The following is a 57671-nucleotide window of genomic DNA, read 5'->3' as shown; positions in this document are numbered from 1 at the left end:
TTATACTTTATAAAAGAATTGATTTTAATACTTTAGTTAGTAGCAAAAACAACACAAAAAAAATTAAAGAACTAGAATTATGTCAAGAACGAAAATAGCATTGGTAACCGGTGGTAGCCGCGGAATAGGAAAGAATATAGCGTTAAAGATTGCCGAAAAGGGATTGGATGTTATTTTGACCTACCACTCAAAAAAAGATGCCGCTGAAGAAGTTGTCAAGCAAATTGAAAAATTAGGTCAAAAAGCTGTAGCATTTCAATTAGATACAAGTGATACTTCTAGTTTTTCAAGTTTCTTCAAGAGGATCACCATGTATTTGAATGAAAATTACCGCGCTGCTAAATTTGATTATTTGATAAATAATGCCGGAACGGGAATTTACAAACCATTTTTAGAAACTACCGAAGCAGATTTTGATGAGATGATGAATATTCATTTAAAAGGTGTTTATTTTTTAACTCAGCATGCTGTTGAACAATTGAATGATGGTAGCGGAATCATTAATATTTCATCTGGCTTGGTAAGAGTAACTATACCTGGATCCTCTGCTTATGCAAGTATGAAAGGTGGTATTGATGTATTTACACGATTTTTGGCAAAGGAGTTAAATGATAAAAAAATACGTGCAAATGTAGTAGCTCCTGGTGCTGTAGGAACAGACTTTGGTGGTGGTGCAAATAAGGACGATGAGGAAAGACGTAAAAAAATTAGCAGTAACACGGCACTTGGGCGAGTTGGTGAGCCAGAAGATATTGGAGGTATTGTAGCTTTTTTATGTACCGAAGATGGCGGTTGGATCAATGGTCAGCGTATAGAAGCAACTGGTGGAATGATGCTATAAATCTTTCTATTAACATGAGTTATTGTGCACTTAAAGTATTAATAATTATTAAATTTAAAAGCTAACTAACTACATAAATATAATTCACATGAAAAAAATCACCTTAATTTGTGCATGTTTTAGTCTCTTCACTTCCATCTGTTTTTCGCAAGATTTTAGAGGATTAGATAAAAGTCCGTTAGATAGAGTGTATTTACCAGATCATTTTGCCCACGACATAAAATTTGCTCCAGAAAGAAACCTTCCAGATTCTCCCATTCTTAGGATAGATTATAGTAGACCTCAAAAAAACGGTCGTGTGGTTTTTGACGGTATGGTCAAATACAATGAAATATGGCGGTTAGGTGCCAATGAAGCCACAGAAATCAAGGTCTATAAAGATGTGAAAATAGATGGAAAATTACTTAGAAAAGGTACGTATACTATGTACGCAATACCCACAAAAGATATTTGGACAATAATTTTTAATAAAGATGTTGACCAATGGGGTCATTATAGTTATGATGAGAATAATGATATTTTAAGAGTAGATGCACATGTATTACATAAAAATAAACCAGTAGAAGAATTTACCATACAGTTTGAAGATTCGGAGAATGGTATTGCATTAATGTATATCGCTTGGGACATGGATAGGGTTGAAATACCTATAAGCTATTAAAGATATTCATTCTTTAGTTTGAAAGAAATACCTAACATATCGTTTCAAGGTCCTGACCACACTAAAGATATGGTGTCTTTAGTGTTAATGAGTTATTCACACGAATACTTAAAATGCATACCACAACCCTATGTAGTCAGATAGGATTTATATTTTGCTGTATATCAATTGTTACGTTATGGATTAACAAACTTATAGACCATCTTTGTCTCATCTTAAAAAACCAAATGCTTCAAAGGAACCAGGTTAAATAACAATAAAGAACTACCTCCAATTAATTTTAATAAATCGCTCATTTTTCTCAAATTCTTTTGGAGTTTTATCTAATATTTCTAAACGTAAGGCATCAATTAAAACATCTTTAGAAAATGTGTGGTGGGTTACCAAACTAACTTCGCGTATAGGCTTAGGTTCGTTAAAATGAAGTATACTGCCTTTGTCAGTATTGTTTATGGCCATTTCTGGCACCAGAGTGTATCCACCATAATTATCTACCATTCTTTTAAGGGCTTCAATAGATCCACTTTGAAATTGAATATTCTTATTATTATCGGTATTCCCGCAAATATTCAGTACTTGTTTTCTAAAGCAATGTCCATTTTCTAAAAGCCAAATATTATCAAGTTTTTCTATCTCGGCAGCACTTATAGAATTCTTCTCCTTTTCAAAACTATCTTCTTGCCCGTAGAAAATGAATGGTTCGTTATATAATTTTATTTCTCGAATAAAAGGTTCATTTAATGGTGTCACCAGAATACCTAAGTCTATTTCCTTTTTTTGCAATGCCATAATAATTTGATCGCTCTCCATTTCCTGAATTTTCAAAATGGTATTGGGGTATTTCTTGGAGAAACTGCCTGAAATCAAAGGAATCAAATAAGATGAAATTGTAGGTATAACGGCCATTCTGTATTCCCCTTCTAGATTGTCAAGTTCTACATTTACCATATTTTTCAATTCCTTTACTTCATGTAGAATTACTTTGGCTTTTAAAATAAAAACTTCCCCTAAATCAGATGGTTTAAAAGGCGATTTACTTTTGTCAAATATTAAAAATCCTATTTCATCCTCTAATTTTTTTACTTGAATGGTAATTGTAGGTTGTGTTACAAAACACTTTTCTGCAGCCGTAACAAAGTGTCTATAAGTATCTAAGGCAATTACATATTCTAATTGTTGTATGGTCATTTATGGTACATATTAATTTTACCAATACAAGTATATAGAGTATTAATTTGATTGATACGGGTATGTAATTGAATTTTGCAGCAACCTTATAAATTAAATCTATATAAAATGAAAAAGAAATTAGCATCACTTATCGTGCTTTCAATTGGTATAATGGGTTTTTCCCAAACCAACGAAACTATTACCACTAATGGTGGTGTACCTGTTGGTGATAATCAAAACTCAAAAACTGTAGGCGAATACGGTCCGGTTTTATTAGAAGACATCTATTTAGTTGAAAAATTAGCTGCTTTTGATAGGGAAAGAATTCCAGAAAGAGTAGTTCATCCAAGAGGTGCGGGAGCTTCAGGATATTTTGAAGCGACAAAAAATATGTCAGCTTTCACTAAAGCAGTTCCTTTTTCCAATGTAGGTAAAAAGACAGAATTAGCAGCACGTTTTTCTACAGTTATACATGGCAAAGGATCTCCAGAAACAGCAAGAGACCCACGTGGTTTTGCTGTTAAATTCTACACCGAACAAGGAAACTATGATATTGTAGGTAACAATTTACCAATTTTCTTTATTAGAGATGCTATCAAATTTCCTGACATGGTACATTCCTTAAAACCATCTCCAGAAACCAACAAGCAAGATCCTAACAGATTTTTCGATTTCTTTTCACATGTACCCGAAGCTACACATATGCTTACTAGGTTATATACTGATTTAGGTATTCCTAAAGGATATCAATTTATGAACGGTAGTAGTGTTCATGGTTATAAATGGATCAATAGTGAAGGAAAAGTAACCTATGTAAAATATGCTTGGGTATCTAAACAGGGTGAAAAAAACTTTAACGTAGAAGAAGCTGCAGCGCAACAAGGTAAAGATTGGCAACATGCTACGGTAAGCTTAAGAAAAGATATTGATGATAAGAATTTTCCGCAATGGGACCTTTATGTTCAATTGATTAAACCAGAAGATTTACATTCTTTTGATTTTTGGCCTTTAGATGCTACCAAAGATTGGCCAGAGGATAAGATTGAGAAAATAAAGATTGGTACTATGACTTTAAATCAGAACCCTATAAATTATTTTGAACAAGTAGAAAGTATAGCCTTTTCTCCTGGTGCATTGATTCCGGGTGTAGAACCATCAGAAGACAAGTTATTACAAGGTAGATTATTCTCTTATTTTGATACACAAAGACATCGTTTAGGTCCTAATTTCTTGCAATTGGAGATAAACAAACCATTAGAAGATCCAAAGAATTATAATTCTGATAGTTGGAACAGTGCCGGTAATAAACGATTTGAAAATCCCGATGTTAATTATCAGCCAAGTTCTAAGGCTACATTAAAAGAAAACCCTAAATATAAACAGTCAGAAACTACCTTATCAAATGTGACCATTACTCAAAAGAAAATCACAAAGACTAATGATTTTGCACAAGCAGGTGATTTCTACAGATCATTATCAAAACATGAGCAGGACAATTTAATTAAAAATTTGAAGGGTGATTTAGGTCAGGTTACAGATAGAAACATTCAAATGAAAATGATAGGTTATTTCTATCAAGCAGATAGCGATTTTGGTATGAGAATAGCAAAAGAACTAGGCTTTTCTCAAAAAGATTTTATGCACTAGAATATAAGTAACAATTAACTAAGGGGATGCTTAGTAGCATCCCTTCTTTAATATTTAAAAATTATGAAAAATATACTAATACTATTAATTATGATCAGTACAATTACAAGTAGCGCTCAAGATATTTTTGAAGTATCACGTAGTGGAGATATCGATTCTCTTGAAAAAATATATGACTTAAATAAAGATGCTATAAACGCGGTTGACAATAAAGGATTTACCCCTTTAATTCTTTCAGCTTATAATAATCAAAAAGAGGTTGTCGCATACTTATTAGAAAAAGGGAGTAACGTAAATGCACAAGATGCATCGGGTAATACAGCTTTAATGGGGGTTTGTTTTAAAGGAAATTTTGAAATCGCTAAAATGCTTATTGATCATGGGTCAGAAGTAAACCTACAAAACTACAATGATGCTACAGCACTTATTTATGCAAGTACTTTTGGTCATACTGAAATAGCTGATTACCTGCTTAAAAACAAAGCAGATGCATCTATAATAGATAATAGAGGTAACACAGCATTAAAACACGCACAGATGCAAGGTAATACCGAGGTAATTGCACTTTTAAAATAAATTACATATCGTCTTATTAAACCACAAAATGCCTTTAAAAAAGGCATTTTGTGGTTATTATATTTAACACATTATTTAAAATTGAATATGTTCTTTACAAGGTTATATTTATCTTCAAATTATATTTCATCCTTAAATAACCAATAATGAGAATAGCTGTTTTTAGTACCAAAACTTACGATCAAGAATATTTTGAAAAATACAATAAGGAGTATAACTATTCTTTTTCTTTTTATGAAACAGCCTTAAATCCTAATACTGCCAAATTAGCTGCTGATTGTGATGCGGTCTGCGTTTTTGTAAATGATATTGTAGATGATAATACTATAAAAATACTATCCAAAAATGGAATTCAACTAATTGCGTTACGTTGTGCCGGTTATAATAATGTAGACTTAGATGCTGCAAAAAAAAAGAATATAAAAGTGGTTAGAGTTCCTGCATATTCTCCAGAAGCGGTTGCCGAACATGCCTTAGCGTTAATTCTAACGCTCAATCGTAAAACACATAAGGCTTACAACCGTGTACGAGAAGGTAATTTTTCGCTTAAAAACCTTATGGGTTTCAATTTAAATAACAAAACTATTGGCGTTATTGGTACAGGAAAAATTGGGGAAACATTCTGTAAAATTATGAAAGGATTCGGTTGTAAACTAATAGCTTATGATATAGCTGAAAACGAGAATTTAGTAGCGCTAGATGTAGAATATATGTCATTAGAAAAGGTACTTGAACAGTCGGATATTTTATCACTTCATTGCCCGCTGAACAAGCATACCAAACATATTGTTAACAAAGCCTCTATAGCATCAATGAAAGACGGAGTAATGATTATTAATACCAGCCGTGGTGCCTTGATAAAAACCGAAGACGCCATTGAGGGACTCAAGAATAAGAAAATTGGGTATTTAGGTATTGATGTTTATGAGCAGGAAGAAAATCTTTTCTTCGAAGACCATTCTGAGGTTATTATTGAGGATGATATGTTGTTAAGACTGTTAAGTTTCCCTAATGTACTTATTACCTCTCATCAAGCATATTTTACAAAGGAAGCTATGGATCAAATAACTACTATTACCTTAGAGAATATTAAATCATTTGTAAATAAATTAGAGCTGAAGAATGAAGTGATATAATTAAACTTCTAACGTTATCTATAATTATTAACTTACTATGAATATATAACCTATACATGAAAGTAAAAGTCTGCCTTATTCAAGATAGTCCCGTTTTTTTTGACATAGAAAAAACCATCGATAAAATAGAAAACCTTGTAAAAACCCATGCCAAGCAAGGTTGCGAATTAATTGTATTTCCAGAATCCTTTATTCCTGGTTATCCAAGAGGGTTTTCCTTTGGCGCAGTAGTTGGCAGTAGAACAGATGAAGGCAGAAAACTCTATTCAGAATATCATAAAAATAGTCTAGACCTAGAAGGTCAAGAGCTGCAAAGACTAGTGAAAATTGCTAAAACAGAGAAAGTTTATTTGGTTATTGGTATCACCGAAAAACAGTCCAACAATGGAAGCCTATATTGTTCTATGCTGTACATCTCCCCTACTGACGGATTTTTAGGCGTTCACCGAAAAATAAAACCCACAGGTAGCGAACGTATAATTTGGAGTGAAGATGATGGGAAATCCTTGGTGAGTTTTGATACCAAAATAGGTAAACTGGGCGGACTCATTTGTTGGGAAAATTATATGCCACTAGCGAGAATGTCGATGTACAAACAAGGTGTAGAAATCTATATCGCACCAACAGCGGACTCAAGAGATGAATGGACATCCACCATGAAACATATTGCTTTAGAAGGCAGATGCTTTGTATTGGGTTGCAATCAGTATTATACCAAATCTATGTATCCAGAAAAATATCAGCATTTGGTAGAAAATGAACCAGAAAATCTTTGTCGTGGCGGCAGTGTTATTGTTTCTCCATTGGGTAAAGTTATTGCAGGACCATTATTTGATGAAGCAGGAGCTTTAATTGCAGAAATAGATTTAGATGAAATAGTACATGCAAAGTTAGATTTTGATGTCATTGGGCATTATTCTCGTAACGATATTTTTGTATTCAATGCCGTCAATCAGCCAGATATGAAAATTGAAAAATAGACCTCATAATTATATTGATTACTGCATAAAATGAAAGCCTTTACTAAAAGAAAATATGGTGGTCCAGAAGTACTTCAACTAGAAGAAGTTGAGATACCTACTGTAAAAGACAATCATATTTTGGTGAAAGTAATGGCGAACTCCGCTAATCCTGCTGACTGGCATATCCTTCGTGGCAAACCTTTTTTTGCTCGTTTTTCTTTCGGATTTTTCAAACCCAAGGAAGCAATATTGGGATCGGATTTTGCAGGTATCGTTGAAGAGATTGGCAAGGGAGTAAAAGATTTTAAAGTTGGCAATCGCGTATTTGGAGAGATATTGGGCGGCGGTGCATTTGCGGAGTATGCTTGTGTACAAACAAAGCTATGTGCCAAAATGCCTGAAAATGTAGATTTCCCTATTATGGCAAGTGTTCCTGTTGCGGGACTCACAGCTTATCAAGCGTTAGTTACATATGGAAAAATAAAGGCTGGAGAATCAGTATTAATCAATGGAGCATCTGGTGGTGTGGGTCATTTTGCAGTACAAATAGCAAAAGCTTACGGTGCCAATGTCACTGGAGTTTGTTCAAGTAAAAATATAGACTTTGTAAAACCTTTAGGAGCAGAAAAAGTCATTGCTTATGACAAAACTAGCATCCAAAATCATAATATTAGGTATGACCTTGTATTAGACACCCACGGTAATCTCACGCATTCAGATTATAAAAGAATGGGAAAAAGAGGTGTAATGGTCGGTTTTACAACCTTGGGGCATATGTTCTCGGTTTTAATGAAAAATGCAATTAGCAAATATCCTTTGACCCAATTTACGGAACAAGCCAATACAGATGACCTGAATACTTTAGCATCATTAGTAAAGGATGGTAAAATTAAAGTGCATTTAGAAAACACATATCCGTATACCCGAATACCTAAAGCCATCTCTTTTATTGAGCAAATGCGTACAAGAGGAAAAATTGCAATGGTTTGGGGCAATGCAAACTAAACATATCTTACTTTCCGATTAAATACAAAATCTCCCATATCCTTGATGGAATTTTCAAGGTAAAACTGTTAAGACGACAAAACTATTCATAACTTATCGCCCTTTATAATAAGAAAAATGAATAAAAATACAATCACATTAGTAGCTTCTTTATTAGTTCTAGGTCTGTCATTTAATAGCTGTAAGGACGACAATAAAAAAACAGATTCAGCAACGGAGAACGGTTCTAGCGAAGAACAAATGGATAAAACGGTTTATGCCAGCGATGTCATTCCGTTTTTTGATAATTGGAAGTTGATATTGGGTGATGGTTCAAATGCAGGAATTGCCAATAATTTTGAAAACAAAGACTTCTTTTACACTGTTAACGAAGGTGGTGAGAATTGGGTGGTTTTAAAAGCACCTAATGGTGGTGATACCCACGGTACATCTAATAATACAAGAACAGAACTAGCGCAGATTAAAAAGTTTTATCCAGAAACGGCAGATGATAAACTGACCGCTACGTTAAAAGTGATGAATGTTTCTGCCACGGGCGATGCACGTGTTGCAGCAACACATGCTGTGGTAGTTGGTCAAATTCATAGTGCAGATGCCTTTGAAAATGAACCCTTGAAAATCTTTTACAAAAAATTTCCGGGTCACACTAAAGGTTCTGTTTTTTGGCATTATGAAATTAATACCGCTGGTGATGATAATGCTGGCAGATGGGACTACTCTAATGCTGTTTGGGGAAATGACTTTTCTGTGGTTGGCGAAACAGCAGATACCTATCCTGCAGAGCCAGAACATGGCATTGCTTTAGGCAAAGAATTCAGTTATGAGGTTGTAGTAAAAGACGGCATCATGAGTTTGAAGTTTATGAGTGACGGACATGAAACTAAAACATTTACTAAGAATCTGTTAGAATCAGAATACACTACAAAGGCTGAAATTCCAGAGCAAACGAAGAAATTATTCTTCCCAATAGGTCAAGATGGTGTTGAGCGCAAAGAGGCATATACTGGTGAAGGATGTTTTTTTAAATTGGGTACTTACAACCAAACAAATGGTAAATCTCCAGAAACTAATATGAATTGGTGCTCAGGTGCAGAAACCCATGGCGGCGATGTTCAAAAGCAATATGCAGATGGTAATTATGCCGAAGTGTGGTTTAAAACAGCCAGTATAAGCGTTAGCGATGCAGCTGTATCAAATGAAGGGTATTTTACTAAAAATGACTAATTCTGTATTAAAATAAAAATAAACATCTCAAATATTCTCCGTTAATAACTTATCACAATAGTAACACCATATTGTTTTACTTTTTTTATGAAAATAGCGAACTTAGTTGATTCCGTTTGTAAGTAAACAGAAACTCTAAAACCTAGTATTATAATGAGCAGTATTGCATTCGTATTAGAACAAGTAAAAACTAAAGGCCCGTTAGTACATAACATTACCAATTATGTGGTAATGAATAACACCGCCAATGCATTGTTAGCTGTAGGGGCATCTCCTGTTATGGCTCATGCTATAGAAGAAGTTGCAGATATTGTAACTATTTCTTCGTCTCTGGTTATCAATATGGGCACATTGAGCGAGAAATGGGTAGAAAGTATGCTTATGGCTGCAGAGCAAGCAAAGGTAACAAAGACTCCGTTTGTATTTGATCCAGTTGGCGTTGGTGCATCTGCATATAGAACAGAAGTTGCCCAAATGATTCTCAACGCTGCTACGCCTAATGTTATTCGTGGTAATGCATCAGAGATTATGGCTTTGGCAAAGTTAACCAATTCAACCAAGGGTGTAGATAGTACTATGGATACGCAAGATGCTATTGAAGGTGCTATCTTATTATCAAAGAAATTCAATAATACGGTTGTCATTAGTGGCGAAACCGATTATATCATTACTGGCGATACCGTTAGTAAGATTGAAAACGGGAGTCCGCTTATGGCTAAAATTACCGGTATGGGCTGCACGGCAACTGCCATGGTGGGTGCATGTTTAGGTGTGGAAGAAAATGCTCATTTGGCAGCTACAGCGGCAATGGCAATTATGGGTGTTGCAGGAGATATGGCTAATGAAAAAAGTGCAGGACCAGGGAGTTTTCAAATGAATTTTTATGATAGTTTATATGATATTACTCCAGATGTTTTAGCAGCAAAATTGAAAACAAATGCCTAAAGTAGATTACGCTTTAATGTATGTTACTGATGATAGTATTAGAGATGACAACAACTTTTTTACAATTCTAGAAGGGGCTTTAAAAGGCGGTGCAACCATCATTCAATTACGGGAGAAAACTTGTGATACCTTGGTGTTTTACAAACGTGCATTACGGTGTAAAGAATTATGTAGCACCCATGGAATTCCATTGATAATTAATGACCGATTAGATATTGCACTTGCAATAGATGCAGATGGTGTACATATTGGTCAAACCGATATGCCTTATGATGTTGCTCGTAGATTATTGGGTAATAGTAAGATTATTGGACTATCGGTTAGTAACAAAAAACAAGCCGAACATCAGGATGCTCAGGCGGCAGATTATATTGGCATCTCCCCTATTTTTTCGACAAATACAAAGGCAACTGATTTAGCACGACCTTTGGGTTTATTAGGACTTAAAGAAATTCGCGCACTGTATTCTAAGCCTATTGTTTGTATTGGCGGAATTCACAAAAACAACACTAAAGAAATAATTGAAAATGGCGCGGACGGAATAGCAGTGGTTTCTGCCATTTCAAAAGCAGCAAACCCAGAAGCGGCAACAAAAGAACTTAAAGATATTATATGCAAGACTGGTACAAACTAGCAAGAGAACAAACAGATTATATTCTGGAAGCCATAAAAGAGCAATCCTTCATTAAAGAACTGATGAACGGAACGCTACCAACAGACATTTTTCAATTTTATATTAATCAAGATGCCATGTATTTGGCGGAATATAAAAAGGTATTAGCAACTGTTGGCGTAAAATGTGAGGATGTAGATGATACCCAGTTTTTTCTAGATTCGGCCACAGGAATTATCAATGTAGAAAATGCCTTGCATCAAATTTTTCTAAAAGATAATCAGTTGGCTCACGAGCCCTCTCCTACTTGCGAATTATACACCAGTTATATTAGTCGCATAGTGGCAAATCATTCTTTAGAAGAAGCATTGGCAGCTGTTCTGCCTTGTTTTACCATTTACAAAGAAATTGGAGATTACATACAAGCGAATCAGACGAACAAAGCCGATAACCCCTATCAAGATTGGATAGATACGTATGGTGGCGAAGCATTTGCAACCTCGGTAAATAATGCAATAGCCATAACAAACAAATACGCAGCACAAGCTTCTGATGATGTCTTACATAAAATGGAAGCAGCTTTTGAAAAAGCATCGAAATTAGAATGGATGTTTTGGGACAGCGCCTATAATAAAGAAGCATGGAAGATATAAAGACGCCATACAATAGTGTATTGTCCATAGCCGGAAGCGATTCTGGTGGTTGTGCAGGTATTCAAGCAGATATTAAAAGTATTAGTGCCTGCGGAGCATATGCTGCTACAGTAATTACAGCAACCACGGCACAGAATACAACGGGAGTCACAGATATACACGCCATACCTATTTCTCATATAGGAAAGCAATTAGAGTCCGTACTTAGTGATATTCAATTCGGAGCCATTAAAATTGGGATGTTGCATTCGTGCGAAGTGATTAAACTAGTACAAGAAAAACTAGCAGAATATGAACTAAGGAACATTGTTTTAGACCCAGTGATGGTCACTACATCTGGTCATAAATTAATTACTGACGATGCTATAGAATGTCTAAAAAACTATCTGCCGCACGTAAGTTTAATCACTCCGAATATTCCAGAAGCAGAACTGTTGATTGATGAAAAAATCAATGGCGATAACATGGAAGCCATGGCAAAGAAAATAGCAGAACACTATAAAACCTCTGTAATTCTAAAAGGCGGACATATAATTGACAACAACGAAATGACAGATGTATTTTATGAGTACCCTACAGGTAAAACAATAACCATCACTAACCCTAGGATAGCTACCAATAACACCCACGGCACCGGTTGTAGTTTATCATCAAGCATTGCTGCATTCTTAAGTTTGGGTGAACCTATGGAGATAGCCATTAAAAAAGGCTGCAGTTATGTTAATAAAGCCATAGCAGCAGGTCAATACAAAACCTTAGGTCAAGGTAACGGACCTATTAATCATTTTGGGTTGTAGTTAATTAACTGGTTCGTTAATAACTTGGTAATAACTCATATTGTAAGTAATTGCTTTCAATTTTTGAAATATCGAAATTCGCTACCATAAGCTAAATGGAATTGAAACTCTACTTATTTGACGTTTTAAAGAATTTTAACAAACCTAAAGAAATATATGAACCATTTTTATTTTTATTCAAAACAGCTTTTAAAAATATTTGAAAAACATAAAGAAATATTAGGTTTGATATCTTCAATAGTTGAATTGAGGAATAGCTACATAATTAATCCTCAAGACATTGTTAATGTTGCGAATGACCAGAATTCGCAATATCGAGGAATGGCGACCTTGAAAAGTAAAATAAATTCGAAAAATCAAGAAATACTTAAAGTTATTAGGTCAAAAAGACCAAACAAAGTTTATGAATTAGTTAATTCTTTCATAACGGAATTAAACCTATTTGACAACTCTTACAATGATGATAATTCACTTATAAAATTACTCAAAGAATTTCCCGAAAATCACACCGATGCATATTCTGAAAAGCAAGCTCAACAAATTTTTGAAATAATCGAGAATAGCTCTTCAATACATCTAGCTATACAAAATGCTAAGGAAAAAGCAGAATACATAATTGCTGAATTAAGCAAGTCTAAAAAAGATTCACCAACTGATTATATTCCGTTGACAATTGGTACTGACCAGGATGTACCGCTTATAGAAGACTTTATTTTGATTTTTGAAAAAATCCAAGGACTCTATAATTTTATCTGTTATCTACATAAGATAGATAGCGAAAGTAAACCTTTATTAATCAATCAAGTAAGTACTGGTTCCTGGTATTCAGAATTACTTGGAATAAAACAAGTAATAATAAGTACCGAAAATCTTTTAAAAGGAATTGGGGGTTTCATAAGAGATTATATTACTGGTAAAATCAGTCGTGAAAAATTTGAAAATAATTGTAAAAAAGCTGAAGCATTTATAAATCTTATTGCTTTGGCAAATGAAAATGGAATTAAAAATGCTGAATTAGGAGTATTTAAAGAATTAAATCCTTTCATTGAGAACTTTAAGTCAGATACGACAATAATAGAAATTAATGAAGAAGAAATACTTAAAATAAAAAAAACTGAGAAATTGACATTAGCTGAAAGACAAAGTAAGAGAGAAAAATTATTAGAAAGTATTCAATTGAGTATAGAGGAAGGCAAGAAAAATAGAGTAGAAAATAAATAAAAATAAAAATGCTCTACATCAGTCTATATATTTTTTTTAGCCCACATATTAAAATCCTTGCTAATTTTCTATTCATTTTTATTTACTGAATTTACTTCAAATCCTACGAGACAAAGCATGCATAACAACAAATCAGAGATTCCCGTTAATTACCACTATTAATCTTTTATATCCTCTTTGAGCGAAACCTTTTCGAGATGCGGCTATCTGTCATTTTAGTTCAATTAATTATGTTTTAAGTTCTACTTTCAGTCCTGGCGCAGGCGAAAATCCATCAGAGTTAGAGAACCTTTTTGCGTTCCAGTCCCTTCGACTGCGCTCAGGATGACATTGCGTTTATAAGAATGTCAATTCGAGTGGGTTTTTGGTTGAAGCGTTACGGAAACCAAAAAGTTGTATCGAGATCTTTGGTACACGAAATAGTTCTCGATACCCTCCTATTTGGCGGGCAAGCAAATTTCTCGTCCCTCGAAATTCACTCGAACTGACAAAATGTTGAATAAAAAAGTCAAGGTTACTGAGCGTAGCCGAAGTGAGCTTGTTCGCAATAAACAGATAGCCGCGCTGCGCTCGCTATGACGAAAATCAATTATTGATGTATCTGCAACAATATTGCTAGAACCAATCTAGTTTTATACTTTTGAAAGACTTTAAAAGCAGCTATGAAATACGCAGAAAATATACTTGGTACTATTGGTAACACGCCTCTTGTAAAAATGAATAAACTTACAGCAGAGTTACCTTGTTTAGTATTAGCTAAATACGAGACTTTTAATCCTGGTAACTCGGTTAAAGACCGTATGGCGTTGAAGATGATCGAAGATGCAGAAGCTGATGGAAGACTACAACCTGGCGGAACCATTATTGAAGGAACTTCAGGTAATACCGGTATGGGGCTGGCATTAGCAGCAATTATAAAAGGGTACAAATGTATTTTTGTTCTAGCGGATAAGCAGTCAAAAGAAAAATGCGATATTTTACGTGCTGTAGGTGCAGAAGTTGTTGTTTGTCCGACCGCTGTAGAACCAGAAGATCCAAGGTCTTATTATTCAGTTTCTAAACGATTGGCTACTGAGATTCCGAATAGCTGGTACGTAAATCAGTATGATAACCCTAGTAATGCAAAAGCACATTACGAAAGCACGGGACCAGAAATCTGGAAACAGACCGATGGTAAAATCACGCACTTTGTAGTTGGTGTAGGAACTGGAGGTACAATCTCTGGCGTAGGTAAGTACTTAAAAGAACAAAATCCGGATATTAAAATTTGGGGAATTGATACCTATGGTAGTGTTTTTAAAAAGTACCATGAAACAGGAATTTTTGATGAAAAGGAAATTTACCCTTATGTAACCGAGGGTATCGGTGAAGATATTTTACCAAAAAATGTTAACTTCAGCATTATTGATGGTTTTACCAAAGTAACCGATAAAGACGGTGCAGTATACACGCAACGTTTAGCTAAAGAAGAAGGCATGTTTTTGGGCAACTCTGCCGGATCTGCTATAAAAGGCGTATTGCAATTAAAAGAACATTTTACAAAAGACGATGTAGTCGTCGTATTATTTCATGACCACGGTAGTCGTTATATTGGTAAAATGTTCAATGATGATTGGATGCGTGAAAAAGGCTATATAGAATAGCCTTTTTCAAACAGTTCTTACATACTTTCAACAAACTTCAGGAATACTTTTTTGTGGAGCTCCACATCCATATTCGGAGAAAGAGATACACGGGCTATATAATCCTTATCATCTTCTTTGGTAGTTCCTTGGGTAGAAGTTGCCGGTATTGTCCAGTAACAACCATTTAACTGTCCGTAGCTAACACAGTATTTGCTCTCATTTGGTATTTCGGTAATCATTAGGTTGATTAGCCTATGGTTCATTTCTCGTTTATACGTTTCTCTTTCTTGAGGACTATCGCCTTTTGTGGGCAAGTCTAATGAAAAAACAGATGGCGTAAACCCTTCGTTTGCTAATTCTTCAGATACAAAATTGATTTTAGCGGCAGGTAATGTCTTCTTTATAAAGTTTACAAAATCAAGCGTATTCACATAAGCATCGTGAATTCTTTGTATCATCGAAGGCATTTGCTTTGCCAATATTTCCATTTGCAAATCGGTAGCTTCGTTATTACAAAGACTTAAATGCAAGCCGATTTTATCCATTAAAGGTTCCGCTATTTTATTAGCAATACAATAGCCAGCAGTGCATTTACCGCCACTTGGGAATTTTGAGCCACTAGCAAATGAAATTGTTCTTACAGATGAAAGAATATCGTCATCACCTAGAAAGTGAACATTGGGGCAAAACGTTTGATCTAAAATAAAAACAGGATCTATAGCCTCACTCCCACTTGCCGTTTTTCGTTTAGCACTTAAAACATCTCTTAATTTATGAACATCCGGTACTTCAACTCTCGGGTTAGTTGGTATTTCTGCAATAATAAAAGGGATGGCATCTTCTTTGGCTAATTGATTAAGAACCTTATCAATACTTTGAACCATATCATTATCTCCATCTACAGGTAAATCGACTATTTCAATAGCACTGCTACAAGCGGCAACACGTCGCGCTTGGTCGTTAGTGCCACCATAACAATTTGGAGGAACAACAATTTTAATCGCCTTCCCCTTGTGGTCTTCCAATGCATGGTGTACCAATCCCATCATAATAGCATATTGAATAGATAGTCCGCTAGAAGCAACTAATGGTGCTGTACTACTTCCAGAAACATCTCTTATGGCATCTAATACCTTTGTCTTATTCTCAGCTACATTTGTTTTATGAATAAGCGTAGAAGATTGATTAACTAAAGACTTTAGCGCATTAAAACAATTAGCCGGAGTCATAGCAACAGTTTCTCTTCTTCTTACATGCTGAATATCTGAAATATAGGTATTGTTCTCTTCTCCGTTAACCAGTAAAACACTACCTGAATTGGCATATATATCTATGTAAAAATCAATATTGGAATTCAGGTCCGAAGCAGAAATCTCATCATCATGCGATACGAAAACTGTACTACCGTCGAAGGCCACTATATCTGCAATATTATCAACTTTCTTTAATTCAAAAGTATAGCCGTAAATATCACGTAATACACTGGCATCAAAAGAACTGGGTAGTTCTCCCGTGTAAGCAATAAGTGTATTTCTATTCTTTAATAAATTTGTTCTAAGAATGGATAAAATAGGAGTCGTTTTTGATAAAAAACTAATCACCTGATCTGGTGCTATATCGTTTAAATTACCAATTGCCCATTCTAAAATACAAGACAATGGGTGACCTAAACGTATATAGTCGTAAGCAGTAGGCAAATTACTAAGTGCAGATGCGTCAGAATTATTCTCCTTTGCTAAAATTTCAAACTGATCTAAAAACTGGACTTTAGCCAATTCTTCATCATAAATATCTAATCGATGCGTAGTTAGGTTCAACCAATCACTTGGCATATGATCTAATACCGCTTTAATATAACTCTTCATTCTACTAACCTCCATAATTCTTGTCTTTAGACCCTTCGAAATTACATAATAATTAAAACTATTTAAAGGATTGGTTAATGTATTGATATGACGATTATGGTCTTAATCATCAGATAATTTCATGTCAAATTATATTATGAAAAACAAAATTGTTTTATGCTTAGCAATTCTTTATACAATCGTAGAATTTACGACGCAAGCTATAATCTCTTTCGTTAATAATTTCCTACAAAAAAAGTTGTAGAAAATTGTGTTAATTCATTTTAAAAACGAACTTAGTAATCATCTCCTAAAAAAGGTTAAAAGATCTTGTAGCGATACCTTGATATTAATATAACAAACGTTAAATGAAATTAACGCTTCTCTTATTTTTTTCTGTATTTACCGCGGTTGCGCAAAGCAATAGTGGTAAAATAAAACTGTATGCTATAAATATTAAATCGTTTGAAAATACCGAAATTTTAAATTCAACTACTTATCTTCAAAAAAACAATAGACAAGCTATTATAAATTAGTTCATTGATATAAACCTTGCTATCACCTACTCTACTTGGTCTAAAAACGGTTTCATTTCCAATAGATCGATATCATCTCTTTTTCGTAATTCTCGCAAAAACCAACCTTTGTGCCCGGCACCGTAGATGATTAAAAAACGCTTGCCTTCATACCTGTGTTTCTGCAATGCTTTCTCAATATTCCAGTAATGGGCAATGTTGATGTTTTCCCATCCGCCAAGTCCAAGTTCATCGTTGAACAATTTATTATACATCTGTAAGCCTATATCTTGAATATCATCATAAGCCTGCGTATGTATAAAATAGGGGTCATTTACTTTATTAGTTGCTTTGTAAAGTGAATCTGTTTTTTGGTTTGCCAAGGTGTAGGCTTTCCAATCATCAGCACGATCAGGGTTATCTCTAATGGCTCCTAATTTCTTGTTGCGTTCATCGGCCATCATCCTTGTCCAGCCTGCCGTAGCTATAATCTCAAAGTCCATCTCCTTGGTCAAGGGAAATACCACATCTACATACTCCGGAAAGCGAAGTACTCGTGGCTCAGATATACTATCATCTTTTTTAAAACCATCCATTGCCGCTTGCATTCTATTGGGTGGTATCTCTGCCAAAATGTAATCTGGTTTAATAGTTTTAATCAACTTATCTAGGTAGGCTACATTATAAACACTGTCTGTAAGGTGACCACTATGAATTGTACCAAGCACTAAAACTTCATTATGTGGTTTAGTGGTTGTGGCAGGTTTAGGTTGACATCCAAGAAAGATGGTAAAAAAGCATAATAAAATGATACGGGTCATAGGATACAGGTTTGTGCGAAGATAATTTTAAATGAGCGGATTATATCTTAAAAGTTATTGAAGCTCAAATTAATAAATAAAAAAGGACAACGGCTATTACTTTGACCTTAATAGCAAGAATAGTAGTAAATCATATTTTGCTTTACTATTGTCAAGATAAGCTACCAGAAAACCAAGATTTTGTATTTTCAGAAAATTAAATCTATGGTAGTTATTCCAGAATCATAGCATCAAATTTCAAATTTTTATCCAGAGATAACCATACATATACAACCTTATATGCCATTCACTTATTTATAAGATACATTCACTGATTTTATTTGATTAGCTACATTCACTTAAATAGATTTAGTAAAAAAATACGTTGGTCACCAATCACCATTTTTTATTATTCTTATGTATATTTTTTACGACACAAGCGTATACTCAATTATGTGAAGGAAATTTAGGAGATCCCGTTGCCGAAATTAATTTTGGTTCGGGAACAAATGTTGGTGCTACCCTAGGAACAGCTATTACGGCATTTACTTATAGCAGTTCAGGAGAATTAGACGAGGGCGAATATACCATTGCTAATAGTACCAGTGGTTTAAAAGGAAATGCTTGGCACGTTACCGGCGATCATACCGGCGATACTAATGGGTATATGATGGTCATTAATAGCGCCGTACTTTCAGAAGAAGGGGTCTTCTATAGAAAATCGGTTACAGGACTATGTGGTAATACTACTTATGAGTTTTCTGCATGGCTCATGAATGTGATGAACCCAAGTGTGGGTACAGATGAGTACCACCCAGATGTAACATTTAGAGTAAATGATACATCAGGCACAATTTTAGGTTCTTATAATACAGGAGATATTCAACAGACATCTTCGGGTACATGGGTGCAATATGGTTTCTTTTTCACCTTAGAAAGTGATACCGAAGTGGTGATCACCATATTAAATACAGCACCCAGTGCACACCCAGGTAATGATATTGTTTTAGATGATATAACTTTTAAACCTTGCGGACCCACCATTACAAATTCAATAGAGAATGAAACGGGCACTAGTATTATTACCTGTCAAGATGAAATTGTAGACTACACCCTTCAAACGACTATTTCTGCAGGATACTCAGATCCACGGTTTCAATGGCAATTTTCTGACGATTATGGCAACAGCTGGGTAGATATTAATGGAGAAACGAACACAACATACCAGTTCACCGATACCAGTATAGCCGGCGATTATTTATACAGGGTAAGTGTCGCCAATGGTGATAATATTAATTCTGTTACCTGTAGAATAGCCTCTAATGAGTTTTATATAGAAGTACTAGAAAAACCAGCCGTGTTAGTTGGGGAAAGCGAACAAAGTTTTTGCACCACCCAAAATCCTACTCTTCAAGATATCGAAGTAAGTAGCACTGCTGTGTGGTATGATGCTTTAACGAATGGTAATACCTTAAATAAGGCTACCAATTTAGCGGATGGAACAACTTACTTTGGTGCCCAAGAAACGGTTAATGGCTGCGAAAGCGAAGAAAGGATAGCCGTAACAGTCCATATTGTAACCCCAACTTTAGAAGTGAACAATAGTATTATCGATGTTTGCGATACCGATAATGATGGTGAAGAATTAGTTGATGTAACCGTTTATGAACCAGAACTGTCTCATTGTACAGATTGTACTTATAGTTATTTCACTACTCGTTTAGGTGCAGAAAATGCCACTGTAGAAGAAGAAATAGTACAAACCTCTTCGTATGTATGGAATGCAGAGTATCCTGTAGTTTATGTTCGTATTGTTTCTGGTGATAAATGTTCTCAAGTAGCTGAATTAAGGTTGAGTCTCACCCAAACTCCTATTATAGAAATAGATGATTTTGTAGGTCTATGTGAAGAAGATGAAAGCGTTACCATTGATGCCAGCTTCGGATTTGATAGCTACCTATGGTCAACAGGAGAAACCACTCAGACCATTACCGTAACTAATGCCAATATTGGTTCTTTTTGGGTAAGCGTTTCAGAAGACCATGACACTTATACGTGCAGTACAACTAAAAACTTCCAAGTGGTATTGTCGAATGTTGCCACTATTTCAGGATTTGATATACAAGACTGGACAGATAACAACAATAGTATAGAAGTGTATGTATCTGATGCTAGTTTAGGTGATTACGAATACTCCTTAGATAATAACAGTTATCAAGACAGTGCAATTTTTACCGACTTGCTACCTGGCGAATATACTGTGTTTGTACGAGATAAAAATGGTTGTGGCATAACACAAGAACTTGTATATATCTTATATTTTCCAAAATTTTTTACTCCCAATAGTGATGGGGTCAATGATGAATGGGTTATAGATTATGCAGATACAGAACCTGCCTTAAGCGTTAAAATTTTCGATAGGTATGGTAAGTTTCTAAAACAACTCAATGCCACTTCTTCTTGGGACGGCACTTATAATGGGCAAATCATGCCGGCATCTGACTATTGGTTTGTTGTGACAAGAAATGACGGTAGAAACTACTCAGGTCATTTTACTTTAAAACACTAAACTATTATCTAATTTGTAGTTTATAACTTGGGTACAAGTCATTTTGTGAGTGCGTGTGCTTGCTTTCAATTTTAGAAAAAGCGAAATTTGTTAGCCTCTTATTTAAAGGTAATTTGATATCAAAATAGAACCAGGCGTTATATATGACCATTCTACAATTAACAAAAAAGATTTTAGCATTTGTAACTCCGTATAAAACAATCATAGCGCTTATTATGAAATTTTCAATGCTATGGCAAATAGTTTGAATATTAACAAAATTACGGACACCATTAATGACGAAGACTAATTAAAATTTACAGCTTAGATTATTAAGTATCCATTCCAATATAAAATGAAAACTACATCAATAAAATTTATCATAGGTCTTATGGCATTGGTCCTAAGTTTAACAGCGTGCAATTCTCCTGCAACTATATCTGGTTCGTTAGAAGGATTAGAAAAAGAAAATACAAAAATCTACTTAATTCAACCTGAAGACTTACAGCATGTAGCAGCTTCCTACTTAGGGAAAGTCATAGACTCCGCCATTGTAAATGCTGATGGTAGTTTTGAATTCCAAAATATTCAAACTACTAAAGAACCGGTATTGTTAGAATTAGCTGTACAACCTTCAGGGAAAGCGGGCAATTATTTGCAAACCGATGACCCAATTCAAACAAACTATATGCCTATTGTTTGGCAATCTGGTGAATCACTTCAAATCTCAGCGCAGTTTGATGAATTTCAAAAAACTTTTACGATAGAAAATCCTTCAGATTTGAATAGCGCTTTATTAGCGGTAAGAGATATTAAAGCGGAAGCATACCAAACCTTTCTTGCCAATCAGCATTGGAATGTAGAAGACGGCGATGAATTAATGGCAAAAGAACATGCCCTTTTACAATACAAGTCATCTTTAATGGAGTTTGCAGATAGCACTTCCAATCTTCTGCCGGCATTGGTAGCGTTAAGATGGGTAAGTCCAGAAAACGATTACGAACGTGTACCTGAATTTTTAGTGAATCAATGTACGAAGTAGAAAGAAAAAGAAGCCGATCACCCGTGGGTAAAACAACTGTGCAAAAAAAGTGAACCGACAAATTTACCAGTATTAATAGGCGATAAATTCCCGAACATTCAACTTCCTTTGTTGTCAAAAGATACCGTATATATCAAAGATGTATTAGGTGAAAAACTTACTATAATTGATTTATGGGCATCTTGGTGTGCCCCTTGCAGATTAGAGAACCGTAAGGTTCTAGTGCCGCTTTATAATGAATATCATGACCAAGGTTTACAAATTGTTGCATATGCCTTAGAAAGTGATGAAGCAGCTTGGAAAGCCGCTGCAGCGCGCGATGGAACAGATCGTTGGTTACAATCTTCAGATTTAAAAGGAGACGATGCTCCTTTCTTAAAGAAAATACGTGTTCGTACAATTCCTGCGAACTTTATTCTAGATAGTAACGAAGTGGTCATTGCTAAAAATTTGCATGGCCAAGATTTGATGGATTTAGTGAAAGGTAGCTTCTAATATTTTAAAACCATTTTATTAACATTTTCGTTAATAAAATGATTACAACTCCTATTGTAAGTACTTGCTTTCAATTTCTGAAAGAACGAACTTCGTTATCATCCGCTAAAAGGAATTGAAACTCCCTTTAGCTCACCGTTGTAAGCCATTTAAAAAAACAATAACTACATTGAATAATGGATTATTCCGAAACAAATAGACTATCAAGATTAACAGCAATCTTAATTCAATTACAGACCAAACGAATTGTAACTGCTTCGGAATTAGCTAATAAATTTAATATTAGCAAAAGAACTATTTACAGAGACATAAAGGCATTGGAACAATCTGGTGTTCCTGTATTAACGGAGGAAGGAAAAGGCTATACATTAATGGACGGATATAAAATTCCACCTGTAATGTTTACCGAAAAACAAGCAAATGCTTTAATACTTGCAGAACAATTAGTGTTAAATAGTAAGGATGCATCATTTGTAAAGGACTATTCGGAAGCAATAGATAAAATAAAATCAATTCTAAAATATACAACAAAAGATAAAGCTAATATACTTCTTGAACGTACACGTTATGACAAAAACATAAATCGAGAAAGGAATAGTAATAATTTATCAGATTTACAAAATGCATTAACTAATTACAACCTTGTTAAAATAGAATATATCAATAAGGAAAATTCTGCATCAATTAGAATAATAGAACCATTTGCTATATTAAATTCTGAAAATTGGTATTTAGTTGCATTTTGTCGTTTACGTAACGAGTTTAGGTTTTTTAGACCCGACAGAATTCAAAAAATAGAAATTCTAACAGAAAATTTCGAACCTCATAATATGACTTTACAGGAATATTTTGACAAATATCAATAACTCTTTTTGACCCTTGCCATAAGGCTGTCATCAACCCAATTTACTTTTGTAGTATAATTATTTTAAAACAAAAAATGACAACACAAATGAACAAAAGTATTAATTCAATCGAATTTCCAAAATCTACTATGATTTCAGTCAATGGTATTGAACTTGAAGTATTTGAAGCAGGTAAAGAGAATAAGGGTAAACCTATTATACTTTGTCACGGATTTCCAGAAAATGCGTTTTCTTGGCGTTTTCAAATTCCCGAACTTGTTAAAGCCGGTTATCACGTTATTGTTCCAAATCAAAGAGGTTATGGTAAATCATCTTGCCCAACTGAAATAACAGCTTATGGCATGGAACATTTAACTGGAGATTTAGTTGCTCTACTTGACCACTACGGATATGAAAAAGCTACCTTTATTGGTCACGATTGGGGAGCAAATATTGTTTGGAGTCTAGCTTTATTACATCCTGAGAAAGTAAATAAAATAATAAATTTGGCTTTACCATATATGCAAAGAGGAGAAAAACCTTGGATAGAGTTTATGGAAGAAATATTTGGACCAGATAATTATTTTGTTCACTTTAATAGACAAGTAGGAGTCGCAGATGCTATTTTGGATGAAAACAAATCTCAATTTCTTGGTAATTTGTTCCGAAAAAATGCACCACTTACAATGCCTGAACCAGGTATGATGATGATTAATCTTGCAAAAGCAGAGAAATCACTTGGAGACCCTATAATGAGTGAAAGTGAATTGGCTGTTTATGTTTCTGCTTTCGAAACATCAGGATTTACAGGAGGTATAAATTGGTATAGAAACCTTGACCAAAATTGGCATTTATTGGCAGACGTGAATCCAATCATTAAACACGCTGCACTTATGATATATGGAGACCAAGATATGATTCCTAAATCTGAAAATTTAACAGATTTTGTTCCTAATGTAGAAGTAGTTAGTTTAGATTGTGGTCATTGTATCCAACAAGAAAAACCTGAAGAAACTAATCAAGCCATATTAAAATGGTTAGAACAACATAATGAATAAAGAGGAAATAGAAACATATTATCCTAAAAGTCAAACAGATTGGAGAAACTGGTTAGAAGTAAATCATAAGTTGAAACAGTCTGTTTGGCTTGTTTTTTATAAAAAATCAACAAAAACACCTTCTATTAGTTGGAGTGAATCAGTTGATGAAGCACTCTGTTTTGGATGGATAGATAGTACTAAAAAAACAATTGACTCAGAAAGGTACATCCAATATTTTAGCAAAAGAAAACCTAACAGTATTTGGTCTAAGGTAAATAAAGATAAAGTAGAATATTTAACTTCAAAAAAACTTATTCGAGAAGCTGGCTATAAAGCTATTGAAACGGCAAAGGAAAATGGTTCTTGGTTTATACTAGATGATGTAGAAGCACTAATTTTTCCTGAAAATTTAAAAAAAGAATTTGACAAAAGAGAGGGAGCTTTAGAATATTACGAGAGTTTAAGTAAATCAGCAAAGAAAATTCTATTAAGCTGGATTGTGCTTGCCAAAAGACCAGAAACTAAACAAAAAAGAATAATTGAAATAGCAGAAAATGCTAGTAGAAATACGAAACCAAAACAATTCCGATAAAATAAAAACGGCTTACAACAAGGTATAAAAAACATAGGGCGTTTGTGTTAAACCGAAAGGTCTGTGAATATTAACAAAGTACGTTAATATAAAATTTGGCATTTATAGTAGAAAAGACAAAAGCAAAATATTTATATTAAGCTAAGTAATAAACCGAAACGAAAGTGCTTATCACCTGCCCTACGTCTCTTATATTTAACGATAAAGAAACCTACCAACTATTCCCTATTCTCCTCTATCCATTTATCTATTAGCTTAGTAGCAGTTTGGACTATAAATTTAGTTTTAAACAAAAAAAACTAAGCTTCGTGCGTGAAGGAAAACTAAAAGTTTCCTTACTTCCGCACCAAGCTTAGCTCGATCGTTGTGCGAACTGTTTCACACAACTAAAATATCTCAAATTAATTATTTCTTCAACTTCACGAAATAATCGAAGATTTCAGGAACATTTGCACTTGCCATACCTTCATCAAAAGCAGCCTGTAGGCTAGCAGATGTAGCAGAAGCAACCTTAGATTCTGTACCAAGATCATCCATCATTTGTACAAAATAACCTAAATCTTTATTAGCGTTTGCAATAGAAAAACCTAAATCACTTACATTGTCTACTGCGTAGTTTTTACAAAACTTCATGAACGGTGAATTCGATGGTCCAGAAGACATAATATCAAAAAGTTGTTGTCCATCTACACCAGCAAGTTTAGCCGCTGCAAAAGCTTGTGACATAGCTACAACGCTAGTCATACCCATAAAGTTATTGATTAACTTAGTCGTATGACCAGCACCTAGAGGTCCTAAATGAAATACATGTTCTCCTTGAACATCTAATATAGGTTTTACCTTCTCAAAGGTATCTTTATCTCCGGCAGCCATAATGTTTAGCAATCCGTCTTTTGCATGAGCCGGTGTACGACCAAGTGGAGCATCAATCATACCAGCGCCCTTTGCAGCAAGGTCTTTACCAATTTTCTGCGTAGATGCAGGAATTGATGTTCCAAAATCGATCAAAACAGTACCTTCTTTAATACCTTCAAGGATACCATTTTCACCGTAAACGATTTTTTCTACAACAGCAGAAGTCGTTAAACAGAACATGATAATGTCGCTATTTTCAGCTAATTCTTTTGGAGAGGCAGCTTCTTTAGCATTACCGCGAGCGATAACAGTTGCTACTGCATCTTTGTTAAGGTCCATTACATTTAGTTGGAAACCTCTTTTCTGTAGGTTCTCAACCATGTTGGCGCCCATTAGGCCGAGTCCTATAAATCCGATAGTAGGGTTTTTCATATTTGTTTCATTATTTAGTGCAAAGATATAAATCTGCTAGTTAACATATTTTACTAGTTTAAAAAAGAAACTAAGCAACTATCCTCTATTCTTCTCCTCAATCCACTTGCTCATGAATTTGGTAGCAGTCATAGTTTGGTGTTGCAATAAAGCTCCAGTAAAGTTTTGAATTCTATGTGTTATTAGCCCTTTTTGAAGCTGATTAATTTTATCAATAAATATGTGCTCTAAACTGTGTTTGTTATACAAGGTATTTACTAAAGTTTTACCCTGAACTTGAGCATTTTGCCATTCAAGTTCTGTTGTAAACAAACGTACTGCCGCACTGGCAAACTCAGAAGAATCATCTTCTATACTACCGTTCCAATCTAAAATGCCGTGCATGCCTTCTGCACCAATAGTTGTGGTAATACTTGGTGTACCATTCTGCATTGCTGAAAGTAATTTTCCTTTAATGCCTGCACCAAAACGTAGCGGAGCTAAACATACTTTGGCCGATTGCATTACTTCATTTACATCTTCTGCCCTACCGTGTACTAGAAATGCACCTGCAGGGTTATGCATTTCTAAAATTTGTTGTGGCAGGTAAGCACCGTAAACATGTAATCTGGCTTCTGGTAATTGTGTATTAATTAGTGGCCAAATAATAGATTTCAAGCATTTAATGGCATCTATATTAGGCGCATGTTTTCCGCCACCAATGAAGATAAAATCTTTTCGCCCATTAAAAGAGTTCCATTTGGTTTCTGTGGTAATTTCATCGACCATGAAAGGAAGTAACAACAATAGACTATTGTCTATTTTAATTACCTTGGTCAGTAATTCTAATTCGTAACTAGAAATAATTAGAGACAAGTCGCACCGATAAATACTGGCAATTTCTCGTTTGGTTTTATCATTTGCCAACCAAGCATCTGTAGTAAATGGAATATCTTTTTTTAAACATTGTTCACGCACATGACGTAGCGAATGCAAATCTTCAGTGTCTAATATTCTAAGCGCATCTGGGCAGTTCTCAGCTACACGCCACCCAAACTGTTCTTCGGTCAAAAATCGGTCAAATAACACCACATTAGGTTTCAATTCTTTCACAAAAACATCAAAAGAACTATCGTTCATTTTAATATCTTGAGAGTGGTAACCTAAAAGTTCAACAGCTGCAGAATACTCTGATTTTGAAGTAGCAGATGCAATGGTAATGGAATAGCCTTTTTTTTTAAATACTTCTAATAATTGCATCATTCGCATTCCCGCAGCCGTAGAAGCTGGTTCTGGCCAAACTAGTGCGATTACGAGAAGTTGTTTTGTGTTGGTCAAGGTTGATTAGTTATTGGTGTTCTGTATTGTGTTATAAATATGATGGACAAAGTACGGGAAATAGTAGTGAGTTGGCAAGTTTTCAGTTGGCAGTTTCAGTTGGCAGTTTCAGTTTTAAGTAGGCAGTTTCAGTAGGCAGTTTCAGTTTTTAGTTACCCCGTCAGTCTGAGCGCAGTCGAAGACCCTTGCTAGTTAGAAGAATCATTTGGTGTTCCAAACAAACAGATAGCCCCACTTTTCTTTCTTTGACGAAAAACCAACCGCCAACAACTAATCATCTCCCGCAACCCCAATTTCATCAAGCACCACTACCCCATAATTGGTTTGGTCAAAAATGAATTTTATGGAACTTATAGCATCTATATTAAACTCGGGGTTTATAGTGGTGAAGGTTTCTATAGGAAAATGGTAGGTCTGTAATTGTACTTCCCAACCTGCACCGATCATTTGCTTATCTAAAAATGCGAATTTGGTAAACCTAGTTTTTAATGGTTTCGTGATTCCTTTTATCTCACTTATTCTTAAAGCACTTATTTGTCCCGCGGCATCGGTTAGTTGAATAGTGAAATCTAATTGTGGCACTTCCCGTTCTTCCTTATCTTTTTTAGCTTCCTTTTGATCATCTGTTAAATTGATATCTAGCCATTTATGATTTCCTGAACCTAGGGTGAATTGTAAACTTGAATTGGCAGAAAACGGAATGGAATCATCCGCAGAAAGCATCATTTCATATACTGCCTTATCCGAAGAACTAATCGAATTTTCATAATCCCATCCTAAGATAACAGCATTGTTCTCTTGGCTACCTTTATCACGAGTTGGTAAGTATTGCTCTTTCCATAAAGCTAAGTCGCTAGTACTAATATGAGTATTATTTTTTGCTGTAGTAATATCTAAATCTTCCTCAAAATCGGCAATAGTATGAAAATTAGATGACTCAAAAGAAGTTAAATAATGTTCTACAGGCAACCATTGTTTAGCTACGGAAACGTTTTTGAAGATAGATCTATTTTCTTGGTTGTCCTTTAAAGTAGCTTCGGCAAATGCACTGATAAAAACCTTGGCAGCTTCTTGTTGTTGCTCTTCTTTCAATAACGGATTTAGGTTCAACAACCACTTTGCTGGAGCGCCAAAATCTGAATTACCCCAAGTAGAATTAAACTGACCGTGATTTGCATGGTGAATATACACTCCCGATTTAAATCGATTAATAGTATCTGTATATTGCAAACGGCGGTACGGTCTCATGCCCCAAAAACTAACTTCATCTGAATCATAAGAACCTTGTATACTAAGGAAATTAATGTTTTTCAAGATTATCTTACGGTCATACCTGTAATCTGTAGGTGCTAGTGCAATGACACTTTTAATATTAAAATTAAAATCGAATTTCTGGTTCGCCTGATCAGGAAAATAGGGTAACGGATTATAAGCAGCAGCGATAGAAACCGCCTCACCACCACGAGAATGCCCAATGAGCATAATATTATCCATATCTACTTTACTTGCAAGTTCATGCCCATCTTCAGCATTCCAGTTTCTCCATTGCTCTAAATGTTTTAGAAGCAGCCAAGCACGAGCAGGCATTTCTTTACCCATAAAATCGCCAGACCAATGGCCGTTTAAAAAATTCTCATCGACAGAAACAGTTATGATTCCCCTACTTGCCAAAAGCTCGCCCAGATAGCCATAACCATCATCTGAGTAATCGATCATGCTATGGTTGCCGTGAACAATAAGCGTTAAGGGAAATGGACCATCGCCCTCGGGCATATATACTCTACCGTTTAAAGGAAAGTTCTCGGCACCAAAACCCCAGTAACGTTCACGCCATTTTTTCTTTTTGTCTTTCCAATCGGGAATTAGCCAGGTACCATCTACGGAATTTGTTGTATAGGTGACACTTGTAGAGAACTCCGCTCTTTGCTCATCGGTTCCGCTACCATAAGTAAATGTTTTAACAGTATAGGTACCAACAGCAGCAGGGTTCTCTAATGGTAAGGATGAAGGTAAAAAGTTTTCATTTTCAGAGAAACCCAAAGGCACTTCTTTATCATAAGGGTCAGCGCCGGTATCAGCCAAAATGAATAAAATATAACCGCTACCGATAAGCATGATAATTAAAAATACGTTTGATGAGAAAGTTCTTTTTAATTGAAATCTATAAATAGCAATACATAGTAATATACCAACTGCAGCAATACCGCTATAGAGTATTGTTGGCCAACCGAAACTAAAATATTTTAATATGATAAAAACTACGATACCGCTTAGAATAGCAGTAATAGATTTCAGTGGAATATTTCTGATTCCTTTCCCTAAAAAATTAAATACTATATAAACTACTAAGTTGATGACCACCCCTATAAGAATAGCTATAAGCATCATTACAATGGGGTGCCAACCAGTTAAAAAGTGATAGCCGGCAATTGCATAAAAGACAAGGGTAAGAAGTAAAATGAGGGAGAATAAGCGATTTTTCATTAAAAGGATAAATTCTGGTGGTTGTAGCACTTGAATTTAAACAACTTAAGCGGATATAAATAACGAACGAAGTCTTTTTGACTATCCGCTAATAATGACCAACCTAGAATATAGAATTGATAATGAGACCTGCTATAATTCTGAATATCTAACTCCCAAGAAATTTACATTTTCGCAGCGAACATCTTGGAGATTTTAGAACGCAATTTTCGTTCATAATCTTCTTCTAACCATTCTTTGTAATTCTTTGTATTGTTCATAATACAATACGAATATTGGCGTACACGATATTTGATTTCCTCTTTTAATTTTTTGGCTAGAATACGAGCATCAAAAACATCTTCAGAATTTTCAACACATATTTTGGCATGCTGCTGAATACTTCTTTCAAGAACCAATTTAGATTTTTCTCCATTGGCAAAGCTCGTTTTGTATTCTGCTTTTATATCAAAATCTATGTCTGTAGATTTAGCAAATTCAGCACGTAGATCTGCGGGCATTTCGTAAACGAATTCTCTTTCGATCTCTTCGTCGTTTTTGATATTCTCTAAGTAGAAATCAGGAAAATGAAATATTTCTTGCCAATCGATACCTGCATTCCACAATCCGAAGCGGGCAACATTGTTCCCCATATCTATAACGTTGAATTCTTCTTTATGAGGTAAGTATCGAGAACCACGACCAATCATTTGAAAATAGAGCGTCAAAGATCTCGTAGCACGGTTTAATATAATAGTCTCTACACTTGGTTCATCAAAACCGGTAGTCAAAATACTTACCGATGTCAAAATAGCATCGGGAGTTTCTTTAAACCATTTTAGAATTTCTTTTCGCTCAGTAGCGTTATTCTTATTATCTAAATGACGAATGTTGTAACCCACCTTTTTAAAAGTCTCACAAACATACTTAGAAGTGTTAATACCGTTATTGAATATTAAGGTCTTTGTGCCTTTACCAATTTCATTATAGGCAGAAACAAGCTTGTTAAGCATGCTGTGGTTACCATACAATTCATCAGAAGATTTTACCGTATAATCACCGCTAATACCAAGTTTTAAAGTCTGTAGGCTAACATCATAATTATACATATTTGCCTTTGCCAAGAACTTTTTCTGAATCAATGATTCTATAGACTCGCCCACGATCAACTTTTTATAGTTGTCTTTCATGGGTAGTTTAATATTAGAACTTAACGGTGTTGCCGTAACCCCAAGAATAACTGAGTTTTCAAAGAATTTAAAAAGTTTACGGAACGAGTTATAATGCGCCTCATCAATAATTACCAAGCCGATATTATTAATCTCAATCTTCTCTTCTTGTAAACGATTATTCAGTGTTTCAACCATGGCTACAAAACACATGAACTCATCTTGGTCTTGCCATTCTTTTACTTCGCTATTTATAATTTTGTTCTTAACACCGAAGCCGTTCAACATTCTAGATGTCTGCTGACTTAATTCTATACGGTGGGTCAGTACAATTACCTTTTTATTAGTTCTAGCAATGTAGCGTTTGGCAATTTCAGAAAATACCACCGTTTTACCACCACCGGTAGGTAATTGGTATAACAAATTAGAATTATCGCCATTCTCATCTAAATATTTAAAAATAGAATGTAGATCCTCCTCTTGATAATCGTACAGGGTCTTCTCAGTGGTATCGTTTTGTAGCTTCAAAAGGATTGTAGGCGTTTATTTATGTTAATAATGCAAAAACCTTATAAAATTATGAGATTTTTATGGGTCTAGGAAATAAAAAACTTGAAAAAACAATATTAATAGCCCTTGTCAGAATCTACTAGATTTTGCAGTTTCTCCCCAGAGTTTAACCTTTTGTAGTTTTCAACAATCTGCGGAATTACAGAGTTTGTATCGGAAACACTGGCGTAATGCGGAGTCATGTGTACTTTTTTATGATTCCAAAAAGGGTGTATTTTCGGCAGTGGTTCTATATGATATACATCTAAACAAGCCCCAGATAAATGGTGTGCATCTAATAACTCAATTAAATCTTCGTCAACTAAATGACCGCCACGTGCAACATTAATGACGTATGAATTTTTAGGCAGTTGAGACAACAGCTCTTTGTTTAGAATACCTTCGGTTGCGGGAGTTAGTGGCAACAGGCAGACTAAAACATTAGTAGTTTTTAAGAAGTCTTGTTGTTCATTAGCACCAGAAAAGGTCTTGACACCTTTAATATTCTTTTCACTTCTACTCCACCCTTGCACTTTAAAACCGAATTTGGTAAGATCAGTAGCTGTAAGTGCACCCAATTCACCAAGACCTAAGATCCCAACGGTTACATCTTTAATTCTTAAGTACTCTTTAGGTTTCCATACATTGTCAACTTGGTCTAGTTTATAAGCGTTTAAATTCTTTAGATGTTCAAAGATTACAGCAAGCACATGCTCAGACATATCACCCGCCAAAAACGGATCAACTATTCGGGTAATAGGAATGTTTTTAGGGCGGCTATCGTCTTCAAAAATATAATCTACCCCAGCACCGGCTGAAGCAATACATTTTAAATTGGGGTAATTAGTAAGGGTACCTTTAGGATGCTTCCAGATAACAGCCATGGTAATTTCATCTTTTGGGTGATCCTCTAAATAGCTGTATACCTTTAAAGAGCTATCTGCCTTTTGTAAAGCATTCTTCCAAAGTTCTATTTTATTATCTTGTCTAATAACTACTATCGCCATATGTTAATCTATGATGTCTAATGCTTTTGAAAACTCTTCCTCAAAAAGCCATTTCTGATTTTGTGTTTCGGTATATATATTTAAAATACGCTCTCTAAATTCAGGAAAAACACCCTGCACTGTAGTAAATTGAATAACCTCGTTAAATGAATTTAGCATGCTTCTATAAAAAGAATCTGGTACATTTTTCTCCATCGAAAAGGTTTGTGCAATTTCTAGATTATAGCACATAACATCAGCAATTAAATGTGGGTTCACTCCCAACTTTATAAAATGCTTCAAAAATTTTTGAGCAACAGAACGTCTTGCTTTAGGTCTTCTTCGCTTAAGCGGAAAATACTCGTTCGATATTTTTGCTTTTGCATCTTGCACCAATTTATCTTCTTTAGGGTTAAATGCAAAATCATAATAGGTTTTTACAGTCGGAAATTTCTCGTAAAGCTCTACTATTTGTTCTTCCAAAGCCTTTTTTGGAAGTTTTGAGAGGTATGTTTTTAAAGCCCGTTTGCTCATAAAAATTCAGTGTCTATATTCAAAAATACGCTTTACAGAAACAATGTCCTAAAAGCTTAAATCTTTGTTAAAGCTAATAAATGCTGTAGAAGTATAGTGAAATTGATTAGGAAATACGGATAAAAAGCGGTATGTTGTAAACTTGTACAACTTCTAAATTCCATACACACATATGAGGCAACTAAAGATTATCAAGCAGGTAACGAATCGTGAGTCGAAATCACTGGATAAATATTTGCAAGATATCAGTAAAATTGATTTGATTACAGCGAATGAAGAGGTAGAACTAGCGCAGAAGATTCGCGAAGGTAGTCAAGCAGCTTTGGAAAAATTAACCACTGCAAACTTAAGATTCGTAGTTTCAGTAGCAAAACAATATCAAAATCAAGGTCTTAAATTACCAGATTTAATTAATGAAGGAAATTTAGGCTTAGTTAAAGCAGCAAAAAGATTTGATGAAACAAGAGGATTTAAGTTTATATCCTATGCCGTTTGGTGGATCAGACAATCTATATTACAAGCTTTAGCTGAACAATCTAGAGTTGTTCGTTTACCGTTGAACAAAATTGGTTCAATAAATAAAATTAAAAAGACATTTTCTTATTTAGAGCAGGCACATGAACGTCCACCTTCTCCAGAAGAAATTGCAAAAGAATTAGAGATGACGGTTTCTGAAGTGAAACAATCACTTAAGAATTCAGGCAGACACGTATCTATGGATGCACCTTTACGTGAAGGCGAAGATTCTAACCTATATGACGTTTTGCGTTCAGGTGAATCTCCAAGACCAGATAATATTTTATTACAACAGTCTTTGAATACTGAAATCAATAGAGCTTTAGATACATTATCGCCAAGAGAGGCAGATGTTGTTAAACTTTATTATGGTATTGGTGACCAACAATCAATGACTTTAGCGGAAATTGGACAGACCTTCGATTTAACAAGAGAACGTGTAAGACAAATTCGTGAAAAGGCAATTCGTAAATTGCGTCATGCCTCTAGAAGTAAATTGTTAAAGACATATTTAGGCTAGACCTTTATAATATTGTTTTAAAAAAAGAAAGCGCCCGTTTTTACGGGCGCTTTCTTTTTTCATAGTGTTTTGAAACATTATGAATAGGTTAATTTATTGATATTAAAATTTACGAGGATACTATTAAGATCCTGAATAAAGTTTTGATAAGATGAAAAATCTTGATTTTGGTGTGCCATGGGTGTATTTTTTTTGGTTTTGGTTTATTTGACTTTTACATGTAGTCCAACTCTGCTAATTCGTTGATACTAAGAATCTCATTTAAATCTTGAAGAAACACAAGGTATTCTTCACCGTAGGTGTCGTAAAGCATATTGTAGGTTTAAAAGTTAATCTTGATTTGGACATTCATATCTTGAAGTAAATATATACCGATGATAAGGGTGTGACAACAAAATGTGGTGAACCAATTTAAATATGTTGTAAAACCCATGAAAAGGTGTTGTAAAGCATATTAAAGCGCTCAATACCATATTTTACTAGGCTTTTCAAGGGTGTATTTCATCCCGTTTATTGGTATTTTGTCGATAAGCCTATGAAAATGAGCTTATTTTTAGCCAATAAATATCATCTAAGAATTAGAATAAGTGCGAGAAGCGTAAACCTAACATAAAGAACTAGGTAAGTTTCTTAGCTCTAGCAAACTGAACATCAAGAAAAAGAAGATTTTAGCATTACAATACCATTTAAGTAGTTACGTTTTATAATAGAGGTATTGATATGTCAATTACCTATATTTTTGATAAAGGCTTTAATTAAATTATAATGAAGAGATTCCCTCCTATGCTATATAACTTCAAAATTGTGTACCTATTACTTTTTCTTTTTACACTGACTTCTACAAAAGCCGAGAATGTAAACACTAAAGATTACACAATTAAAAATTTAAGCTCAATAGAGTTAGTACTAAATAGCCATAGTTTTAATACACATGAGCGAAGTACATTTACCTTCGGCTCACAAACCGAATCAATCGAACGCGGATTAACGATTGTTCATCTACAAGCTGGTAATAAAATTGAGTTCAAGACCTTTGATACCTATGGTAGTAAAGAAGATATAAAAGAATTATTAGCGGTACTTACTCAAATGAAAGCGTCTAATGCAATTTTTGCAATATTGGCACATGATTCTGCAGCAGCACAATTAACAGGTTTCGAAAAGCAGTTATCTGATTTAGGTTTTCTACAATTAAGTGCTTTAAAAGGAAGACAAGCATACATTATGCATAATATAAATGGTGTTATTACTGAACAGGTAAATGATAATTCGATTACAGAAACCTTAAGTATTACATCAACCATTGGCAATACAACTATTTACTTTCCAAAAGAGATTTATGAATTTGAATCAAATATAGACAGATACATTGCCCACGCAGGTGGAGAGATTAAAGGAGTAAAATCTACCAACTCAAAACACGCTTTAGATGAAAATTATAAAAAGGGATTCAGAAATTTTGAATTAGATATCATAGAAACATCTGACGGAAAATTAGTAGCGGCACATGATTGGAATATGTGGGCACGTTTTACAGATTACACGGGAAGCTTACCTCCTACCCACGCTCAATTCATGAAACAGAAAATTTATGGTGATTATACAACCTTAGATATGGATGGAATAAATACCTGGTTTAAAAATCACCCAGATGCAACATTGATTACTGACAAGGTGAATGATCCAATTGCCTTCGCTGATGCATTTATAGATAAAGACCGTCTAATAATGGAACTCTTTAGCGTAATGGCTGTAGAAAAGGCTTCTGAGTATGGTATACACACTATGATTTCTCAAGAACCATTGTTAGCTATTAAAGGTGATAAAGTAAACTTTCTAAAAGTTAATAATGTTAGTCACGTTGCAGTTTCAAGAAGAATAATCTCAAGTCAGAAAAAATTGATGTTGCAATTAAGAGATGTTGGTATTAAGGTATATGTCTTTAATGTAAACTTCGACACGGGTAAAGATGAGCAATACGTTTACGATAATGAGTTAGGATTGGTATATGGTATGTATGCCGATAAATGGATATCTGCTATGCAGTCTAAAAATTAAACTCATAGGTTAAACCTGCAGATATAGAATAAAAATAGGTACCAGGATCAAAAGATTGCTCTTGTCGTAATACGCCCACATTTGTCCTGTAAGCACTTAAATTATTCTTACTTGTGAATTGGTATTCAAAACTCAATCGTTGTGATTCAATATACAATAATGTTTCTGCCAACAATTGATCTCCTGATGTAAACTGTCTCAACTCAGGTGAAAATCCTACCCCTGCATTTACCCCCATATAGTTCTTGGCATCCTTTAAATATTTACGCACCAATAAATTTCCAGATACATTAGTCAGATTATCAGACTCAGGTGTTATATAGGAGCGTAAAGAAAAATAGTAGTTACCCATGTAATAACCCAAAGAGTTGGTAATAGATTTGACATCTTTAGTCGCAAAGTTGATAAATCTACCACCGGCAGAAAATTCAATTCCGCTTTTATGATTGTAATACACATCTCCACCCACTTTATGATTTGGATATAGGTCCGACTCAGAATACCCATAATTAATATAGGCATAAAATCCTTTAGCAATTTTAGGATACAAATCTAGATCAAGCTGAATACCGTTCTTACCTACTCTATTACTATTGTTAATTCTTGGTATAATAGCACCATAAGGTGTTTGTCTTTTATAAGAAATACTAGATGTGGTTATAGGATCAAAACGTTGATCATAGAACGTAACGGAACTATTGACCATAACCGTATTCTTTAATTTCTCTTCAGTTACTGGGGTTATATGTACATTCTCAATTTCCGCTGCATTGGTTTCGTTAGGGACAGTAGATGAATTTTTAGGGTCCGTAAATTTAATGTTTACCGTACTTTCAATATTAAACCAGCCATCTTGATTATATTCCGTACCATTTATTCCATCCATAGCTACGGTCTGTAATCTTTTTAATTCTTGGTCGTTTTCTATATGAACCAATGCTTTATTGGCAAGACCTAATGCAGTAGCGTAATTCTTTGCATATAATTCATTTTTGACTGCAGAAAGCCAGGCTTCTCTATTTGTTTTATTTTTTGATAAAATGCTATTGAATTCTGATCTTGCTAAATCATAATCACCCCTCCAACTCAAGGTACTGGCCCATAATACAGAAGTCTCAATTTCAGTTCCTGGATCGTTTACCAAATTATACAGCATATTATGAGCGGTATTGGTATTACCCTCATATGCCAAAGCATAAGCAGTTTCAAAAGAAGACACGGTATTGTCCATATCTTGCCCTTTAACCTTTAAAACAAAGGCTAGTAAAACTAATAGCATAATATGTAACTTACATTTCTTCATTACTCTATGGATGCTAACGTATTTTTAGCTTCTTTATTTGTGTTTTTGTGAATATCGATTCCTGCTTTTCGTGCAGAATTTTTAGCCCTGGAAATCTTACTAGAAATTTCATTGGCACTAGCACTATTCTCCTGCACCAAATTGACTAAAGCTAGACCTTCGGTATGTTTATCATACCAGAAATACACATCAAAAAGCGCGGCATAAGAATCTATATAATTAGGATTCATAGCAATGCACTCTTTTAAAATTTTAACCGACTCCTCATAGTTTCCTTTCCAAATATGCAATCTGCCCGTAAGAATTTTAGTATCTATATGACTAGGTGATTCTGAAAGTATATAACGACATAACAAAAGAGCATCGTCCCATTTTTTGTCAAAAGCCAAATCTCTTGCTTTAAAGAATGAACGGTCAAAATTACTTCCGTCATAAATACTATTGATCCAAGTGATTTCAGCCGGAGTAAATTTTTCTTTTTGTATTGAGAAAATGGTTAAACTATCAGGTATTATCTTGTTCTCCGTAGTCACATAATGATTCACAGATTTAAACCGTTCTAAAGTAGATTCAATCGATCCGCCACCAAAGGCAGAACTGATATCCATATTTTCATCCAACTCCATGATATCGCCATCGGTATATAGTTTTTCTCCGCTTATATATTCCTTTAGTTCATTTTTATTACGCATCAACGGAATGTTTTTTGTTGACCTAAATGCAGTTTCCATATCAAGTGCACCACCCATCCACGCCACTTTTTTAGGCATTTTTAATTCATACGAATTAGATAGTAAAGCCAATATAGACGGAGTAATATCGAAATGCGAAGAAACGGAACTCATCTTACGGGTCGTTTTCAACAATGGGCTGTACATAATCATTGGTACATGAAAACGACTAATATTATTACGTTGTGGTATAGGAATAAGTCTATGGTCACCCGTAAATATGAAAATGGTATTCTCATAATTAGGCTTTGATTTATAAGACTCCATGAACCATTTTATAGCATCATCTGTATACAATAATGTTGCAAAAACATTGTCGTTCTTTTTAACTATTTTTTCTACTCTAGAATCAAAATCACCTATAGTCAATATATCTTTAACCTGTTTTTCAAAAAAATCTTGATTAGGAGGAATAAAGGGTTCATGCGTACTAATAGTCATGTACACTTCTAATCTAGGTTGGTCTTCGCTTCTTTCTAGGCTTAGGCTTTTCTTGAATAATTCCTTATCAGGATATCCCCAAGAAGAACCAGCAGCATCTTCAGCTTGTTTTTGGTATTTACTTCCGAATCCTGATTTATCCAATACAAAATCAACATTCTCACTAGTTAAAAATCGGTCTACCTTATCAAAAGAACTATTGGTACCTTGATAAAATGACGTATGGTACCCATTATTTTTAAGCACACTGAACATGGTTAGTTTGTTTGGATACTCCTCTAACTCCATGAATCCGCTTTTGCCAAAAGGCAACGAGCCTAATAAGGATGGTAAAACTCCGAATGTCCTACCAGTATTACTCAAGAAATTTTCCCAGTATAATGATTTGGTCGTTAGGGAATCTAAATACGGAGTAAAGCCGCCGTACTCAGCACCCTCACCTACAAAATCACGACCAAGACCTTCGACCATTATAAAAACAATATTGGGTTTCTCTTCCTTAAGATCAAAATACTCACCCAACACATTTTCAACATTGGCACTTTGCACCAGAGGATATTCTTCTTTAGATGTATATGAATTGTCTTCGGTACTTGTGTTGTATACATTAACAGCCAGGTATTGTACTTTATTCTGATTAATAGGTTTACCATCTGTAAATAAAGAAGCCATAAAAAGACTGAACAATACGATTGTAAACGGATACATTTTGCTAATTCTATGATATACTTTTGAAGTAACTCTATATAGTACTAAAAACAGACTAATTAATATAGATATGCCAATGAGCAGATAAATTGAAATCATAAATCCGCCAGAATTGGCTATCGTTATTTTCATATCAGCATAACTATATCCTAAAATATCTGAACCTAAGGGCACTAATGTAGTACAGTAATAGGCAGTAAGTAGCGCTTCGAATATGAGTACAAAACTTAATAAAACGAAGACAAGGTTAAAGCCGTATTTGGAGCGTAAGTTTTCCCAAAAATTGAAAGGAAATACCATCACAATACCCATTAAAGCGGTAAAGCCTATTTGATGAACAATAGCCTTTAGAAAGCTTACAGAAAATATAATATCAATAACCCCTTTATAATACAGCATGCCGTATTGAAAAAGCGTCAACACGAACAAACATCCGAAAAAGGATATCATAAGCCGCGTATACTGCTTTAGGGAATATCTATCTATTTGACTTGTGTTCATTGCTTTTTAAGATGCTTTTGCAAAACCTTTTCTAACTTGGGATCCCCAACCAGATTTTATTTTGAATAATTTTTTATAGTTACCCCTAACTGCAGCATACACTACAATTGGGTGAAAAATGAATGGTTCAAGAATTGCCAGCCCCATGAGTATTAAAATATCTTTTGTTTTTCTGTATTGATTATATGAATACACATCCCAAAGAATGGCATAGAATGAAATCATGATAGAAAACAGAAATATCGCCAACGTAATCATGAAAAAGAATTCCCAATTTAGAATTCCTAAATAGGCAAACAGTAAAATGGTAAAAAAGCCAAAAAACTCTAATAACGGAGAAAGCCATTCATAGAAAAACCAATACGGATAACTTAACAAACCAAGTCTGCCATATTTTGAATTAAACAACATGTCTTTATGCTTAAACAAGGTCTCTAAATTACCACGTGCCCAACGGTCCCTTTGGTTTACTAGAATGTTAAGATCTTCAGGTACTTCGGTCCAACACAAAGGATCAGGTATATATTCTATGGTATATGGTTCTTTTCTATCATGCATATAACGACGCATTTTAAAAACAATCTCCATGTCTTCACCAACAGTGTCGGTATCATACCCCCCTACCGCAAGTGCAATTTCACGTTCAAAAAAACCAAAAGCACCAGAAATAATAAGAAGACTATCAATTCTACCCCAAGCCATTCTACCTAAAATGAAGGAACGGGTATATTCTAAAAGTTGAAATCTGGCCAACCAATTCGTAGGTAATCTAATTTCTTCAAGCTGACCACCTTGTATAATACAAGAGTTTGCTACACGAATTACCCCGCCAACCGCAATTACCCTTTTCTTAGAACGTTGAAAAAATGATTTGACTACGTGTAATAAAGCATCTGGTTGTAATAAGCAATCGACATCTATACAACCTACATATTTACTGGTAGACAATGAAACACCCGCGTTTAAAGCATCAGACTTACCACCATTCATTTTATCAACTACGGTCAGCTTTTCAAATGCCCTATTTTTAGATTTATAGATACCGCGAACTGGTTTGGATTTCCAGTCGGGATCCATCTCAACAGTTATTTTTTCGAGGTCGTAAGAATCTATTAATTTTTGTAAAGTATCATCTTTACTACCATCGTTCACTACCATTACATCATAATTGACATATTGAAGGGATAATAACGAACGAATATTTTCTACAATGGTTAACCCTTCATTATAAGCGGGTGCAATTATAGTGATTGTTGGCGCCAAAGGTGAAGCCATTATTTTGGTGATATCTGTAAAACTGTTCTTATTTCTATAATGTAGAGAGTTCTTTGTAGAGAAATACGCCATTAATGAAAACAGTACAAACAGAATTAAGGTAAAAACAAAGAATACAAAATTGATGTATTCCAATACCACACCAAATAGTTCACTATCCATCTTTCTTTTTATATAAGGAGTTGGACATGGAACATAACTGATCAAATAAAGTAGAACCATTTTCGTTCGAAACTGGTCGTTTATATTTTGTAGTATTTTTTGATTCTAACTCTGTATCACCATTTAAAATGGACTCTTTGTCTGTTGTATTATTAGGTTTATCATCAACTATCAATAATTGCGACTTTATATATTCTAAGGCCTCATTAGCTTTTTTGACAAGTTTTTTTGATTCAGATTGAATAACGTTCTCTAACAGATGAATTTCTTTCTCGTCACCAACCAATTTAATTTCCTCGATCAGCATAAGTTTTGTCTCATAATCGGCTAAATTGTAAATATCTGTAAACACACTATCTGAAAGGTCATTGTCATCTGAAAACAACTCATTTGGTCTTGGAGATTGATAAGAGAATTTCTGAATTAATTCATTTGCTCTTTCGATAACTACTTCAGAACTATTTTTCTCGATAATTTGATATAAAAGTATCAATTCGCGACAGTCGCCAAGCTCAGAAATATTTTCTAACATTACCATGGCATCAAGATCTTCTTGAGGCATAAAATTTGCAGCGAAAGAAACATTATCGTTTTCAAAAGAGATAACCGGTTCAGCCGAATCAGCTGTATTAATAACCACTTCATGCTGCTCTTCGTTTTCTGAATTTAAAGTAGACCAATCAAAAACATGAGCCATTTTCTTTGAAGTATTATCTAGAGGGTTAACAGAAATTTCTTCTGGTACTTCTCCTAATAATTCATCGTCTAATTCAAACAATGGTTTAAAATCGTCATCATTATAAGATGTAGTTACTTCTTCAATAACATCTTCTTCTACCACAAATGGCAGAAAATTAAAAGTAAGCTCTTCTTCTAATTCTAGGTCGTGTTCATTGTCGACTACAGTCTCAGTTTCTTTTGATCTTTCCTCAAACACTACTTCTTCTTTAATATGAGGTAAAAAACTTAAATCGATATCATCTAAAGAGTAGACCTTCTTTACATCATTTTGCTGTAATTCTGCCTCAAATTCAGTGCTGTCTTCATTCATTACCCTTTCAGTTTCTTTATCTGTTATGTCTTCTTCAAAAGAACGAGGTATTTTGGTAATTTCTTCAGTGCCTATAACTTCAATATTTATCTCAGTAGAAACATCTTCAATGCCATCATGTAATACTATATCTTCATGATTGTCAATTATTGAAAGTTCTTCTTCTTGCATTGCATCTTCCAATTCAACATCATAAAAATCTGCTGAAGAAATATTTTTGGTAGGCAAAACTCTTTCAGGATCAATTTTGTTGAGTGTTCCTATTACTTTACTTTTTATATTAAAATTACGTTCTGTCAATTGCAGATTTTCTAAAAAAGAGGCTTCTGCCTTTGTACCCAGTTCACCAATGGCATCTAAAATTGCTATTTTAATATCATTACTAGCCTTGGAATACACCAGTTTTAATGTGATTAAAGCATTCACAAAATGAAAATCTATAATACATTCAATAGCTTCTGCCTGTATATCTCTGTTCTTATGCTTTAAAAGCGTTATGATAGATTGTTCAGCACCGTTCTGACTATAATATTTGATCAAACGTAAAGAAAACAATACCACATGGGTATTGGTAGAAGTTAACCAAAGTGAGAATTGAGGCGGAGTATAATTAGGTTTATGTCTAAGTACATCTAATAACTTCAATTGTTGCCATTCAGCAATCTTAAACTTGGTATTATCAAGAAAATATTTAATACCCTCTTCTCTAAGGTTTACCACTGCAATTTCTGCCTGTTTACGAATGGTACTTTGCCTATGGTTTATGAATTTTATAATTAATCCGTATGACTCATCAACTTCCATCGTTGTCAATTCTACTATCCCTCTAGAAACAACTTGCCATTTTCTGCTCCCTAATTTTTCATAAGCGTCTTGATGAAGTCCTAAATCTGTATAAAGGGCTATTAAAACAGTTTGTGACTGTCCCGATAAATCTTTTCGTAGATCCAACAAAACTTCTGTTAAAACCTCTCTATCGAAATTATGTTTTATTAATTCTCTAATCTGAACTTTTAGATTTAGATAATTCATTTTTTCCTCCTTAGTATTTGAATCCTCATAGAAAAGAAATTCATTGATCATGGGGGAAAATTCGACCTTCTTATCTTTAGTTCGACCGTTGGTAGATGTAATTCTATTTCTGATTATAAATACACCAATAAAATAAACTACAGACAATACAAAAAACAGTATGGTCAGCCACCAGAGATATTCTAAATTAAATTCTGGTGCGGTTATTATCGATATTTTTATTTGACTAGGGGGAATCAACAAATTTTATCTTATTTACTTATCTATTTCTCGTGCTATTCTTACCAATAATTCTGTTGGACTTACTGGTTTCGTAATAAAATCATTTGCGCCTAATTCAAAAGCGGTTAGAACGTTTTGTTCATTACCTGCCGATGATATAATAATTATAGGTGTGTTTGATTTAAGTTCATTTCGCACATAATCTATAAGCTCAATACCAGAAAAATAAGGCATCATAATATCGCTCACGATAATGTCGGGCATTGTATTTTCTAAATACTCTTTAACTTCTTTTCCGTTTACGGAATGATGTACTGTATAACCACCTTTTTTCAGCCTAAAGTTTAATAAAGAAGCTAATAGTTGGTCGTCATCTGCTAATAGTACATTTTTTCCCATATTATTTTTTATTCATTTTATCAAGTTCAATATTCAAATTCTCTTCTAATAATGGATAATCGTTCAAGAAAATTTCATAAAGTTCTTTTACTTTTTCAGGTTGATTTGTTTTACAACTATTTTCTATCTCCACAATTAACTTTCGCATACCATCAGCTTTTATCATAGCAAAACCAGCCTTTAGTTTATGCGCAGATAAAGCTATTTCTTTTAAATTCTCGGTCTTTAGATGAACTTTTACATTGCCAATGAACTCAATTGCGTTTAATTTGAACAACTTTAGTAATTCATTTAGCATATCGATTTCTCCGAAACAATCTTTCAACAGATTATTTAAATTTACAACCGTGGTTTCTTTTAGTTCTATCATTGGCTTTTGAAGTATTGATGCAAAATCTGTATGCTCTGAGTTTAGTTTTTTATGCTTTACAATGGTTGACATTAAATCGTCTAAAGTGTATGGTTTCAATAGAAAATCATTAATTCCTATTTCTTGACATTCTTTGCTATCCTGCTCTGTGAAATCTGCACTAAAGGCAATAATTGGAACTGAATTTACTTTTGAATTTTTATGATCTCGTATGGCTTTAGACACTTCAAATCCGTTTTGATTAGGCATTTTTAAATCCATCAGAATTAGATCAATTTTTCTAGAAGACAACAAGTACAAGCCTTTATCTAAATCAACATCAACATGAACTTCACAGCCCCATTTTGTCAATTGTTCAACAATTAGGTGTTGGTTCATTATATTATCTTCAAATACCAATATCTCGGTACCAGCTAATAAACCGCTATTTTTCTTTTTTGTATTCTGCTTTGAAGATTTACGCGGTGCCGTAGTAGCGTTACCTATCGCATAAGGCATTCTAAACATAACAGTTGTTCCACAATCTATAGTGCTATCAATTTCTATTTCACCGTTGAGCTTATCAATAATTTCTTTTGTAATGGTCAACCCAAGTCCTGTACCTCCATATTTTTTAGAAGTATCATCTTCTGCTTGTGTGTAACCCTTGAATATGGTCTTAATTTTTTCTTTAGAGATACCAATACCGGTATCGGCAACAGAAAACTCTATAAGGCATTCATTATTAACTTGTTCTTTGGTAAAAACCTCTAATTTTATAAAGCCTTGATGTACAAATTTTACCGAATTACCTAAAAGGTTAAGAAGTATTTGAGATAGTTTAGATGGATCCCCCTTGATAATTTTAGGTACATTTTCATCGATATCAATCAACAATTCTATCTTGCGATCCAAAATTAATGTCTCACATAAGAACATAACATCTTTAAGTAAACTATGTAGATTAAAATCTACAGTCTCAAAATTATTATTACCAGAAGATAATTTAGAATATTCTAAAACTTCATTAATCAATTTTAAAAGCGTATTTGAAGCAAATTGTATGGCATCTACTTTTTTATGTTGCCCACGAGTTAGCTTTTCTTCTTTTAAAAGATTTGCATATCCAATTATACTATTCAATGGAGTTCTAATTTCATGACTAACATGAGTTATAAACTGCTTTTCTGAAATCTCTTGATTTTCTGTAGCACAAACCTCTTTTTTCTTAGAAAAAATTAGATCCGATTTAGGTGTATAAATATGTCTTTCTAAACTAGATCGAAAAATATCAAAAGAGCTTTTTAACTCTTTAGCTTCTGCCGCATTTAATTCTTCAAAAGAGAATTCGCTAACTGTTCTTTCTAGTTGAGATAATTGACCAAGTAAATTCTTAGTTTTTGAAATTGACATAAATAGGTATTCTTTAGTTTATGGGGGTTTTGTTAATAATTATCTAAAAATGCATCAATACAGTTGCGAGAACAATAAAATGTTCTCTAAGAGTGGTTATTTGTTGTGAATACACTTAAATTGTAGGTCTAAACTTACTACATGAAGCAGTTCATCTATTTATTATGTGTTATATCCGTAATCTCTTGTGGAGAAAAAAATGAGAAAATTGAAGAAACTACCTTAGAAAAAGCACATCGAATTCATAATGATGTTATTACTATTGATACACATAATGACATCAATGTCAAAAACTTTGTAGATAGTGTAAATTACAGTCAGAGGTTAGATAACCAAGTTAATTTACCGAAGATGAAAGAAGGTGGTTTAGACGTTACTTGGCTCATCGTTTATACAGGACAAGATACGTTGACAGATGAAGGTTATGCCAAGGCAAAAGAGAACGCCATGTCAAAATTTGAAGCAATCCATAAATTGTGCGAAGATATTGCTCCTGAAGAGATAGAATTAGCGTTAACATCTGCAGATGTACAACGAATTGTTGGGGCTGGAAAAAAAGCTGCAATGATCGGTGTTGAAAACGCCTACCCTATTGGAACAGATTTAACGCAGTTTAAAACCTACCATGATTTAGGTGCCCGTTATATCTCATTGGCTCATAATGGACATAGTCAATTTTCAGATTCCAATACCGGTGAAGCTGATGATGTATGGTTGCACAACGGATTAAGTGATTTGGGCAAGGAAGCTGTAGTAGAAATGAATAAGCTAGGTATCATGATAGATGTTTCTCACCCTTCAAAAGAAGCAATGAAACAAATGATAGCATTATCTAAAGCACCAATAATAGCATCTCATTCATCTGCTAGGGCATTATGTGACCATAGTCGAAACTTAGATGACGAGCAATTAATGATGATGAAAGAAAATGGCGGTGTAGTACAAACCGTTGCGTTTAGCTCTTACTTAAATACTGAAAAACATGATGCTAGAGCTGCCTACATGAAATCAATTTATGAAAAAGTAGCTGATTCTTTAGATATTACTTGGTATGAGCGCTCTCAGTTCTCAAGCCTATCTGATACTGATAAAGAAGCCTTTATGGAAAACTATCCGAAGGTTTTAAAAATAGGAAAGGAATTAGTTGTCAACAAGTCTGACGCTCCAGAGGCTGTAAATGTTTCCGATTTCGTAGACCATATAGACTATATGGTAAAGCTAATAGGTATCGACTACGTTGGTATTAGCTCTGACTTCGATGGTGGTGGCGGTATTGATGGGTGGAACGATGCTTCTGAAACCTTCAATGTAACCCTAGAACTTGTAGAACGTGGCTATTCTGAAGAAGATATCGCAAAATTATGGGGAGGTAACCTTATGCGAGTGCTTGATCAAGTACAAGAAATTGCTAAAGAAATGGGTGAGAGTTAATGATCCTCACCCATTGCCGCTAGGCGATCTTTTACAAATTCTATTTTAGTTTTACCGTGTGCTGCAGGTTTTCCGTTTTCACCAAGGTTTACCATTATGATGTTATCTACAGTAACAATCGTCTCGTGGTTCATTTTATTACGAACCTCGCAGTTTAGGGTTAATGATGTTTTACCAAACTTAACTACTTCAATACCAATTTCAATAACATCGCCTTTAACGGCAGCGCTCATGAAATTAATTTCTGACATATACTTGGTAACCACTTTACCATTTTCTAACTGAATTATGGCGTAAAGTGCTGCTTCTTCATCTATCCAAGCTAATAATCGACCTCCAAACAACGTTCCGTTAGAATTCAAATCACCAGGCTTTACTAATTTTCTAGTATGAAATCTCATAGTCTCTTTTTTTTGAAAATTTACTTTGCAAAGTTATGTTTAAAAATTCTCAACAGCACAATTTTTCAATTATAAGCCGGGCGATTTACCAATTGTAACAATTGCAGATTTAATAACTTACATATTAACAATTGTCTCTAGATAGAATTATGATACCCTTATTTTTTACACCTATTTTTTGCCTTGAATGACTTTGTTCATAACAGGTTAAAAACTTATTTAAGCCGTTAAGCAGGTATTTTATCTAATACGTATCTTTAAGTAAAATCAAAATTTGATGGACAGGACACAGAAACTACAATCAATAAGACCAACAATTGCCTCTGCCAAAATTATGCCCAACATGAGCGAAGACGAACGATTTCAGAATGAAACGTTACGACCCATACTTAAACTTCAAAATGATTTACTTCTAGCTTCATTTCAGAATTATATCAAAAAAATGAAGAATAGTTTTTATGAATTAAAGATTGAAAAACGTATAGATTACATCGCGAAATCAATTCAAAAAGATATTAAATTCAGAAACTCCCTTAAGGGAATGATCATAGGTCAATTTACAGTTGAAGAATATGATATTTATATCAAAAACTCTTCTGCACTAAATAAAAGAATGATGAATATGGTCGTAAAAAGAATTCAAGATCAAATTCAGTACTTTGATAAATACGAATTAGTCAAGTAAAGATTCGCCATTTAAATTAGTGGTTAGAATAGAACTCATTAAATTGAAATAAGGTCGTATTGCTACAAAACTGTCGTTTACCTTATTAGCAAAATCATCTGATAAAACTTCTTCGTCGGTAAAGTTCTTTACGAAAATAAATTGCTTTTTGCGGATATATTCAATGTTAGGGTCTTCCTTATCAAATCCTTTAGGGGAAGTTTTTAATTCATCACCAACTAAAGGTCCCCAAATAGCCTTAAATTTTTTATCCTCAATAATAGATGTCAACTCGGTAGTGTCTATCTCCCACTCTTTTCTAATACGTAATAAGTCATTTTTTTCAGGGTTCCAGAATCCTGTTGCAATAAAGCTATTGCCAGGTTCTACCTGTAGGTAATATCCACCTCTGCGATGTTTACCTGCCCTAGAGAAAGAGGCTGATAAATTACTTTTATAAGGAGTTTTATTTTTAGAAAAACGGACATCCCTGTAAATTCTAAAAACTTTCAACTTTTCAATTTCATCATGTGTCTTTAGTTTTTCAAGTACATGATTAAAAAAGCTTTTAACTTTAGTTTCCTCAGCTTTAAATTCAGATTTATGTTCTGTAAACCACTCCCGATTATTGTTTTTCTTTAACTTATTTAAAAATTGTAAAGTGCTCTTTGTAATCTTCGTTTCTAACATTCGACTTAACTGTTGTTATTTTAAGCTAAAGTTAACCATTAGATGAGAAGTACTTTTACTTATTTGGTTAATTTTGATGAACTAATGAAAACCCATGGACCATCGATCTATAATCGAAAAGATTAATACCCACAAAAAACAGCCGAATTTAAGATTTCGCTTAAAAAGGAATACGGAGAAATTTACCGATCTTCTTTTTTATATGTTGTTCGATATTGAAACACCAGTAGCAGAAAGTTTAGATAAACTTGAAAAGCAATTTGACGAACTTGTAGATTTGGCTTGTTGGGAAAGCGATAAACCTTGTAAAAAAGTTTGGGAGAATTATATAGAGAAACTTCCTTTAGTTCTTGAGAGCTTAAATCTTGATGCTGAAGCAACGGTAAATTGTGATCCCGCCTCATTATCTATTGAAGAGGTCTATATGGCTTACCCTGGCTTTTATGCCATTTCAGTATATAGATTAGCCCACGAGTTATACAAAACAGGTTTTCCGTTAGTACCAAGATTAATGACTGAGTATGCACACCGACAAACAGGTGTCGATATTAATCCTGGAGCACAAATAGGGAAATCATTCCATATAGACCATGGTACCGGAGTTGTAATTGGGGAAACAGCTATTATAAAGAATGAAGTCAAAATATACCAAGGCGTAACCTTAGGTGGACTTTTTGTTGCTAAAAATTTACAGCAAACCAAACGTCACCCAACCATAGATAATAACGTAACTATTTACGCAAATGCTACTATTTTAGGTGGTGATACCATCATCGGTGCTAATAGCATAATTGGCGGTAACGCTTGGATTACGTCATCTGTACCACCACATTCAACAGTTTTTCATACACCAGAAATAAAAATAAAAACATTACCCCATGTCTAATACCTTATTATCGCTTATTGGCAATACTCCGCTAGTAAAATCAAGAGTACTGAATACCAACCCTAATGTTTCTGTCTATTTTAAAATGGAAGGTCTCAACCCAGGTGGTAGTGTAAAAGATCGTGCAGCTTATAATATGATTAAAACAGGCTATGATAATGGCGATTTTACCGTTAATGACAAATTAATAGAAGCTACTAGTGGAAATACTGGTATTGCTCTAGCTATGATTGCTGGAGTTTATGGTCTTGATATTGAATTGGTAATGCCAGAGAATGCTACAAAAGAGCGTGTACAGACCATGAGAGCGTACGGAGCCAAAGTAACCTTAACCTCTTCAGATGTTGGTATTGAAGGTGCTCGAGATTATGCAGAGAGTAAAGTTGTTAACGAAGGTTATATCATGATGAACCAATTTGGAAATGATAATAACTGGAAAGCTCACTACAAAACCACAGGTCCTGAAATATGGAAAGATACCGATGGTAAAGTCACACACTTTGTTTCTTCAATGGGTACAACAGGTACTATAATGGGTACATCTACCTATTTAAAAGAACAAAATAAGGATATACAAATCGTTGGTGTACAGCCAAGCGACAATGCTAGCATACCAGGTATAAGAAAATGGCCTCAAGAATATTTACCTAAAATTTTTAATCCAAAAAAAGTAGACCGCATTATGGAAGTCAATGAATTGGAAGCCAAAACTATGGCTAGAAGATTGGCAAAAGAAGAAGGAATATTCTCAGGTATGAGCAGTGGCGGTGCAGCAACAGTAGCCTTACGTTTAGCTCAAGAATTAGATTATGGTGTAATTGTTTCTATAGTTTGTGACCGTGGAGATCGCTACTTATCGTCAGATTTATTTGAACTGTAACATTTTTCAAAATAGAATATAAAAAAAGAGCCGTCTACACGGCTCTTTTTTGTTTGATTTTAACTAATAAAAATCTATATCTAAAAATAGGGTTTTACAACCATTTTTTCTTTTTAAAATAAAACATCATTCCTATAAAAAGAATAATCATAACAGCCCAAACCACGTAATATCCGTACTTATAATGAAGCTCGGGAATGTTTTCAAAATTCATACCATAGACACCGGCAATGAACGTTAGCGGAATAAAAATAGACGCCATTATGGTCAGAACCTTCATAACTTCGTTCATTTTATTACTCATATTACTCATATACATTTCCATTAAGCTCATAGACATTTCACGGTAAATCTGTAAACTCTCATTTATTTCGATGGTATGATCCAATACATCGCGTAAGAATAACTTTGTATCTTTTGTAATAAGTTGATTTTCTGTATCAATTAATCTACTAATCAATTCTTTAACCGGAAATACCCACCGCCTAATTTTTAATACCTCTTTTTTTAACTGCTGTATATTTTTAGCAACTATCGGCTCAGGGTTTTGATATACTTCTTCTTCTAAATTTTCAATTCTATTATTAAGGTTTTCTATCGCTAAAAAGTAATTATCGACAATAGCATCGAGTAAGGCAAAAAATAAGTAATCAGCTCCCCTAGTTCTTATACGACCAAGTTTACTAGTAATTCGATCTCTTAATCCGTCAAAAACATCGGCTTTAACTTCTTGAAAAACTAGAACCGTATTTTCATGTAGAACAAGTGCTATATGTTCACCTATAATTTCATCTTCATTAGAAATGTATAGCATTCGAAAGATTCCGAAAATGTAATCGTCGTATTCATCTATTTTGGGGCGCTGTTCAGTATTAACAATATCTTCAAGCACTAAAGGATTCAAATTAAAGTGCTTACCTATTCTTTCTATAAATGGTTCATCTGTAATACCAACAACATTTATCCATGAAATTTTATCGGTTCGCTCTTCTTTAAAAAACTGATCTAAGCTTGCAAATTCATTAGTTTCAAAGCCATCAGCATTATAAGTAGTGCTATATATCAAACTGTCACTTAGCTCCTTATCCCCCATGTAACTAATAGTTCCCGGTGCTTTACCTAGCTTATTATGCTGGCGAGACTTTTTCTTTTTACGTTTAGGGAAGTTGAGCTTCTTATTTACAGCCATGAACAATTTTTTTATAAATATATTAAAACTATAAACTACTTAATAAAGTCAAGTTTGTTTAAAATTAAACCTGAACCAGGCGCTATGGAATTTAGTTTATGGTCAGAACCCGTAACTAAAGAACCCTTAATTTCTTCTATGCTAAGTTCGTTTTTACCGAGTTGTACTAAAGCTCCCATTATCATTCGAATTTGATATCTCATAAATCCCTTTCCTTTAATTTTTAAAATATAACTATGCTCTGGAAAAAAATTGGCGGTTAAAATATCATTAGCTACAATGCTACATCCTTCAATTTCTCGAACTGCAATCGTGGTAGGTTTTAAAGATGCTGTATAAACACTAAAATCATGCGTACCTACAAACAGTGAAGCAGCCTGTTTCATTAATTCCAAATCTAGTTCATCTATATAATTGGTTATAAAAGGTGCACTAAATGGGTGATTCTTGCATCCAAAGGAAAAAAAGTAATTATACTCCTTCGTTTTACTATCCTTTATAATATTAAAATCTTGACCAATAGGTTCAATTGAAAGTAACCGAATATCTGAAGGTAGATTTTTATTGAAATCTTTTAAGAAAATAGCTAAGTCTAATAATGGTTCTTCAACAAAAAGTTCAAATGCTCCATCTAATGAAGAAACCTTAGCGTCAGTTCTACCTGCACCCAAAATTTTAAAGGGACTATCGGGGTATAAAAAGGTAAAAGTTTTATTGAGCATACCTACAATAGTACGCAGCTTAGGTTGCACTTGCCAACCATTAAATCTAAAGCCCAAATACTGCAGACGAACCAAATAACAAAAACGCTGTTTCTTCATAATGTAAATGTAATTACATTATAATCATTACTAAACACCTCGTTTAAATTCTCTTCATCTACTTCTAATTACATTCCTTATTTTACGTGGTAATTACATTATACATTCCTACAATATTTTTATAGGTAAAATATTGTTAATGTTCATAAAAAATAGTAATATTAAAGTATGGTTAACTTAAAACCAAGGACTTGAACAACGAAGTTAACCATTCATCGAATTGTTTTAAGTAATACAATAGCTTCCCCGTAATTGCAACGAAACTAAGGTTCTCTAGAACCAATGAAAACTAAATTTTATGAATTCTATCAAAGGACTATTAACTTGGAAACGAACTTTAATTGTTTCTATTGTTGTGCTATTTTTACTGAACATCTTTAGTTTTTACGGGTTATACACCAATAAGTTTTATTTTTTCAAAGTAGAAAACTACATCTTTCCTATTTTATCAATTATCCACTTAGTATTTTTATATGTACTGTGGTTTAAAATAAGTGAGAACGAATTGAGTGACCCACCAATGCGGACCTTAGAATATGTTCTTTATGCTATATCATTGGTATATATATATAAAATGGTAGAGACTATTATAGTATTGTCTAGCTATTCTGATTTTGAAAATCATCTTATACCGAGTACATTTTTACCTCTCGGATATGTAATGATAGTCTTATATGCCGTGTTATTACTAGTAACATTATTAGCCGTCGTGTATAGAAAAGAAATGGTAGGCACTTACATATTTGACGACATGAACCAACATGTAGATCATTGGAATAACTAAAAATCAATAACATACATAGACCTCGATAAGAAATTATCGAGGTTTTTTTTTGCCCGTTAGTTTTTGGCACCCCAATGCTTACATGTCTATAAACAAGAATAATTGTTTAATGTTCATGTAATTATCAGAATATTATGCGACCTATTATGAAGCAAAATCACCCTGTACAAGCTGTTTTTCTTTAAATGTGATTTTTCTGTGATACTTTTTTTATTAATTCGTAATCCACTATGAAACGTATATTAATTATTGAGGATGATCCTGAAATCATTAAACTATTAGAGCTTCATCTTTCAGATGTCAGTTATGAAACTACTATGGCAATGGAAGGCAATGAAGGACTACGACTAGCCTTAGAGAATAATTATGAGTTAATTTTACTAGACTTGACACTACCCGGCTTAGATGGAGTTGAGATCTGTAGAAACCTACGTGCTACTAAAAATACACCTGTAATTATGTTAACCGCTAAATCTGAAGAGATAGATCGCGTCTTAGGCTTAGAGATAGGTGCAGATGATTACATGACAAAGCCCTTTAGCATTAGAGAACTTTTGGCTAGAATTAAAGCGGTACTTCGTAGATCTAATAAAATTGAAGAGAAGCAAGAAGACACTTCAATTATACTGGCAGAAGGTCTTAAAATTGATATTGATAAACGTAAAGTAGTTCTAGGGGATTATAAAATAGAGCTGTCACCAAAAGAATTTGAACTTTTAGTATTGATGGCATCTAATCCTGGTAGAAACTATACCAGAACTGAGCTATTGAATATTATATGGGGATACAATTTTGAGGGCTACGAACACACTGTAAATTCTCATATCAACAGATTACGAGCCAAAATAGAATCTGATATGGCAAACCCAAATTACATATTGACAACTTGGGGCGTTGGTTATAAATTTAATGAAGAGATAATGGCATGATAGATAACGGTAAAACCCTTACTCCGAAATTAGTAAAGAAACTATGGGTAGCTTTCATATTTCTAATTGTACTGATGGGAGCCTCATATATTTTTATTACAGGCTACTTAACTTTGAATTATAACCAAGCTATTACCCAACGTATAAATGCGAATGTGGCAAATCATGTAATTCAAGAAAAGTTTCAAAATGCCGCGCCGTTTTTAGAAGATGGTACTGTTAACAAAGCTCTTTTTGGAGATCTTATGCATGATATGATGGCGGTAAATCGTGGTATCGAGGTCTATCTTCTAGACAAATCTGGTGACATTCTATATTCTGTAGTTTTAGAACACAATGACAATGAGCCTATGAAATCGGTATCTCTAGAACCAATTCATAAATTCATAGAATCAAACGGAGAAGATTTTATTTTAGGTGATGACCCACTGAATCCTGAATCGCAAAACATCTTTTCTGCTGCACCATTTTCTGTTGAGGGTCATGAAGGCTTTATTTATATTATAGTAGCAGGTAAAGAATTAGCATTAATAAGCGATAGCCTTTTCGGGACATATTTTATCAAACTAAGTATCGGTGCTATAATACTGACCATGCTTTTTTCTGCATTGATCGGAATACTAAGTATTTGGTTCTTGACTAAAAATCTTAGATTAATTACCCAGACAGTACGCAAATTTCAAGAAGGTGATTTAGGTATTAGAATAGAGAATCCTGAACAATCAGATATTGAAGTGGTTGCCTTGTCTTTTAATGAAATGGCAGATACCATTGTAGATAACATGGATAAAATGAAATCTGTAGATAATCTACGTAGAGAATTAATTGCAAATGTTTCTCACGATTTACGTACGCCATTGGCTGTTTTAAAAGGGTATATTGAAACACTACAGATTAAGAAAGACTCGCTTACAGAGCTTCAAAAAGAAGAATATTTGCAAATTACCCATAATAACATAGACAAGCTCTCAAGTCTAATAAACCAGCTATTTGAATATTCAAAATTAGAGGCAGAACAAGTAACCCCTATCAAAGAGCCATTTTCAATTACAGAACTATCTCATGATTTAATCGCTAAATTCAAACTTTTGGCTGAGCAGAAACAAATACAGTTACAATTAGAGAACCCTGAAGAAAACTGTATGGTTTATGCAGATATAGGTTTGGTAGAAAGAGCATTACAGAATTTAATAGAAAACGCTATTAAGTATACAGAACCTAATGGCAAGGTTACGTTAAGCCTAGTAAAGATGGGCAAACAAATTGAAATTAATATTACTGATACCGGTGACGGAATACCTCTAAAAGATCAACCATTTATATTTGACAGATATAAACAAGTAGATAAAAATACTAAGAAAAGAGGCTTAGGTCTTGGTTTGGCAATCGTCAAAAAAATAATGGATTTACATGATACCACCATCGTCGTTTTAAGCAAACCCTATGAAGGAAGTTCTTTCATATTTAAACTGCCTGCTTATCAATTACAATAATTTTAATATTGCTATGAAAAAGAGAAAGCCCTATCCAAAATTGGATAGGGCTTTTTTTATAATATAGTTATGTTATATAAAACTATCTAAAACAACATTCTTAATTAGAAACGCTGGTTTGTGTAATAGTATACACGCCATCTAATACTGCTAATTCAAAAACTGGTATTCTATCATTTGCAGGTGCATTGTTTGCAACAAATGTATAAGGTCCATCATAAGTACCACCATTTTCATCAAGGAAACTGAAAGTTACTGTTTCTGAAGTTGAACCATCAAAGTCAAAAGCAATCAATTCTATAGTATAGGTTCCATTTTCTAATGGAGAAAAATCTAATTTATTTATGAATAGCTCTTCAGAACCATTAGTGCCAGTAAGCGTAGATGCTTGAGATACTCCTGCTGAATTATAAACCCTTAAATCAAATAAATCATCTTGAGTTGTCCAAGTACTTGTAATTTGTAATCCTTCGCTAATTTCGTTAGTTGTAATTGCTATAGAACTATTAGACCCAATAACAACATCATCGTTTTCTACTGCATCAATAGAAACTGAAACCGTATTCTCTCCTGAATTAGTAATACGACTATCATTTGCATCAATAGTTATTGACCTTGTTGTTTGACCTGCTGGGATAATCAACTCGCCATCACCACTTAAACCATATCTGTCATTTGAAGTTTCGCCGCTATAATACACTACAATATCTTCATTCAAAGCTTTACTTAATACGAAGAATAGAGTATAAAATGAACTCTCATCAATAGTGATAGACGAAGATTCAAAACCTATTATTGCTTCACCATCTGTAATATCTATCTGTAATATACTACTGTCCGCACTAGGTGTAATAGTATTAGATAATTCTGCTAAACTGATTACAATATTCTCTATACCGCTTTCAAACAAACCATCAGATATAATAGTAAGTTCTGTTGTTCCAGTAAGTTCACCAGCAGCAACGGTAATTGAGCTTGAACTGACAGAGTAATCTGAATCTAATGCTGCAGAACCTGCAAAATTTAATTTAATTGTTACATCTTCTTCTTGTGCGGTTTCAATTGCAGCAGAGATAACAATAGTTTGTGCATCAGATTCTGTTGTCATCGATGCACTTGATGCAAGAGAAACTTGAGATAAATCGATTGCCGTTGGCACTTCAACTATTTTCTCTACTTCTACTTCCGTTTCTACAATTCTTTCTACTTCTACTTCTTCCGTTTTAGTACACGAAAATAACAAAGCAGCAACTGATAAATACATCAGGGGTTTTCTCATAATGTTCATAATAATCAATGATTATATATAATGTTTGAGTTAAAGGTATGTTAATACATTTATAAGCGAAAACGATAATAAAAATTGCTTGCTAGAATAATCTTACAAAACATGATTAACTACCTGGAAATCAAAATATAACAAATCTTTAAATATTTACATTTAAAACAATAAAAAAAGCCCTTTCCATAATGAAAGGGCTTTTTTACTAAATATCTTTTAAAAAACTACTATAGAGGTCTTTAAATTCAAACCCATCAGTAAATCGCTGTTTATTCAATTTTTTGTAGGAAACAAGTCCCCAGAGTAAGAGCTCTTTTAAGAAATAAACATCCTTAACATCATAATCTGGTTGATGGTCTTTTAATAACTGATTTAAAGCTGGTATGCTATCTAAAGCACGTTTATATTCTTCATCGGTAAAATCGTCCATTAGCTCAA

50 protein-coding genes (1 of these 50 cut by a window edge) are annotated in these 57671 nt (G+C 34.0%); 29 read left to right on the top strand and 21 right to left on the bottom strand.

Annotation, left to right across the window (positions count from 1 at the left end; genetic code table 11):
- Window positions 1-79: 79 nt before the first annotated feature.
- Together Q0871_RS00995 and Q0871_RS00990 are read left to right on the top strand one after the other, a co-directional pair.
- Window positions 80-841 (top strand): SDR family oxidoreductase, encoded by a 762-nt coding sequence (locus Q0871_RS00995; RefSeq protein WP_299317097.1) that lies wholly within the window; start codon window positions 80-82, stop codon window positions 839-841.
- A gap of 88 nt (window positions 842-929) precedes the next feature.
- Window positions 930-1502: a DUF2911 domain-containing protein gene (locus tag Q0871_RS00990; RefSeq protein ID WP_299317096.1), complete on the top strand. Its 573-nt coding sequence runs from the start codon at window positions 930-932 to the stop codon at window positions 1500-1502.
- 264 nt (window positions 1503-1766) lie between these two features.
- Here Q0871_RS00990 and Q0871_RS00985 read toward each other — a convergent pair whose 3' ends face one another.
- Entirely contained in the window at window positions 1767-2690 is a 924-nt protein-coding gene (locus Q0871_RS00985; RefSeq protein ID WP_299317095.1) for a hydrogen peroxide-inducible genes activator, read from the bottom strand.
- Window positions 2691-2798: 108 nt separating this feature from the next.
- Here Q0871_RS00985 and Q0871_RS00980 point away from each other — a divergent pair, with 108 nt between their 5' ends.
- The 12 genes from Q0871_RS00980 to Q0871_RS00925 all read left to right on the top strand — a co-directional run bounded on the left by Q0871_RS00980 (window position 2799) and on the right by Q0871_RS00925 (window position 15094).
- Window positions 2799-4319, top strand: a complete 1521-nt coding sequence (locus tag Q0871_RS00980) for a catalase (RefSeq protein WP_299317094.1) — start codon at window positions 2799-2801, stop codon at window positions 4317-4319.
- A gap of 63 nt (window positions 4320-4382) precedes the next feature.
- Window positions 4383-4895, top strand: coding sequence for an ankyrin repeat domain-containing protein (locus Q0871_RS00975; RefSeq protein WP_299317093.1), 513 nt, complete (start codon window positions 4383-4385; stop codon window positions 4893-4895).
- Between the two features lie 146 nt (window positions 4896-5041).
- A complete protein-coding gene (locus Q0871_RS00970; protein WP_299317092.1) occupies window positions 5042-6031 on the top strand; it encodes a 2-hydroxyacid dehydrogenase in 990 nt (329 codons plus the stop codon).
- Window positions 6032-6087: 56 nt separating this feature from the next.
- Window positions 6088-7011, top strand: coding sequence for a carbon-nitrogen hydrolase family protein (locus tag Q0871_RS00965; protein ID WP_299317091.1), 924 nt, complete (start codon window positions 6088-6090; stop codon window positions 7009-7011).
- Window positions 7012-7041: 30 nt separating this feature from the next.
- Complete coding sequence (locus tag Q0871_RS00960) at window positions 7042-7998, top strand: NAD(P)-dependent alcohol dehydrogenase (protein ID WP_299317090.1); 957 nt, start codon at window positions 7042-7044, stop codon at window positions 7996-7998.
- Window positions 7999-8115: 117 nt separating this feature from the next.
- On the top strand, window positions 8116-9222 hold the full coding sequence (locus Q0871_RS00955; RefSeq protein WP_299317089.1) for a polysaccharide lyase family 7 protein: 1107 nt from the start codon (window positions 8116-8118) through the stop codon (window positions 9220-9222).
- A 153-nt stretch (window positions 9223-9375) separates the two neighbouring features.
- The gene (thiM, locus tag Q0871_RS00950) at window positions 9376-10167 is read left to right on the top strand and encodes a hydroxyethylthiazole kinase (RefSeq protein WP_299317088.1); all 792 of its coding nucleotides are present in this window, start codon (window positions 9376-9378) and stop codon (window positions 10165-10167) included.
- Window positions 10160-10801, top strand: a complete 642-nt coding sequence (gene thiE, locus Q0871_RS00945; RefSeq protein ID WP_299317087.1) for a thiamine phosphate synthase — start codon at window positions 10160-10162, stop codon at window positions 10799-10801. The genes thiM and thiE overlap by 8 nt, the downstream gene beginning before the upstream one ends.
- The gene (gene tenA / locus Q0871_RS00940; RefSeq protein ID WP_299317086.1) at window positions 10780-11433 is read left to right on the top strand and encodes a thiaminase II; all 654 of its coding nucleotides are present in this window, start codon (window positions 10780-10782) and stop codon (window positions 11431-11433) included. Before thiE ends, tenA begins: the two co-directional genes overlap by 22 nt.
- Entirely contained in the window at window positions 11421-12230 is an 810-nt protein-coding gene (thiD, locus tag Q0871_RS00935; RefSeq protein WP_299317085.1) for a bifunctional hydroxymethylpyrimidine kinase/phosphomethylpyrimidine kinase, read from the top strand. The genes tenA and thiD overlap by 13 nt, the downstream gene beginning before the upstream one ends.
- 156 nt (window positions 12231-12386) lie before the next feature.
- Window positions 12387-13451: a hypothetical protein gene (locus tag Q0871_RS00930; RefSeq protein ID WP_299317084.1), complete on the top strand. Its 1065-nt coding sequence runs from the start codon at window positions 12387-12389 to the stop codon at window positions 13449-13451.
- Window positions 13452-14113: 662 nt separating this feature from the next.
- The gene (locus Q0871_RS00925) at window positions 14114-15094 is read left to right on the top strand and encodes a PLP-dependent cysteine synthase family protein (protein WP_299317083.1); all 981 of its coding nucleotides are present in this window, start codon (window positions 14114-14116) and stop codon (window positions 15092-15094) included.
- Window positions 15095-15111: 17 nt separating this feature from the next.
- Here the strand turns inward: Q0871_RS00925 and Q0871_RS00920 are convergent, their stop codons facing one another.
- Window positions 15112-16956 (bottom strand): PLP-dependent transferase, encoded by a 1845-nt coding sequence (locus Q0871_RS00920; protein ID WP_299317082.1) that lies wholly within the window; start codon window positions 16954-16956, stop codon window positions 15112-15114.
- A 526-nt stretch (window positions 16957-17482) separates the two neighbouring features.
- Window positions 17483-18256, bottom strand: coding sequence for a hypothetical protein (locus Q0871_RS00915; RefSeq protein ID WP_299317081.1), 774 nt, complete (start codon window positions 18254-18256; stop codon window positions 17483-17485).
- A 364-nt stretch (window positions 18257-18620) separates the two neighbouring features.
- Between Q0871_RS00915 and Q0871_RS00910 the strand changes: the two genes are divergently transcribed.
- From Q0871_RS00910 to Q0871_RS00885, 6 genes are all read left to right on the top strand, one after another.
- Window positions 18621-20804 (top strand): T9SS type B sorting domain-containing protein, encoded by a 2184-nt coding sequence (locus Q0871_RS00910; RefSeq protein ID WP_299317080.1) that lies wholly within the window; start codon window positions 18621-18623, stop codon window positions 20802-20804.
- 334 nt (window positions 20805-21138) lie between these two features.
- Window positions 21139-21825, top strand: a complete 687-nt coding sequence (locus Q0871_RS00905) for a hypothetical protein (RefSeq protein ID WP_299317079.1) — start codon at window positions 21139-21141, stop codon at window positions 21823-21825.
- Window positions 21826-21861: 36 nt separating this feature from the next.
- Complete coding sequence (locus Q0871_RS00900; protein WP_367275118.1) at window positions 21862-22320, top strand: TlpA family protein disulfide reductase; 459 nt, start codon at window positions 21862-21864, stop codon at window positions 22318-22320.
- A 176-nt stretch (window positions 22321-22496) separates the two neighbouring features.
- Window positions 22497-23186: a YafY family protein gene (locus Q0871_RS00895; RefSeq protein ID WP_299317078.1), complete on the top strand. Its 690-nt coding sequence runs from the start codon at window positions 22497-22499 to the stop codon at window positions 23184-23186.
- Window positions 23187-23272: 86 nt separating this feature from the next.
- Window positions 23273-24223 carry an alpha/beta hydrolase gene (locus tag Q0871_RS00890; protein WP_299317077.1) on the top strand — a complete coding sequence of 317 codons (951 nt, stop codon included), beginning with the start codon at window positions 23273-23275 and terminating at the stop codon, window positions 24221-24223.
- On the top strand, window positions 24216-24797 hold the full coding sequence (locus Q0871_RS00885) for a YdeI family protein (RefSeq protein WP_299317076.1): 582 nt from the start codon (window positions 24216-24218) through the stop codon (window positions 24795-24797). The genes Q0871_RS00890 and Q0871_RS00885 overlap by 8 nt, the downstream gene beginning before the upstream one ends.
- Before the next feature lie 405 nt (window positions 24798-25202).
- Here the strand turns inward: Q0871_RS00885 and Q0871_RS00880 are convergent, their stop codons facing one another.
- The 6 genes from Q0871_RS00880 to Q0871_RS00855 all read right to left on the bottom strand — a co-directional run bounded on the left by Q0871_RS00880 (window position 25203) and on the right by Q0871_RS00855 (window position 33102).
- Window positions 25203-26084, bottom strand: a complete 882-nt coding sequence (locus tag Q0871_RS00880) for an NAD(P)-dependent oxidoreductase (RefSeq protein WP_299317075.1) — start codon at window positions 26082-26084, stop codon at window positions 25203-25205.
- Window positions 26085-26162: 78 nt separating this feature from the next.
- A complete protein-coding gene (locus tag Q0871_RS00875; protein ID WP_299317074.1) occupies window positions 26163-27401 on the bottom strand; it encodes a glycosyltransferase in 1239 nt (412 codons plus the stop codon).
- A gap of 270 nt (window positions 27402-27671) precedes the next feature.
- Window positions 27672-29885: a hypothetical protein gene (locus tag Q0871_RS00870; RefSeq protein WP_299317073.1), complete on the bottom strand. Its 2214-nt coding sequence runs from the start codon at window positions 29883-29885 to the stop codon at window positions 27672-27674.
- A gap of 164 nt (window positions 29886-30049) precedes the next feature.
- On the bottom strand, window positions 30050-31561 hold the full coding sequence (locus tag Q0871_RS00865) for a DEAD/DEAH box helicase (protein WP_299317072.1): 1512 nt from the start codon (window positions 31559-31561) through the stop codon (window positions 30050-30052).
- Window positions 31562-31659: 98 nt separating this feature from the next.
- On the bottom strand, window positions 31660-32589 hold the full coding sequence (locus tag Q0871_RS00860; RefSeq protein WP_299317071.1) for a glyoxylate/hydroxypyruvate reductase A: 930 nt from the start codon (window positions 32587-32589) through the stop codon (window positions 31660-31662).
- 3 nt (window positions 32590-32592) lie between these two features.
- On the bottom strand, window positions 32593-33102 hold the full coding sequence (locus tag Q0871_RS00855) for a DUF6155 family protein (RefSeq protein WP_299317070.1): 510 nt from the start codon (window positions 33100-33102) through the stop codon (window positions 32593-32595).
- A gap of 172 nt (window positions 33103-33274) precedes the next feature.
- Here Q0871_RS00855 and Q0871_RS00850 point away from each other — a divergent pair, with 172 nt between their 5' ends.
- Together Q0871_RS00850 and Q0871_RS00845 are read left to right on the top strand one after the other, a co-directional pair.
- On the top strand, window positions 33275-34138 hold the full coding sequence (locus tag Q0871_RS00850) for an RNA polymerase sigma factor RpoD/SigA (protein WP_036154298.1): 864 nt from the start codon (window positions 33275-33277) through the stop codon (window positions 34136-34138).
- A 765-nt stretch (window positions 34139-34903) separates the two neighbouring features.
- A complete protein-coding gene (locus tag Q0871_RS00845; RefSeq protein WP_299317069.1) occupies window positions 34904-36196 on the top strand; it encodes a hypothetical protein in 1293 nt (430 codons plus the stop codon).
- On the opposite strand, the gene Q0871_RS00840 is transcribed toward Q0871_RS00845, so the two are convergent.
- The 6 genes from Q0871_RS00840 to Q0871_RS00815 are packed head-to-tail and all read right to left on the bottom strand — an operon-like array spanning window position 36186 to window position 45783.
- Complete coding sequence (locus tag Q0871_RS00840) at window positions 36186-37499, bottom strand: YaiO family outer membrane beta-barrel protein (RefSeq protein ID WP_299317068.1); 1314 nt, start codon at window positions 37497-37499, stop codon at window positions 36186-36188. The genes Q0871_RS00845 and Q0871_RS00840 overlap by 11 nt on opposite strands.
- Window positions 37499-39829: a sulfatase-like hydrolase/transferase gene (locus Q0871_RS00835; protein ID WP_299317067.1), complete on the bottom strand. Its 2331-nt coding sequence runs from the start codon at window positions 39827-39829 to the stop codon at window positions 37499-37501. Before Q0871_RS00835 ends, Q0871_RS00840 begins: the two co-directional genes overlap by 1 nt.
- Window positions 39830-39886: 57 nt before the next feature.
- Complete coding sequence (locus Q0871_RS00830) at window positions 39887-41317, bottom strand: glycosyltransferase (protein WP_299317066.1); 1431 nt, start codon at window positions 41315-41317, stop codon at window positions 39887-39889.
- Entirely contained in the window at window positions 41310-43643 is a 2334-nt protein-coding gene (locus Q0871_RS00825) for a hypothetical protein (protein ID WP_299317065.1), read from the bottom strand. The genes Q0871_RS00830 and Q0871_RS00825 overlap by 8 nt, the downstream gene beginning before the upstream one ends.
- 12 nt (window positions 43644-43655) lie before the next feature.
- Window positions 43656-44021, bottom strand: a complete 366-nt coding sequence (locus Q0871_RS00820) for a response regulator transcription factor (RefSeq protein ID WP_299317064.1) — start codon at window positions 44019-44021, stop codon at window positions 43656-43658.
- A 1-nt stretch (window position 44022) separates the two neighbouring features.
- A complete protein-coding gene (locus Q0871_RS00815; protein WP_299317063.1) occupies window positions 44023-45783 on the bottom strand; it encodes a sensor histidine kinase in 1761 nt (586 codons plus the stop codon).
- 141 nt (window positions 45784-45924) lie between these two features.
- Between Q0871_RS00815 and Q0871_RS00810 the strand changes: the two genes are divergently transcribed.
- Entirely contained in the window at window positions 45925-47214 is a 1290-nt protein-coding gene (locus Q0871_RS00810) for a dipeptidase (protein WP_299317062.1), read from the top strand.
- Here Q0871_RS00810 and Q0871_RS00805 read toward each other — a convergent pair.
- The gene (locus tag Q0871_RS00805) at window positions 47211-47615 is read right to left on the bottom strand and encodes a hotdog domain-containing protein (RefSeq protein ID WP_073244157.1); all 405 of its coding nucleotides are present in this window, start codon (window positions 47613-47615) and stop codon (window positions 47211-47213) included. The genes Q0871_RS00810 and Q0871_RS00805 overlap by 4 nt on opposite strands.
- Before the next feature lie 277 nt (window positions 47616-47892).
- Here Q0871_RS00805 and Q0871_RS00800 point away from each other — a divergent pair, with 277 nt between their 5' ends.
- Window positions 47893-48300 carry a glyoxalase gene (locus Q0871_RS00800; RefSeq protein ID WP_073244155.1) on the top strand — a complete coding sequence of 136 codons (408 nt, stop codon included), beginning with the start codon at window positions 47893-47895 and terminating at the stop codon, window positions 48298-48300.
- Here Q0871_RS00800 and Q0871_RS00795 read toward each other — a convergent pair.
- Window positions 48289-48969: a DUF2461 domain-containing protein gene (locus Q0871_RS00795; protein WP_299317061.1), complete on the bottom strand. Its 681-nt coding sequence runs from the start codon at window positions 48967-48969 to the stop codon at window positions 48289-48291. The genes Q0871_RS00800 and Q0871_RS00795 overlap by 12 nt on opposite strands.
- A gap of 94 nt (window positions 48970-49063) precedes the next feature.
- On the opposite strand from Q0871_RS00795, the gene epsC reads away from it, so the two are divergent.
- Window positions 49064-49855: a serine O-acetyltransferase EpsC gene (epsC, locus tag Q0871_RS00790; protein ID WP_299317060.1), complete on the top strand. Its 792-nt coding sequence runs from the start codon at window positions 49064-49066 to the stop codon at window positions 49853-49855.
- Window positions 49848-50735 carry a cysteine synthase CysM gene (cysM, locus tag Q0871_RS00785; protein ID WP_299317059.1) on the top strand — a complete coding sequence of 296 codons (888 nt, stop codon included), beginning with the start codon at window positions 49848-49850 and terminating at the stop codon, window positions 50733-50735. The genes epsC and cysM overlap by 8 nt, the downstream gene beginning before the upstream one ends.
- 94 nt (window positions 50736-50829) lie before the next feature.
- Here cysM and corA read toward each other — a convergent pair whose 3' ends face one another.
- Together corA and Q0871_RS00775 are read right to left on the bottom strand one after the other, a co-directional pair.
- Window positions 50830-51924: a magnesium/cobalt transporter CorA gene (corA, locus tag Q0871_RS00780; RefSeq protein WP_299317058.1), complete on the bottom strand. Its 1095-nt coding sequence runs from the start codon at window positions 51922-51924 to the stop codon at window positions 50830-50832.
- A gap of 35 nt (window positions 51925-51959) precedes the next feature.
- On the bottom strand, window positions 51960-52745 hold the full coding sequence (locus tag Q0871_RS00775) for a tRNA pseudouridine(38-40) synthase TruA (RefSeq protein ID WP_299317057.1): 786 nt from the start codon (window positions 52743-52745) through the stop codon (window positions 51960-51962).
- 298 nt (window positions 52746-53043) lie between these two features.
- On the opposite strand from Q0871_RS00775, the gene Q0871_RS00770 reads away from it, so the two are divergent.
- The 3 genes from Q0871_RS00770 to Q0871_RS00760 all read left to right on the top strand — a co-directional run bounded on the left by Q0871_RS00770 (window position 53044) and on the right by Q0871_RS00760 (window position 55951).
- On the top strand, window positions 53044-53529 hold the full coding sequence (locus tag Q0871_RS00770; RefSeq protein ID WP_299317056.1) for a hypothetical protein: 486 nt from the start codon (window positions 53044-53046) through the stop codon (window positions 53527-53529).
- A gap of 230 nt (window positions 53530-53759) precedes the next feature.
- Entirely contained in the window at window positions 53760-54458 is a 699-nt protein-coding gene (locus Q0871_RS00765; RefSeq protein ID WP_299317055.1) for a response regulator transcription factor, read from the top strand.
- The gene (locus tag Q0871_RS00760) at window positions 54455-55951 is read left to right on the top strand and encodes a HAMP domain-containing sensor histidine kinase (protein ID WP_299317054.1); all 1497 of its coding nucleotides are present in this window, start codon (window positions 54455-54457) and stop codon (window positions 55949-55951) included. Before Q0871_RS00765 ends, Q0871_RS00760 begins: the two co-directional genes overlap by 4 nt.
- Before the next feature lie 100 nt (window positions 55952-56051).
- Here the strand turns inward: Q0871_RS00760 and Q0871_RS00755 are convergent, their stop codons facing one another.
- On the bottom strand, window positions 56052-57230 hold the full coding sequence (locus tag Q0871_RS00755; RefSeq protein ID WP_299317053.1) for a Calx-beta domain-containing protein: 1179 nt from the start codon (window positions 57228-57230) through the stop codon (window positions 56052-56054).
- Between the two features lie 208 nt (window positions 57231-57438).
- On the bottom strand, window positions 57439-57671 hold the final stretch of the coding sequence (locus Q0871_RS00750) for a magnesium chelatase (RefSeq protein WP_299317052.1). 1237 nt of this gene lie beyond the right edge of the window; only the last 233 of its 1470 coding nucleotides appear in the window; the start codon falls outside the window, past its right edge; its stop codon occupies window positions 57439-57441.

Source organism: uncultured Maribacter sp. (assembly GCF_947500985.1).
GTDB lineage: Bacteria > Bacteroidota > Bacteroidia > Flavobacteriales > Flavobacteriaceae > Maribacter.
Note: the sequence above shows the minus strand (reverse complement) of the source record. Positions and strands in the feature narration are given on the sequence as shown.

Bases quoted from the DNA above. Each gene is read 5' to 3' on its own strand.
- Q0871_RS00850 (WP_036154298.1), top strand. From the start codon at position 33,275: ATGAGGCAACTAAAGATTATCAAGCAGGTAACGAATCGTGAGTCGAAA.
- epsC (WP_299317060.1), top strand. From the start codon at position 49,064: ATGGACCATCGATCTATAATCGAAAAGATTAATACCCACAAAAAACAG.
- Q0871_RS00890 (WP_299317077.1), top strand. From the start codon at position 23,273: ATGAACAAAAGTATTAATTCAATCGAATTTCCAAAATCTACTATGATT.
- Q0871_RS00925 (WP_299317083.1), top strand. From the start codon at position 14,114: ATGAAATACGCAGAAAATATACTTGGTACTATTGGTAACACGCCTCTT.
- Q0871_RS00930 (WP_299317084.1), top strand. From the start codon at position 12,387: ATGAACCATTTTTATTTTTATTCAAAACAGCTTTTAAAAATATTTGAA.
- Q0871_RS00965 (WP_299317091.1), top strand. From the start codon at position 6,088: ATGAAAGTAAAAGTCTGCCTTATTCAAGATAGTCCCGTTTTTTTTGAC.
- Q0871_RS00970 (WP_299317092.1), top strand. From the start codon at position 5,042: ATGAGAATAGCTGTTTTTAGTACCAAAACTTACGATCAAGAATATTTT.
- Q0871_RS00810 (WP_299317062.1), top strand. From the start codon at position 45,925: ATGAAGCAGTTCATCTATTTATTATGTGTTATATCCGTAATCTCTTGT.
- Q0871_RS00845 (WP_299317069.1), top strand. From the start codon at position 34,904: ATGAAGAGATTCCCTCCTATGCTATATAACTTCAAAATTGTGTACCTA.
- Q0871_RS00815 (WP_299317063.1), bottom strand. From the start codon at position 45,783: ATGTCAATTTCAAAAACTAAGAATTTACTTGGTCAATTATCTCAACTA.
- Q0871_RS00800 (WP_073244155.1), top strand. From the start codon at position 47,893: ATGGACAGGACACAGAAACTACAATCAATAAGACCAACAATTGCCTCT.
- Q0871_RS00760 (WP_299317054.1), top strand. From the start codon at position 54,455: ATGATAGATAACGGTAAAACCCTTACTCCGAAATTAGTAAAGAAACTA.
- Q0871_RS00920 (WP_299317082.1), bottom strand. From the start codon at position 16,956: ATGGAGGTTAGTAGAATGAAGAGTTATATTAAAGCGGTATTAGATCAT.
- Q0871_RS00880 (WP_299317075.1), bottom strand. From the start codon at position 26,084: ATGAAAAACCCTACTATCGGATTTATAGGACTCGGCCTAATGGGCGCC.
- Q0871_RS00915 (WP_299317081.1), bottom strand. From the start codon at position 18,256: ATGACCCGTATCATTTTATTATGCTTTTTTACCATCTTTCTTGGATGT.
- Q0871_RS00830 (WP_299317066.1), bottom strand. From the start codon at position 41,317: ATGGATAGTGAACTATTTGGTGTGGTATTGGAATACATCAATTTTGTA.
- Q0871_RS00990 (WP_299317096.1), top strand. From the start codon at position 930: ATGAAAAAAATCACCTTAATTTGTGCATGTTTTAGTCTCTTCACTTCC.
- Q0871_RS00775 (WP_299317057.1), bottom strand. From the start codon at position 52,745: ATGAAGAAACAGCGTTTTTGTTATTTGGTTCGTCTGCAGTATTTGGGC.
- Q0871_RS00795 (WP_299317061.1), bottom strand. From the start codon at position 48,969: ATGTTAGAAACGAAGATTACAAAGAGCACTTTACAATTTTTAAATAAG.
- Q0871_RS00995 (WP_299317097.1), top strand. From the start codon at position 80: ATGTCAAGAACGAAAATAGCATTGGTAACCGGTGGTAGCCGCGGAATA.
- Q0871_RS00835 (WP_299317067.1), bottom strand. From the start codon at position 39,829: ATGATATCCTTTTTCGGATGTTTGTTCGTGTTGACGCTTTTTCAATAC.
- corA (WP_299317058.1), bottom strand. From the start codon at position 51,924: ATGGCTGTAAATAAGAAGCTCAACTTCCCTAAACGTAAAAAGAAAAAG.
- Q0871_RS00955 (WP_299317089.1), top strand. From the start codon at position 8,116: ATGAATAAAAATACAATCACATTAGTAGCTTCTTTATTAGTTCTAGGT.
- Q0871_RS00770 (WP_299317056.1), top strand. From the start codon at position 53,044: ATGAATTCTATCAAAGGACTATTAACTTGGAAACGAACTTTAATTGTT.
- Q0871_RS00870 (WP_299317073.1), bottom strand. From the start codon at position 29,885: ATGAAAAATCGCTTATTCTCCCTCATTTTACTTCTTACCCTTGTCTTT.
- Q0871_RS00840 (WP_299317068.1), bottom strand. From the start codon at position 37,499: ATGAAGAAATGTAAGTTACATATTATGCTATTAGTTTTACTAGCCTTT.
- Q0871_RS00985 (WP_299317095.1), bottom strand. From the start codon at position 2,690: ATGACCATACAACAATTAGAATATGTAATTGCCTTAGATACTTATAGA.
- Q0871_RS00885 (WP_299317076.1), top strand. From the start codon at position 24,216: ATGAATAAAGAGGAAATAGAAACATATTATCCTAAAAGTCAAACAGAT.
- Q0871_RS00860 (WP_299317071.1), bottom strand. From the start codon at position 32,589: ATGGCGATAGTAGTTATTAGACAAGATAATAAAATAGAACTTTGGAAG.
- Q0871_RS00855 (WP_299317070.1), bottom strand. From the start codon at position 33,102: ATGAGCAAACGGGCTTTAAAAACATACCTCTCAAAACTTCCAAAAAAG.
- thiE (WP_299317087.1), top strand. From the start codon at position 10,160: ATGCCTAAAGTAGATTACGCTTTAATGTATGTTACTGATGATAGTATT.
- Q0871_RS00755 (WP_299317053.1), bottom strand. From the start codon at position 57,230: ATGAGAAAACCCCTGATGTATTTATCAGTTGCTGCTTTGTTATTTTCG.
- Q0871_RS00905 (WP_299317079.1), top strand. From the start codon at position 21,139: ATGAAAACTACATCAATAAAATTTATCATAGGTCTTATGGCATTGGTC.
- tenA (WP_299317086.1), top strand. From the start codon at position 10,780: ATGCAAGACTGGTACAAACTAGCAAGAGAACAAACAGATTATATTCTG.
- thiM (WP_299317088.1), top strand. From the start codon at position 9,376: ATGAGCAGTATTGCATTCGTATTAGAACAAGTAAAAACTAAAGGCCCG.
- Q0871_RS00975 (WP_299317093.1), top strand. From the start codon at position 4,383: ATGAAAAATATACTAATACTATTAATTATGATCAGTACAATTACAAGT.
- Q0871_RS00895 (WP_299317078.1), top strand. From the start codon at position 22,497: ATGGATTATTCCGAAACAAATAGACTATCAAGATTAACAGCAATCTTA.
- thiD (WP_299317085.1), top strand. From the start codon at position 11,421: ATGGAAGATATAAAGACGCCATACAATAGTGTATTGTCCATAGCCGGA.
- Q0871_RS00805 (WP_073244157.1), bottom strand. From the start codon at position 47,615: ATGAGATTTCATACTAGAAAATTAGTAAAGCCTGGTGATTTGAATTCT.
- cysM (WP_299317059.1), top strand. From the start codon at position 49,848: ATGTCTAATACCTTATTATCGCTTATTGGCAATACTCCGCTAGTAAAA.
- Q0871_RS00980 (WP_299317094.1), top strand. From the start codon at position 2,799: ATGAAAAAGAAATTAGCATCACTTATCGTGCTTTCAATTGGTATAATG.
- Q0871_RS00820 (WP_299317064.1), bottom strand. From the start codon at position 44,021: ATGGGAAAAAATGTACTATTAGCAGATGACGACCAACTATTAGCTTCT.
- Q0871_RS00765 (WP_299317055.1), top strand. From the start codon at position 53,760: ATGAAACGTATATTAATTATTGAGGATGATCCTGAAATCATTAAACTA.
- Q0871_RS00960 (WP_299317090.1), top strand. From the start codon at position 7,042: ATGAAAGCCTTTACTAAAAGAAAATATGGTGGTCCAGAAGTACTTCAA.